Origin of the sequence: Pseudomonas sp. BBP2017 (assembly GCF_003024385.1) — a bacterium.
GTDB lineage: Bacteria > Pseudomonadota > Gammaproteobacteria > Pseudomonadales > Pseudomonadaceae > Aquipseudomonas.
Map to the genome: position 1 here is coordinate 1 of NZ_PVZN01000008.1, position 56,928 is coordinate 56,928.

The 56,928-nt window shown below is 61.8% G+C and carries 52 protein-coding genes; 21 read left to right on the top strand and 31 right to left on the bottom strand.

Going from position 1 to position 56,928, the window contains the following annotated elements; all coding sequences use genetic code 11:
* The coding region (locus tag C6382_RS11905) for an integrase core domain-containing protein (RefSeq protein ID WP_146146908.1) at positions 1-78 on the top strand (78 nt) is incomplete at its 5' end.
* A 66-nt stretch (positions 79-144) separates the two neighbouring features.
* Here C6382_RS11905 and C6382_RS11910 read toward each other — a convergent pair.
* Together C6382_RS11910 and C6382_RS11915 are read right to left on the bottom strand one after the other, a co-directional pair.
* Positions 145-1,398, bottom strand: coding sequence for an amino acid permease (locus C6382_RS11910; protein ID WP_107024680.1), 1,254 nt, complete (start codon positions 1,396-1,398; stop codon positions 145-147).
* Between the two features lie 272 nt (positions 1,399-1,670).
* Entirely contained in the window at positions 1,671-2,681 is a 1,011-nt protein-coding gene (locus tag C6382_RS11915; protein WP_107024681.1) for an NAD(P)-dependent alcohol dehydrogenase, read from the bottom strand.
* A 141-nt stretch (positions 2,682-2,822) separates the two neighbouring features.
* Here C6382_RS11915 and C6382_RS11920 point away from each other — a divergent pair, with 141 nt between their 5' ends.
* From C6382_RS11920 to C6382_RS11930, 3 genes are all read left to right on the top strand, one after another.
* The gene (locus tag C6382_RS11920) at positions 2,823-3,323 is read left to right on the top strand and encodes a sigma-70 family RNA polymerase sigma factor (RefSeq protein WP_107024682.1); all 501 of its coding nucleotides are present in this window, start codon (positions 2,823-2,825) and stop codon (positions 3,321-3,323) included.
* Positions 3,324-4,271 carry a FecR domain-containing protein gene (locus C6382_RS11925; RefSeq protein ID WP_107024683.1) on the top strand — a complete coding sequence of 316 codons (948 nt, stop codon included), beginning with the start codon at positions 3,324-3,326 and terminating at the stop codon, positions 4,269-4,271.
* 104 nt (positions 4,272-4,375) lie between these two features.
* Positions 4,376-6,859: a TonB-dependent receptor gene (locus C6382_RS11930; protein WP_107024684.1), complete on the top strand. Its 2,484-nt coding sequence runs from the start codon at positions 4,376-4,378 to the stop codon at positions 6,857-6,859.
* A 33-nt stretch (positions 6,860-6,892) separates the two neighbouring features.
* On the opposite strand, the gene C6382_RS11935 is transcribed toward C6382_RS11930, so the two are convergent.
* The 3 genes from C6382_RS11935 to C6382_RS11945 all read right to left on the bottom strand — a co-directional run bounded on the left by C6382_RS11935 (position 6,893) and on the right by C6382_RS11945 (position 8,999).
* Positions 6,893-7,486, bottom strand: coding sequence for an HAD family hydrolase (locus C6382_RS11935; protein ID WP_107024685.1), 594 nt, complete (start codon positions 7,484-7,486; stop codon positions 6,893-6,895).
* Entirely contained in the window at positions 7,483-8,352 is an 870-nt protein-coding gene (gene tesB, locus C6382_RS11940) for an acyl-CoA thioesterase II (RefSeq protein ID WP_107024686.1), read from the bottom strand. The genes C6382_RS11935 and tesB overlap by 4 nt, the downstream gene beginning before the upstream one ends.
* 77 nt (positions 8,353-8,429) lie before the next feature.
* Positions 8,430-8,999 (bottom strand): GNAT family N-acetyltransferase, encoded by a 570-nt coding sequence (locus tag C6382_RS11945; RefSeq protein ID WP_107024687.1) that lies wholly within the window; start codon positions 8,997-8,999, stop codon positions 8,430-8,432.
* Between the two features lie 178 nt (positions 9,000-9,177).
* Between C6382_RS11945 and C6382_RS11950 the strand changes: the two genes are divergently transcribed.
* Together C6382_RS11950 and C6382_RS11955 are read left to right on the top strand one after the other, a co-directional pair.
* Complete coding sequence (locus C6382_RS11950; RefSeq protein ID WP_107024688.1) at positions 9,178-10,092, top strand: histone deacetylase; 915 nt, start codon at positions 9,178-9,180, stop codon at positions 10,090-10,092.
* A 149-nt stretch (positions 10,093-10,241) separates the two neighbouring features.
* Positions 10,242-11,477, top strand: coding sequence for a TIGR03862 family flavoprotein (locus C6382_RS11955; RefSeq protein ID WP_178082769.1), 1,236 nt, complete (start codon positions 10,242-10,244; stop codon positions 11,475-11,477).
* 55 nt (positions 11,478-11,532) lie between these two features.
* On the opposite strand, the gene C6382_RS11960 is transcribed toward C6382_RS11955, so the two are convergent.
* Together C6382_RS11960 and yedA are read right to left on the bottom strand one after the other, a co-directional pair.
* Positions 11,533-12,864: a DEAD/DEAH box helicase gene (locus tag C6382_RS11960; RefSeq protein WP_107024818.1), complete on the bottom strand. Its 1,332-nt coding sequence runs from the start codon at positions 12,862-12,864 to the stop codon at positions 11,533-11,535.
* Between the two features lie 75 nt (positions 12,865-12,939).
* Entirely contained in the window at positions 12,940-13,872 is a 933-nt protein-coding gene (gene yedA / locus C6382_RS11965) for a drug/metabolite exporter YedA (RefSeq protein ID WP_107024690.1), read from the bottom strand.
* A gap of 152 nt (positions 13,873-14,024) precedes the next feature.
* Here yedA and C6382_RS11970 point away from each other — a divergent pair, with 152 nt between their 5' ends.
* Entirely contained in the window at positions 14,025-14,483 is a 459-nt protein-coding gene (locus tag C6382_RS11970; protein WP_107024691.1) for an Lrp/AsnC family transcriptional regulator, read from the top strand.
* Here C6382_RS11970 and C6382_RS11975 read toward each other — a convergent pair.
* From C6382_RS11975 to C6382_RS11985, 3 genes are all read right to left on the bottom strand, one after another.
* A complete protein-coding gene (locus tag C6382_RS11975; RefSeq protein ID WP_107024692.1) occupies positions 14,480-15,082 on the bottom strand; it encodes a PolC-type DNA polymerase III in 603 nt (200 codons plus the stop codon). The genes C6382_RS11970 and C6382_RS11975 overlap by 4 nt on opposite strands.
* A gap of 19 nt (positions 15,083-15,101) precedes the next feature.
* Complete coding sequence (locus tag C6382_RS11980) at positions 15,102-15,581, bottom strand: NYN domain-containing protein (RefSeq protein WP_045182683.1); 480 nt, start codon at positions 15,579-15,581, stop codon at positions 15,102-15,104.
* Between the two features lie 101 nt (positions 15,582-15,682).
* Positions 15,683-16,426, bottom strand: coding sequence for a DUF2076 domain-containing protein (locus tag C6382_RS11985; protein WP_107024693.1), 744 nt, complete (start codon positions 16,424-16,426; stop codon positions 15,683-15,685).
* A gap of 155 nt (positions 16,427-16,581) precedes the next feature.
* Here C6382_RS11985 and C6382_RS11990 point away from each other — a divergent pair, with 155 nt between their 5' ends.
* A complete protein-coding gene (locus C6382_RS11990) occupies positions 16,582-17,250 on the top strand; it encodes a YciC family protein (RefSeq protein WP_107024694.1) in 669 nt (222 codons plus the stop codon).
* 222 nt (positions 17,251-17,472) lie between these two features.
* Here the strand turns inward: C6382_RS11990 and C6382_RS11995 are convergent, their stop codons facing one another.
* From C6382_RS11995 to hrpB, 13 genes are all read right to left on the bottom strand, one after another.
* Positions 17,473-18,930, bottom strand: coding sequence for a mannose-1-phosphate guanylyltransferase/mannose-6-phosphate isomerase (locus C6382_RS11995; RefSeq protein ID WP_107024695.1), 1,458 nt, complete (start codon positions 18,928-18,930; stop codon positions 17,473-17,475).
* A 95-nt stretch (positions 18,931-19,025) separates the two neighbouring features.
* Positions 19,026-20,132: a mannuronate-specific alginate lyase gene (locus C6382_RS12000; RefSeq protein ID WP_107024696.1), complete on the bottom strand. Its 1,107-nt coding sequence runs from the start codon at positions 20,130-20,132 to the stop codon at positions 19,026-19,028.
* 9 nt (positions 20,133-20,141) lie between these two features.
* Positions 20,142-20,789, bottom strand: a complete 648-nt coding sequence (locus tag C6382_RS12005) for an alginate O-acetyltransferase AlgF (RefSeq protein WP_107024697.1) — start codon at positions 20,787-20,789, stop codon at positions 20,142-20,144.
* A gap of 10 nt (positions 20,790-20,799) precedes the next feature.
* On the bottom strand, positions 20,800-21,972 hold the full coding sequence (locus C6382_RS12010) for an alginate O-acetyltransferase (RefSeq protein ID WP_107024698.1): 1,173 nt from the start codon (positions 21,970-21,972) through the stop codon (positions 20,800-20,802).
* Positions 21,973-21,984: 12 nt separating this feature from the next.
* Positions 21,985-23,475, bottom strand: a complete 1,491-nt coding sequence (locus C6382_RS12015) for an MBOAT family protein (protein ID WP_107024819.1) — start codon at positions 23,473-23,475, stop codon at positions 21,985-21,987.
* Between the two features lie 82 nt (positions 23,476-23,557).
* Positions 23,558-24,985, bottom strand: a complete 1,428-nt coding sequence (locus C6382_RS12020; RefSeq protein ID WP_107024699.1) for an alginate O-acetyltransferase — start codon at positions 24,983-24,985, stop codon at positions 23,558-23,560.
* Entirely contained in the window at positions 24,982-26,541 is a 1,560-nt protein-coding gene (gene algG / locus C6382_RS12025; protein WP_256589078.1) for a mannuronan 5-epimerase AlgG, read from the bottom strand. Before algG ends, C6382_RS12020 begins: the two co-directional genes overlap by 4 nt.
* Positions 26,542-26,577: 36 nt before the next feature.
* Positions 26,578-28,011 carry an alginate export family protein gene (locus tag C6382_RS12030; protein WP_107024700.1) on the bottom strand — a complete coding sequence of 478 codons (1,434 nt, stop codon included), beginning with the start codon at positions 28,009-28,011 and terminating at the stop codon, positions 26,578-26,580.
* Positions 28,008-29,393, bottom strand: coding sequence for an SEL1-like repeat protein (locus C6382_RS12035; protein ID WP_107024701.1), 1,386 nt, complete (start codon positions 29,391-29,393; stop codon positions 28,008-28,010). Before C6382_RS12035 ends, C6382_RS12030 begins: the two co-directional genes overlap by 4 nt.
* Positions 29,390-30,556 carry an HlyD family efflux transporter periplasmic adaptor subunit gene (locus tag C6382_RS12040; RefSeq protein ID WP_305888086.1) on the bottom strand — a complete coding sequence of 389 codons (1,167 nt, stop codon included), beginning with the start codon at positions 30,554-30,556 and terminating at the stop codon, positions 29,390-29,392. The genes C6382_RS12035 and C6382_RS12040 overlap by 4 nt, the downstream gene beginning before the upstream one ends.
* Before the next feature lie 65 nt (positions 30,557-30,621).
* Entirely contained in the window at positions 30,622-32,103 is a 1,482-nt protein-coding gene (alg8, locus tag C6382_RS12045) for a mannuronan synthase (RefSeq protein WP_107024702.1), read from the bottom strand.
* An 89-nt stretch (positions 32,104-32,192) separates the two neighbouring features.
* Positions 32,193-33,503 carry a nucleotide sugar dehydrogenase gene (locus C6382_RS12050; protein ID WP_107024703.1) on the bottom strand — a complete coding sequence of 437 codons (1,311 nt, stop codon included), beginning with the start codon at positions 33,501-33,503 and terminating at the stop codon, positions 32,193-32,195.
* A gap of 752 nt (positions 33,504-34,255) precedes the next feature.
* Positions 34,256-36,778 carry an ATP-dependent helicase HrpB gene (gene hrpB, locus C6382_RS12055; RefSeq protein WP_107024704.1) on the bottom strand — a complete coding sequence of 841 codons (2,523 nt, stop codon included), beginning with the start codon at positions 36,776-36,778 and terminating at the stop codon, positions 34,256-34,258.
* Between the two features lie 118 nt (positions 36,779-36,896).
* Here hrpB and C6382_RS12060 point away from each other — a divergent pair, with 118 nt between their 5' ends.
* Complete coding sequence (locus C6382_RS12060; protein ID WP_107024705.1) at positions 36,897-37,316, top strand: polyribonucleotide nucleotidyltransferase; 420 nt, start codon at positions 36,897-36,899, stop codon at positions 37,314-37,316.
* A gap of 25 nt (positions 37,317-37,341) precedes the next feature.
* Positions 37,342-38,214, top strand: coding sequence for a cation diffusion facilitator family transporter (locus C6382_RS12065; protein WP_107024706.1), 873 nt, complete (start codon positions 37,342-37,344; stop codon positions 38,212-38,214).
* 9 nt (positions 38,215-38,223) lie between these two features.
* Here C6382_RS12065 and C6382_RS12070 read toward each other — a convergent pair whose 3' ends face one another.
* Positions 38,224-39,057: a DUF6515 family protein gene (locus tag C6382_RS12070; RefSeq protein ID WP_107024707.1), complete on the bottom strand. Its 834-nt coding sequence runs from the start codon at positions 39,055-39,057 to the stop codon at positions 38,224-38,226.
* Between the two features lie 442 nt (positions 39,058-39,499).
* Between C6382_RS12070 and C6382_RS12075 the strand changes: the two genes are divergently transcribed.
* Together C6382_RS12075 and C6382_RS12080 are read left to right on the top strand one after the other, a co-directional pair.
* Positions 39,500-39,976, top strand: a complete 477-nt coding sequence (locus tag C6382_RS12075; protein WP_038606626.1) for an Lrp/AsnC family transcriptional regulator — start codon at positions 39,500-39,502, stop codon at positions 39,974-39,976.
* 55 nt (positions 39,977-40,031) lie between these two features.
* Positions 40,032-40,235 (top strand): DUF2788 domain-containing protein, encoded by a 204-nt coding sequence (locus tag C6382_RS12080; protein ID WP_107024708.1) that lies wholly within the window; start codon positions 40,032-40,034, stop codon positions 40,233-40,235.
* Here the strand turns inward: C6382_RS12080 and C6382_RS12085 are convergent.
* The 4 genes from C6382_RS12085 to C6382_RS12100 all read right to left on the bottom strand — a co-directional run bounded on the left by C6382_RS12085 (position 40,232) and on the right by C6382_RS12100 (position 46,124).
* On the bottom strand, positions 40,232-40,861 hold the full coding sequence (locus C6382_RS12085; RefSeq protein ID WP_107024709.1) for an rRNA large subunit pseudouridine synthase E: 630 nt from the start codon (positions 40,859-40,861) through the stop codon (positions 40,232-40,234). The genes C6382_RS12080 and C6382_RS12085 overlap by 4 nt on opposite strands.
* Before the next feature lie 6 nt (positions 40,862-40,867).
* Entirely contained in the window at positions 40,868-42,373 is a 1,506-nt protein-coding gene (gene amn, locus C6382_RS12090) for an AMP nucleosidase (protein WP_371919616.1), read from the bottom strand.
* Between the two features lie 32 nt (positions 42,374-42,405).
* On the bottom strand, positions 42,406-44,058 hold the full coding sequence (locus C6382_RS12095) for an acyl-CoA dehydrogenase family protein (RefSeq protein ID WP_107024710.1): 1,653 nt from the start codon (positions 44,056-44,058) through the stop codon (positions 42,406-42,408).
* 83 nt (positions 44,059-44,141) lie between these two features.
* Complete coding sequence (locus C6382_RS12100; protein WP_107024711.1) at positions 44,142-46,124, bottom strand: hybrid sensor histidine kinase/response regulator; 1,983 nt, start codon at positions 46,122-46,124, stop codon at positions 44,142-44,144.
* 263 nt (positions 46,125-46,387) lie between these two features.
* On the opposite strand from C6382_RS12100, the gene C6382_RS12105 reads away from it, so the two are divergent.
* The 4 genes from C6382_RS12105 (at position 46,388) to C6382_RS12120 (ending at position 49,864) form a co-directional block, all read left to right on the top strand.
* Positions 46,388-47,185, top strand: a complete 798-nt coding sequence (locus C6382_RS12105; RefSeq protein ID WP_107024712.1) for a hydroxymethylpyrimidine/phosphomethylpyrimidine kinase — start codon at positions 46,388-46,390, stop codon at positions 47,183-47,185.
* 15 nt (positions 47,186-47,200) lie between these two features.
* The gene (thiE, locus tag C6382_RS12110) at positions 47,201-47,827 is read left to right on the top strand and encodes a thiamine phosphate synthase (RefSeq protein ID WP_107024713.1); all 627 of its coding nucleotides are present in this window, start codon (positions 47,201-47,203) and stop codon (positions 47,825-47,827) included.
* A 15-nt stretch (positions 47,828-47,842) separates the two neighbouring features.
* Positions 47,843-49,129 carry a glutamate-1-semialdehyde 2,1-aminomutase gene (gene hemL, locus C6382_RS12115; RefSeq protein WP_107024714.1) on the top strand — a complete coding sequence of 429 codons (1,287 nt, stop codon included), beginning with the start codon at positions 47,843-47,845 and terminating at the stop codon, positions 49,127-49,129.
* 186 nt (positions 49,130-49,315) lie between these two features.
* Entirely contained in the window at positions 49,316-49,864 is a 549-nt protein-coding gene (locus C6382_RS12120) for a tetratricopeptide repeat protein (protein ID WP_107024715.1), read from the top strand.
* 9 nt (positions 49,865-49,873) lie between these two features.
* Here the strand turns inward: C6382_RS12120 and C6382_RS12125 are convergent, their stop codons facing one another.
* The gene (locus tag C6382_RS12125) at positions 49,874-50,200 is read right to left on the bottom strand and encodes a DUF1820 family protein (protein WP_107024822.1); all 327 of its coding nucleotides are present in this window, start codon (positions 50,198-50,200) and stop codon (positions 49,874-49,876) included.
* 129 nt (positions 50,201-50,329) lie between these two features.
* Between C6382_RS12125 and miaB the strand changes: the two genes are divergently transcribed.
* The 5 genes from miaB to lnt all read left to right on the top strand — a co-directional run bounded on the left by miaB (position 50,330) and on the right by lnt (position 55,641).
* On the top strand, positions 50,330-51,658 hold the full coding sequence (gene miaB / locus C6382_RS12130; RefSeq protein ID WP_107024716.1) for a tRNA (N6-isopentenyl adenosine(37)-C2)-methylthiotransferase MiaB: 1,329 nt from the start codon (positions 50,330-50,332) through the stop codon (positions 51,656-51,658).
* Between the two features lie 123 nt (positions 51,659-51,781).
* Entirely contained in the window at positions 51,782-52,783 is a 1,002-nt protein-coding gene (locus C6382_RS12135; protein WP_107024717.1) for a PhoH family protein, read from the top strand.
* Entirely contained in the window at positions 52,776-53,270 is a 495-nt protein-coding gene (gene ybeY, locus C6382_RS12140; RefSeq protein WP_107024718.1) for an rRNA maturation RNase YbeY, read from the top strand. Before C6382_RS12135 ends, ybeY begins: the two co-directional genes overlap by 8 nt.
* A gap of 5 nt (positions 53,271-53,275) precedes the next feature.
* A complete protein-coding gene (locus C6382_RS12145; protein WP_107024719.1) occupies positions 53,276-54,115 on the top strand; it encodes an HlyC/CorC family transporter in 840 nt (279 codons plus the stop codon).
* Positions 54,116-54,123: 8 nt separating this feature from the next.
* Complete coding sequence (lnt, locus tag C6382_RS12150) at positions 54,124-55,641, top strand: apolipoprotein N-acyltransferase (RefSeq protein ID WP_107024720.1); 1,518 nt, start codon at positions 54,124-54,126, stop codon at positions 55,639-55,641.
* On the opposite strand, the gene C6382_RS12155 is transcribed toward lnt, so the two are convergent.
* Together C6382_RS12155 and C6382_RS12160 are read right to left on the bottom strand one after the other, a co-directional pair.
* Entirely contained in the window at positions 55,638-56,399 is a 762-nt protein-coding gene (locus C6382_RS12155; protein ID WP_107024721.1) for a YdcF family protein, read from the bottom strand. The genes lnt and C6382_RS12155 overlap by 4 nt on opposite strands.
* Before the next feature lie 130 nt (positions 56,400-56,529).
* Entirely contained in the window at positions 56,530-56,847 is a 318-nt protein-coding gene (locus tag C6382_RS12160; protein WP_107024722.1) for a hypothetical protein, read from the bottom strand.
* Between the last annotated feature and the right edge of the window lie 81 nt (positions 56,848-56,928).

Here is a 56,928-nt window from a genome sequence, read left to right on the forward strand (position 1 = left end):
GTGCAAATCTACAATACGGAGCGGCCACACATGGCCCTGAAAAACAAAACGCCCGATGCGGTGCATCGGGCGTTCTGAGGCCTAACGGCCTACCTGAAAAGGTGTAAACCTATTTCAGGACTAGACACCATGGGAAATGAAGCCTTACCAGCCGCCTGGCAACCAGCCCAGCGCACTGGCAATCGCATAGGCCATGCTGCACAGGTACAGGACTACTACCAGGATCTGGATCAGCGGATGGGCGATCCAGCCACATTGCCAGGCCGGAACAATATCACCGTTCTTGCGCGCCGAGCGCAGCATCAGGATCGGCATGATCGAGAGGATCACGCCGCTGAACACACCGGCAAAGTACAGCGCGTTGACGAAGCCGACCATGCCGCTGTAAGCGAGGATGAACGGAGGCACGCAGACGATGCCGAGGACCAGCAGGCGGTTCTTGGGGTTGCTTTCCGAGCCCAGACTTTTGAACTTGTCGAAGATGTTGGTCAGGAAGCTGCCGCCCAGGCCCCAGTACGAGGTCATCATGGCGCACAGGGCAAAGGTGTTGGCGGTGTAGAATGCCCACTGCCCCAGCGCCTGGCCCCAAGCCAGGGTTGCCACTTCGGTCTGGTTCTCGAGGCCGTTCAGGGCAATCACCGACATCGGCACGATGGCCAGGAGGATGAAGGTGATCACCATCCCGGTGATTACTGCCACCGGCAGACGCTTGGGTGCATGGCTGAAACCACGGGCCATTTCCGGCACCACGTACTGCGCCGAGAAGCAGAACACGGCGATGTTGAACACCGGGATCATGTAGATCCAGCTGCCATCGAACAGGTTACCGAAGTCGGTTTTTTCGTTGATCAGGGTCGCCGCAACCAGCACCAGGGTCATCGAGACCATGCCGATACTGATGAACTTCTCACCCTTGCCGATGGCCTTCAGGCCCAGGTACAGCACGAACGCGGCAGGCAGGAAAAACAGCAGGCTGCCCAGCGCCGGGCTGATACCGAAGAACTCGCTGAGGATCTTGCCGCTGCCGCTCATGTAGGCGGTCAGGGCACCGATACTGTTGACCGCCACCGAGAGAAAGATCGCCCAGGCACCGAAGGAGCCGACATAGCGCTGCGCCAGGCCGCTCAGCTGGTGATGGCTGCGAGTACGCAACGTGGTTTCCGAAACATAGAGCATGGAGATGGTGGTGAAGACACCGGCAACGGCCAGCCATAACAGCAAAGGCATGTAGCCGGCCAGGCGGCTGGCATAGGCCATCGACAACACACCGGCACCGATGTTGGTACCGACGATCATCGCCACGGCTTCAACGAAGGTCAGGCGTTTGACCTCCAGGCCCGATGATTCGGAAACGGACGCGTCAGCACCGCCCACGGCGATGTTGGGGTTTGCACTCATGATCACACTCACTGCGTATTTATATTTATTACCGGAAGCACCGAAGCGATGCGTCACAGGTCCATCGTCATGACGGTGGATCTGTGCCATGGATATTTCGAGCGGCGGGCAAAATATCACACATGGTGTTCGAAATAACATCCATACAGAACGTAAGAGTGTGAACCGTGATTTTGGAAAAATTATTTAAACGCAGGTAGTTAGCGAATTTCAGAGGCAACGCGTAGAGGTCAAGCCCGACCAAGGTCGGGCTGCCTCAGGGCCGAGTACGATCAGAATTCCAGGCAAATTTTGCCGAAATGCTGGTTGCTTTCCTGGTAGCGGAACGCGTCGACGATCTGTTCGAGGGCGAAGGTTTTGTCGATGACCGGACGCAAGCCATTGGCATCGATTGCCCGCACCATCGCCTGCTGCTGGGCCCGGCTGCCGACCAGTACGCCTTGCAAGCGGATCTGACGCACCAGCGCCTGCACCAGCGGTAGTTGGCCGGCGACGCCGGTGAGAATTCCGATCAGCGAGATGTGCCCACCAATACGCGCCGCAATCATCGATTGCTCCAACGTCGCCGGGCCGCCGACTTCGATGACGTGATCAACACCGCGATTGCCGGTGAGCTGGCGAACCGTCTCGCCCCAAGCCGGAGTCTTGCGATAGTTGATCAGGTGATCGGCACCCATGGCCTTGAGGCGTTCGAGTTTCTCGTCACTGGACGAGGTGGCAATCACCGTGGCGCCAGCCAGTTTGGCGAATTGCAGGGCGAAGATCGACACACCACCGGTGCCCTGCACCAGCACGCTATCGCCCGGCTTCAGCGAATCGTCGGCCATCAGCGCCCGCCAGGCGGTAAGCCCTGCGGTGGTCAGGGTCGCCGCCTCGGCATGGCTGTAGCCTTTGGGTGCATGGGTAAAGGAAGTGGCACGCGCGGTAACCTGCTCTCGGGCATAACCATCGATGCCGTCTCCCGGGACCGTGGCAAAGCCTTCCACCAGCGCCTGACCGTCGAGCCAGTCAGGAAAGAAGGTGCTGACCACGGCATCACCCACCGCGAACTCCGTCACGCCGCTACCAACAGCGGTTACCACGCCGGCCCCGTCAGCCATGGGGATACGCGACTCGCTTGGCCCCCACATGCCACTGACCACGGCAAAATCGTGATAGTTGAGCGAGTTGGCATGTAGCCGTACGGTGATCTCGCCAGACTTGGGTGCGGCTGCCTCGCAGGTGCCGACTTGAACCTTGTCGTAACCACCGCCCGCCTGGACATAAATAGCCTTGCTGGTCATGTGAACCTCCTGGTTGGATTGGGTAAATAGCTGATCAGTCTTTGCCTCGACTTGGCACCGGTCAAGCATCAACTCTTGCGAAATATCCAGACAAACAACAATAATGCGACTAATTATCAATTACTGCGCTGGTAGCCGTTCATGCCCGCTCCCGATCATGCTGCTTTGCATACGCTCTACAGCGAACACCACGGTTGGCTGAAAAGCTGGTTACGCGCCCGCCTGGGCAACGCCAGCGATGCCGCTGACCTGGCCCAGGACACCTTTATCCGGGTGCTGACCGCGCGCAATGCCCAGACCATTCGCGAGCCGCGCAGCTACCTGGGCGCCATCGCCAATGCACTGATGATCGACAAATTCCGGCGCAAGGCGCTGGAGCAGGCTTATCTTGCCGAACTGGCAAGCCGCCCGGAACGGATGGCCGATTCACCGGAAAAGCGCTTGCTGATCCTTGAGACCCTGGTGGCTGTCGACTCCCTGCTCGATGGCCTGGGCGAGCGCACTCGCCGCATCTTCCTGGCGGTGCAACTGGAAGGTCTGAGCTATGTCGCCACCGCTGAATGTCTGGGGGTTTCAGTCACCACGGTGAAGAAACACCTGATCCGCGCCATGACCCATTGCCTGCTGCTGACGGACGACTGAATGGCTCAAGCTCTGGATTACCGCACCCTGGAGGCCGCTGCGAGCTGGTATGTCCAGCTCAACGCGGCGCAGCCCAGTGACGCCCAGCTGCAGGCCTGGCAGGCCTGGCTGGGCAAAAGCCAGGCGCATGCCCAGGCCTGGGCCCGGGTCGAAAAGCTGCAACGCCAATTTGGCAGCCTGCCCGCCGATGTCGCCCTGCCGACACTGGCCGGCGTCCGCGCGCGTCGTCGTGCCGTGCTCAAGACCCTGGCCATGCTCCTGGTCGTCGGTGCCACCGGCTGGAGCGTGCACCAGAGCACCCCGGCCCAGGCACTGATGGCCGAATTGCGTACCGGCAAGGGGCAACGGCGCCAGGTCAGGCTTAGCGATGGCAGCCAGCTCGAACTCAATAGCGACAGCGCCGTGGACATCCGCTTTGACGGCCAGCAGCGCCTGTTGCGCCTGTACTGCGGCGAGATCATGGTGCAGACCGCCAGTGACCCCGCCGCCCGCCCCTTCGAGGTACAGACCGCCGAGGGCAGCGTATGCGCCTTGGGCACGCGCTTTAGCGTGCGCAGCGACGAGGGTCAGAGCCAGGTCAGTGTGCTGCAACACGCGGTGGAGATTCGCCCTGTGGATAACCCGCTGTTGATGCTGCGCCTGGACGCCGGGCAATCGGTCAGTTTCGACCAGCGGCAAATCGGCAGCGCCCATAGCGCAGCACCCGGCACCGGTGCCTGGACCCAAGGCATGTTGACGGTGATCGAGTGGCGGTTGGCCGAGTTTGTCAGCGAGCTGCGCCGCTATCGCCCAGGCATGCTGCGCTGTGCCGAGGGCATTGCCGATTTGCGCCTGTCCGGTGCCTTTCGCATCGACGATACCGACACCATTCTGGAAAACCTCAGTGCTTCATTGCCGGTCAAGGTGCGCTACCTGACCCGCTACTGGGTCAGCATCGAAGCGGCCTGAATAATTTCAACAAAAAGGGTTGCCGATTTTCATTCTCATTCGGCTAGCAGTTAAAGCAGCAAATTCAGCTACACCTCTGCCCAGCCAATCGAAGGAAAATCTGCATGTCCCGCACTTGCCCCCGGGCACCCCGCCCTCTGGTTCGCGCCGTTCACCTGGCGTTGTTTGGCCTGACCCTGGCACCACTGCCAATGTTGGCATTGTTGCCGACACAGGCCATGGCACAGAGCGCCAGCAAAAATTTCCAGATCGCTCCGGGGGCGTTGGGCACCAACCTCAGTCTGTTCGCCACACGCGCTAACATCACCCTGTCATTCGATGCCCACCAGACTCAAGGCCGACAATCGGCCGGGCTGCAGGGTGATTATTCAGTGGAAGAAGGCCTGGCGCGCCTGCTACAGGGCAGCGGCCTGCAGGCCCAGCGCCAGAGCAACGGCGGCTATGTGCTGGTGCCGGTCAACACCAGCGGCGCTCTGGAGCTGGGCGCGACCAGCATCAACGGCCAGTTCCTCGGCGAAACCACGGAAAACACCGGTTCCTACACCACCACCGCCTCTCGGACTGCGACCAAGCTGCCGTTGTCGATTCGCGAAACACCACAATCGATCACCGTAGTCACTCGCCAGTTAATGGACGACCAAGGCGCCCAGAGCATCTCCGATGTGTTGCGTAATACGCCTGGCGTATCGGCTCAGACCTACGACAGCGACCGCACCGAATTTTCCAGCCGCGGCCTGGTGATCACCAACTACCAATACGATGGCGTTAACACCATTTATGACGGGGTCTACGGCGAAGGCACCACCCATGTAGACATGGCCATCTATGACCGGGTTGAAGTGCTCAAGGGCGCAACCGGTCTGATGACCGGCTCTGGCGATCCTTCCGCGACGGTGAACCTGATCCGCAAGAAACCCACCGCACAGTTCCAGGCGTCGCTGACAGGCAGTGCTGGCAGCTGGGACAACTATCGCGGCGAAGGTGATGTTTCCGGGCCACTGAACAGCAGCGCTACCCTGCGCGGTCGCTTCGTCGGTGCGCAGCAGGACAAGAAGGGCTACCAGGATCACTACCAACAGAAAAAAGAGGTGTACTACGGCATTCTCGAAGCCGACATCACCCCTGACACCCTGCTGACCGTCGGCATCGACCAGCAGAACACCACCCCACGCGGCACCTCCTGGACCGGCAACCCGGTGTATTTTGCCGACGGCGGCCGTACAGATTTCTCCCGTTCATTCAACCCGGGTGCCGACTGGAGTCGACGCGACTTCCAGAACCGGACCTACTTCGCCTCTCTTGAACAGGCGCTGGCCAACGACTGGTCGCTCAAGCTCAGCGTCAACCAATTGCAGAGTGACCACGATACTCGTCTGGCATCGGCCAGCGGTGGCTCTCCAGACCGCGACGGCAATGGCATGTTTTTCTTCTGGGGGCGCTGGGAAGGCCATCGGGTGCAGAACAGTGCTGACCTGAACCTCTCCGGACCGTTCACCCTGTTCGGTCGCCAACATGATCTGGTTGTCGGCTACAACGCCTCATTCTCGCGTCAGACCGGCAGCACCTGGGACACCACCAAAAGCGGCGAAAGCGGTTTGGTGCCGGGAAGTATTTTCGACTGGGAAGGCCACATCGGCGTGCCGGAGTTCCCGAAAAACGGCAAGTACGAACAGAAGAAGAGCCAGAACGGCGCCTACATCGCTACCCGCCTGCGCCCCACCGACGAGCTGTCGGTGATCCTCGGTACCCGTGTCAGCACCTTCAAGTACCACGATAACTACGACTATGACGGTCTGAACCCGGAGGTTTTCGCCGACAACTCCGCCAGCTACAAACAACATGGCGTGGTCACGCCTTACGCTGGCGTCGTCTATGACCTCAACGACACCTATTCGGTCTACACCAGCTACACCTCTATCTATCAGCCACAGAGCAACAAAGACAACAACGGCTCGACCCTCGACCCGATCGAAGGTGACAGCTATGAAGCCGGTTTGAAAGCGGCCTACTTCGACGGCAGGCTCAATGCCAGCCTGGCAGTGTTCCGCATCGAACAGGATAATGTGGCCGAGTCGGTTGGCACCAACCCAGTGACCAACGAAGGCATCTTCAAAGCTACCAGCGGTGCGACCACCAAGGGTGTGGAGCTGGAAATCGCCGGTGAACTGCAGGAAGGCTGGAACCTCTCGGCTGGCTACACCTACGCCCGCAGCCGCGATGCCGACGAGCAGCACATGTATGGCTTCCCGATGAGCACCAGCAAGCCTGAACACCTGGTACGTGTATTCACGACGTATCGTCTGCCGGGCATGCTCGACAAGCTCACGGTCGGTGGCGGGGTGAACTGGCAGAGCGCGTTCTACGGCAAGATCTACAGTGCTGCGGCCCAGGACTATACCTTCATCAAACAAGGCGGCTACACCCTGGTCGACTTGATGAGCCGTTACCAGTATGACGAGCACCTGAGCTTCACGGTCAACGCCAACAACGTGTTCGACAAGCGCTACCTGAGCGGGCTGGGCAACTTCGACACCACGTACTATGGTGAGCCACGCAATGTGATGCTGACCACGCGTTGGGACTTTTGAGGCCGCATCGCGGGGCTTGCCCTCGCGACGCGTTCAGCCTTGAAGCAAAACCTGCAACGCCCGGCAATCCGCCGCATGCCAGTCGGTCAATTGCGGCCACGGGTTGTCCGGCAGGTTGACCAAGATGGTCCGGGCCCCCGCCGCACGACCGCAATCGAGATCAAAACGGTAATCACCGACCATGACCATCTCGGCCGGCGCCACAGCCCAGGCCTCGGCCAGCTTCAACAAACCACCGGGGTGCGGCTTGGGTGGGGCTTCATCACGTCCCAGCACGTACGGCTCGGCAAAGCAGTCAGCCAGGCCGATGGCTTGCAGTGTGACATGTGCCAGCTCACGCGCATTGCGGGTGAGGATGCCCAGCCGGCACCCACGCCCGGCCAGCTCACGCACCAGCTCCACGGCACCGACCGCAGCCTGCGAACCGATCGCCAGATCACGTTCATGCTCCAGCAACCAGGCATGCTTGGCCGCCGCTTCGGCAGCCGGCAATGCCGCCAGGTGGGTGAGGATGTCGTCAGCCGGCGGAATCTCCAGTGCTTCGCGAATGGCCGCAAAATCATGCACCGCGACGGTCAGGGTGCCATCCATGTCGAACACCCAATGACGGATATCCTGAAGGCTCATGTCCAATCCTTGCGATGACGAATCAAGCCTTCCTGGCAGGATGAAGCCACCAGTTGCCCTGCCTGGTTGAAGATGTTGCCCCGGGAAAATCCGCGGGCATTGCCGGCCCACGGACTGTCCATGGCATACAGCAGCCACTCGTCAGCCCTGAGGTTAGCGTGGAACCAAAGCGCATGGTCGAGACTGGCGATCTGCATGTCTTTCTGCCACACCGATTTGCCATGGGGCAGCAGCGACGTCGTCAACAGGCCGAAGTCCGAGGCATAGGCGAGCATGTATTTGTGCAACGCTGGCACATCCGGCAGGTTGCCATCGGCACGGAACCAGATGTATTTCACCGGATCGCCGGGTTTGGGATTGAACGGGTCTTCTTCGGTGACCGGGCGCATTTCGATCGGCTTGGCGCACAGCATCTTGTCGCGGATCGCTTCGGGCAGGCGGTCGGCCATGCGCTGAAACAACTCCACTTCCGAAGGCAGGTTTTCCGGGCCAACCACCGCGGGCATCTGGCTCTGGTGAACGAAACCCTCTTCGTCATACTGAAACGAAGCGCTGCAGGTAAAGATCGGCTGGCCCTTCTGGATCGCCGTCACCCGCCGGGTACTGAAACTGCCGCCATCGCGCACCCGGTCAACCGAGTAAACCACCGGCATCGATGCATCACCCGGGCGCAGGAAATAGCCATGCAGTGAATGCACATGACGCGCGTCTTCAACCGTCTGGCTGGCGGCCGACAACGACTGCCCCAGCACCTGGCCACCGTACAGCTGGCGAAAACCCAGGTCCTGACTGCGTCCGCGAAACAGGTTTTCCTCTATGGCTTCCAGACTCAGCAAGTCGACCAGATCGTCCAACACGTGGCTCATTCAAGATTCTCCAAAGCAATGCGCAACTGCGACAAATGATACAGGGTTTGTCATAGCTCACCTGTATGTTGTGCCATTCAGCCACGCAGGGTCTGTTGCCACTGGGCCCGGTTGATGCGGTACAGCACATGGGCACGCAAGGGGTGATCCTCGGGCAGTTTCGGGTGCAGGAAACTTCCGTTCAGGTCCTGCTGCATACCAATGGCCTGCATGACCTTCTGCGACGGTAAATTGCTTTGCGAAGTGAACGACACCACCTGCTCCAGGCCCAATTGGGAAAAGGCGCAGCGCAGGCTGGTCCAGGCCGCTTCGCTAGCGAAGCCCAGGCCCCAATGGCGACGAGCCAGACGCCAGCCGATCTCCACGGCTGGCGCGAAATCGGCATCGAAGGTGACGTTGAGCAGGCCGGTCATACCGATGAAAGCGCCAGAGTCCTTGCGTTCCAACGCCCACAAACCAAAACCGTACTCATTGAAATGGCCACGGATGCGGCCGATCAGTGCGGCACTTTCCAGGCGCGTCAGTGGGGCGGGAAAATAACGCATGACCTGGGGGTCGGCGCACAAGGCGGCGAACTCGTTGAGGTCGTCATCCTGCCATTGGCGCAGCACAAGTCGTGCGCTTTCCAACTCGAGTATGGGGGTCATTGCCTGCTCCTGATCACATCACCTGCAGTTTACAGCGTAGGCAGGCGCAGGAAAGCTGGCGAATCTCGGCCAGCAAGCCGGCAGGTAGGCGCCCTTTTGAGCGTCGTGCCTGCTACAAAGTAGCGCAACGGCAAGTGCAACTGGCAAGATCGAGTTCTGTCTTGCTCAAGAACCTGCCATGCCCCTGCCGCTGATCTACCACGACGACTACAGCCCGGCGTTTCCCGCCGAGCACCGCTTTCCGATGGACAAGTTCCGCCTGTTGCGCGATCACCTGATCGACACTGGGCTGACCACCGACCAGGCCTTGCTGCGCCCGCAGATCTGCCCCAACGATATCCTCGCCCTGGCCCATGACCGTGATTACATCGAGCGCTACATGAATGGCGAGTTGTCACGCGAGGACCAGCGCCGCCTCGGTCTGCCCTGGAGTGAGGCCCTGGCACGACGCACGGTCAGGGCGGTTGGCGGCTCGCTGCTGGCCGCCGAACAGGCGCTGGAGCATGGCATCGCCTGTCACCTGGCCGGCGGCACTCACCACGCCCACTACGACCATCCTGCCGGCTTTTGCATCTTCAACGACCTGGCGGTGATCAGCCACTACCTGCTGGAAGCCGGACAGGTGCACAAGGTGCTGATCTTCGACTGCGACGTGCACCAGGGCGATGGCACCGCGCGGATTCTCCACAACACCCCCGACGCGATCACCGTGTCCTTGCACTGCGAGCAGAACTTCCCCGCACGCAAGGCCCAGAGCGACTGGGATATCCCCTTGCCCCGCGGCATGGGCGATCAGGCCTATCTGAAAGTGGTAGAGGACGCCCTCAACTACCTGTTACCGATGTACCGTCCGGACCTGGTGCTGTATGACGCTGGCGTCGATGTGCACAAGGACGATGCCCTGGGGTATCTGCAGCTGACCGATGAAGGCGTCGCAGCCCGTGATGAGCATGTCCTGCGCCAGTGCCTGGGCCGCGATATCCCGGTGGTCGGGGTGATCGGTGGCGGCTACAGCAAGGACCGCCAGGCCCTGGCACGCCGCCATGGCATTCTTCATCACAGCGCCAAGCGGGTACTGGGTTACTCACAATGACTGTGGAACCGCCTGTGGATAACCTGCGTGAAAGCCACTGCAGCCCTTTGTCCGCCTGGGTTTGAAGCACCTGCTCATTTTTTGCTCAGTGTTTCCGCCTGCCGCGCTGAGGTAGAATGCCGGCTCTTTTTCCCAGCTTGCAGCCGACCATGACCGACACCCGCGCCACCCACCGCCCACACGTTGTCATTATCGGAGGCGGGCCGGCCGGGTTGATGGCCGCCGAAGTGCTCGGCCAGGCCGGGGTCGCGGTGGATCTGTACGACGCCATGCCTTCGGTAGGACGAAAATTCCTCCTGGCCGGGGTCGGTGGCATGAACATCACCCATTCCGAACCCTACCCGGCGTTCATTTCCCGTTATGCCGAGCGCAGCGCTGAAATCGCCGGATTGCTCGAAGGCTTCGACGCCGACGCCCTGCGCCAGTGGATTCACGATCTGGGCATCGAAACCTTTGTCGGCAGCTCTGGCCGGGTATTTCCCCGCGACATGAAAGCCGCCCCGCTGCTGCGTGCCTGGCTCAAACGCCTGCGCGACACCGGGGTAGTTATCCACACCCGCCACCGCTGGCTTGGCTGGAATGCCGATGGCAGCTTGCGGCTGGCTTATCCACAGGGCGAACTGGCGCTCAAGCCAGCTGCCACGGTGCTGGCCCTGGGTGGCGGCAGCTGGGCACGCCTGGGTTCCGATGCGGCCTGGCTGCCGTGGCTTGTGGATAAAGGCGTACAGGTCGCACCGTTGCAGGCCGCCAACAGCGGATTCGAGGTGCATGCCTGGAGCGACCTGCTCAAGGACAAGTTCGCTGGCGCGCCGCTGAAGAACATTGCCCTGAGCCTCGCGGGCCAAGTGCCGCGCCTGGGTGAGTGCATTGTCACCGCGCAAGGGCTGGAGGGCAGCCTGGTGTATGCCTGGTCGGCGCAGATCCGTGAAGCGATCAACCGTGCAGGCAGCACCACGGTGTTGCTCGACCTGTTGCCCAACCGTACTGTGGATAACATTCAGAAGGCTTTGGCCAAGCCACGCGGCTCACGTTCGATGGCCAAGCACCTGCACAGCCAGCTGGGCCTGGACGGAGTCAAGGCGGCGTTGCTGCGTGAGCTGAGCGATGCACAGACCTTTGCCGATCCGGTGCTGCTGGCCCAGGCAATCAAGGCCCTGCCGATTGTGCTGGTGCGCCCTCGCCCGCTGGATGAAGCGATCAGCAGCGCAGGTGGGGTTGTATTTGAGGCGATGGATCAGCGCTTGATGCTCAAGGCGCTGCCAGGAGTGTTTTGTGCCGGGGAGATGCTCGACTGGGAGGCGCCGACCGGGGGCTATCTGCTGACCGCGTGTTTTGCCAGTGGTCGTAAGGCAGGGCTTGGTGTCCTGGACTGGCTGAAAAACTGATCGCGGGGCAAGCCCGCTCACAGTGTAGGAGCGGGCTTGCCCCGCGATAGCTACCTCAAGGCTTGCGCTTGCGCGGCCCGGTATTGAACGTCGGTACCTTGCGCACCGGTTTGGCCGCAGGCGCTGCCGCTGGCGCCTCGCCACTGTCCATCCAGCGCCCCAGGCTACGCTTGCTGCTGTTTTCCTTGGGCTTCTTCGGTTTCTTCGGCTTCTTCAATACCTGTCCGTTGGCATCGGTCATCGGCACTTTGTGATCCGGGATGAAATCCGGCTCTTCGTGGCGTGGCAGCGTTTTGCGGGTCAGGGTCTCGATCGCCGATAGCAGTTGCACTTCATCCGCGCACACCAGCGAGATCGCCTCGCCGCTGTTGCCTTTACGGCCCGTGCGGCCAATGCGGTGGATATAGTCTTCAGCCACGATCGGCAGGTCGAAGTTGACCACCAGCGGCAGATCGTCAATGTCCAGGCCGCGCGCAGCCACATCAGTGGCTACAAGAATCTGGATCTCACGCGCCTTGAAACTGTCCAGGGCACGCTGGCGGGTCGCCTGGGGCTTGTCGCCATGGATGCCGTCGGCGTTCACGCCCTGACCGCACAGACGCTCGACCAGTTGATCAACACCATTGCGCGTCTTGGCGAACACCAGCACCTGCTTCCAGCGCTGTTTGCGCATCAGGTGGCTGAACAGCTCCGCCTTGCGCTTCTTGTCCACCGGGACGATCCACTGCTTGACCGTGCTGGCGGTGACGTTGCGCGGGCTGACTTCGATGCTCAACGGATCGTTGAGGGTCTGCCCGGCCAGTTGGCGGATCTCGTCAGAGAAGGTGGCCGAGAACAGCAAGGTCTGCCGCCGTACCGGCAAGGCGGCATAGACTGCGCGCAGCTCTTCGGCAAAGCCCAGGTCGAGCATGCGGTCAGCTTCGTCGAGCACCAGCGCCTGCAACTGATTGAACTTCACCGCGTTCTGACGGAACAGATCGAGCAAGCGTCCGGGTGTTGCCACCAGCAGGTCGATACCTTTGCGCAGTTTCATCATCTGCGGGTTGATGCTGACACCACCGTACACCGCGTAGGTGCTCAGCGGCAGGTGTTCGGCGTATTCGCGAATGTTGCTGTGCACCTGTTCGGCCAGTTCGCGGGTGGGGACCAGCACCAGGGCGCGCACCGAGTTGCTGGCAACCTTGGCGCCTTCCAGGGTCAGGCGCTGCAACAGCGGCAGGGCGAACCCTGCGGTCTTGCCAGTACCGGTCTGGGCCGCGGCCATCAGGTCACGCCCGGCCAGCACGGCAGGAATGGCCTGGGCCTGGACCGGCGTCGGGGTGTTGTAGTCCAGGCGCTCAAGCGCGCGCAGCAAGGGTTCAATCAGGCCGAGTTTGGCGAATGTCATGGCAGTACCGTCAGGGGAATTCAGCAATGGCGGCAGTTTACCTTGTTCCGCCAGCACCTTCCTGACAAACCGCTGCTACTTGCACAGCTCGCCGTCTACCGGCGCTACGGGCTTACTCACCTTGGCTGTCGGCATGCGCCACTGCGGCAGGCCGATCAACACCACCGCACCGATGATCACCGCCATGGCCACGCACTCCTCGAAACCAATCTGCTCGCCGGCAAACAGGATCCCGAGCAGCACCGCTACTGCCGGGTTGACGTAGGCGTAGCTGGTGGCTGCGGCCGGGCGCACATGCTTGAGCAGGTACATGTAGGCGCTGAAGGCCAGAATCGAGCCGAAGAACACCAGATAGGCCAATGCGCCCCAACCGGCAGCGGTGGGCATCTGGGTCATGCGCTCGCCACTCAGGGCGCTGCCCAGCAGCAAGGCAGCACCACCCACGAGCATCTCGGCGGCGCTGGCCATCGGCCCCTGGGGCAGTGGCAGGCTTTTACTCCAGACCGAGCCGAACGCCCACGATGCGGCGGCAAACACAATCAACGCGGCGCCCATAGGGCTGGCCTGCAGGTTGGAGCCCAGGTTAAGCATGGCAATACCAACCAGGCCGAGAACGATCCCGGCCCACTCCAGGCGGGTGTTGCGTTGGCCCCAGAACAGGCCGAACAACAGGGTAAACAGCGGCACTGTGGCCACCGCCAACGCGGCAACCCCGGAGGCCACGCCGGCATGTTCAGCCAGCGTCACGCCACCGTTGCCGCAGCTGAGCAACAGCACGCCAATTGCGCCTGCTGCGCGCCATTGCGGCCAGGTTGGCGCTGGCACGCCGCGCCAGCGCAGGAAGCCGTACAACAACGTACCGGCAATAACAAAGCGCACGCCCGCCATGAGCAGCGGTGGCCAGGACTCGACACCGATGCGGATAACCAGGTAAGTCGAGCCCCACACCAGGTACAAGGCGAGGAACGCGCCGATCAGGACCAATGGAAAGCGACGAGAGGCAGACATGGGGGACTCGAATTCTGATTGTCGGGGGATTAGTTTAGAAAGGCACGCGTGCAAACATAAGTTACAAAACCTGTTTAAATAAACCTTACACTTTTGAAAGCACGGTTCTTCAGGCCATCCACCTTTGATTCGAAAAACGCCCCGGGAAGCCCATGGACAAGTACGATCGAATACTCCTCAGCGCCTTGCTGGAAAACGGCCGCGCCTCTTTTGCAGAGCTCGCACGCAAGGTCAACCTGTCTGCTCCGGCGGTCGCAGAACGGGTCGCCAAGCTTGAAGCCAGCGGCGTGATCACCGGCTATCAGGCCAAGGTCGATCTGGAAAAGATCGGCTTGCCGATCCAGTGCGTGATTGAACTGCGCCTGGCCAGCCATGGTAATCAGCAGACCTATGAAGAACTCGCCCAGATCCCGCAATTGACCGAGTGCCACCGGGTCACCGGCGACCCTTGCGTGATCATGCACGCCGCCGTGGGCTCGATGCCGGAACTGGAAGCGTTGATCAACCGTATCGCCCAGTTCGGCTTCAGCAAGACCTCGATCATTCTCTCCAGCGCGGTGGAGCGACGTTTGCCGTTGGGCCACCTTGAGCACAACGGCAAGAAAACCTAGCGGTAGGTCTTCAGCGCCTCAGCGATCTTCGCCGCCGGGACTTTCTGCAAGCTACAGAACAGCTGGTGGGACACCGCACTGACGCCTTGCTCTCGCAACTGCCCGGCCAGGTGCTGGGCCAGGTTGGCGGCCATTTGCGCATCAGCCATGGCCCGGTGAGCGGTGCCGGTGTCGGGCAGGCCAGCCCAGCGGGTCAAGGTGCCGAGCTTGTGGTTCGGCGCCGTCGGCATCAAGCGCCGGGCCAACAGCATCGAACAGGCGAAACGCTGGCCACGGCTGCGTCCGATCTGCGCCAGTTCATAGTCCCAGAACTTCTGGTCGAACGAAGCGTTGTGCGCCAGCATCGGGGTATCGCCGACGAACTCGGCGACTTCGTTCATCACCTGTGCAATAGGCGGCGCACTGCGTAGCATGGCCGTGGTGATACCGGTCAGCCCGGCAACGAAAGCCGGCACTGGCAGGCCTGCGTTCATCAGGCTCTGGTAGCGTTCGACGATACGCCCCCGTTCGAGCATGACCACCGCCACTTCAGTGGCTCGGCAATTTGCACCGGGCGAAATGCCGGTGGTTTCGAAGTCGATGACAGCGATACGTTCCAAAACAAAACCTCAGTCAAACCTAGTGCCTGAGCAGCAGGCCGCCCTCAATGGGCACATAGCGGCTGGCCGCGCGAATCAGCGAGTTGGCGGTAAGCCCCGGAACACCATAAGCGACGGCTTCAATACCGTGACGGCTGATGACCCGCTCAAGCAGCAAATCGAAATCACCGTCGCCGGAAGCCAGCACCACTTCATCGACCCGCGCTGCGGCGTCGATCACGTCCAGGGTGATACCCACATCCCAATCGCCCTTGGCCGAGCCATCGCTGCGCTGAATGTAGGGTTTGAGTTTGACGGTGAAACCGAGGTTGCGCAGGATCTGCTGAAACTGCTGCTGTTTGCTGTCGCCGCGGTCGATGGCATAGGCAACCGCCTCGACGATCTGCCCATGCTGGCTGATATCGGCCCACAGCGCCGCGTAATTGAAATGACAGCCATAGGCCTGGCGCACGGTGTAGTAGAGGTTCTGCACATCGGCGAATACCGCGATCTTCTTCACCGTTCTTCCTCATGGCGCCGTGGCGCAGTTGCCGGCCGCCGCACACCGGGGCCGTTTTGGCGCCCAGTATGCCAGCCTGGAGGCGGTGCGGGTATGCGCGCTCAGACGAAGCTGTCGTCGCCGTCGAAGAATCCGCCGTCGTCGCTGCCGTAATCGCTGTCGATAAAACCGCCCTGGTCGTTGCCGTAAGCGCTGTTGTCGGCGGTCAGGCGCTGCTCGTCATTGCTTCCCCAGCCACCGCTGTCGCTGGCCGGTGCCGGTTCCTCCTTGATCACCTCGACCACTTCTTCGGGTTGTGAGTGTTGGTTGAACAGGCTGCTGATCCCCTGGGCCAGCATGACCCCACCCGCCACACCGGCAGCGGTCTGCAAGGCACCGCCAAGGAAACTGCTGGCACCGCTGCGAACGGGCGCCGGAGCGGGCGCTGCGTTAAAACCTTGCTGCACGCCAGCGCCGGACTGATTGAACGAGCGCGACGGCTCACGCCAGCCGCCACCGCCCGGTGCACTGGCCGGTGCTTGTGACTGCAACGGCTGAGGATCACGAGTACCACTGCCGAAAATACTCGAAAGAAAGCCCCCGCTGTTGCTCGGCGTGGTGGCTGCCACTTGTGCCTTGGCCTGTTTCAGTTCGGCCTGCAGTTGCTTGTTCTGCTCGTCCAGACGTTTGAGCGCAGCTTCCTGAACCAGGATTGCCTGTGCCATGTAGTAGGGTGCCGCCGGTTGCTGCTGCAGGTGCTCGGCAATGCGCGCCTGAGCCTGGGCATCACGGGGGACAGCCGCGTCCTCGGCTTGCCTGAGTCGGCCGAACAGGCCATCGATCAGAGTTTGTTCTTCACTGTTCATGGGCAACCTCACACAAGAGCCGGGGGAATTCAGGTTCACTGAAAATGGGGTGCCAAGGCCGTGGATTCAACACAAGGCGTGATGAAACTTTCTTCAGGTTGGGGGCCGGCTGGGCTAAAGTTACGCCCTGCTTTTTTCAACTACGATATCGACCGATGAATCCGCTCAGTGTTCTGCGTGACTCCCTGTATTTCTTCCGCCGCCACCTGCTGAGCATCGCCCAGCTCTGCCTGCCGCTGGTGGTGCTCGAAGCACTCTGCACCCACTTGCTCTACCAACAGCTGGGCAAGGACGCGTCACAGGCCTATGGCATGCTGGCCAGCCTGTTGTTCTATCCACTGTACAGTGCCGCGCTGATTCTCTACCTCGACACCCGCAGCAACGGCTACACCCCGCTCAAGCGTAACCTGCTGGCCATGGCCCTGCGCCTGTGGCCATCGTTCGCCCTGATGGTGATGCTCAGCTCGCTGCTGATCATGGCCGGCGCCGCACTGTTCATCATTCCGGGAATCTGGGTGATGATCAACCTGGCGTTTGCCGAGTACCTGCTGGTACTGCGCGGCCTGCCGCCGCTCGCCGCCATGCGCGAAAGCTTCCAGATGACCACCGGCAATTTCTGGCGAATCCTCACCTGCATCCTCAGTGTGCTCGCCCCTTTGTGGTTGATCGATGGCCTGAGCCAGATGCTGATCCCTGAGCCTTCGCCTTTGGCGCAACTGGCCATCGACAGCGCCAATGGCTTCTTGCAGCTGTTCAGCACAGTGGTGATGTTCCGTCTGTACATGCTGGTCAGCGAGCCGGCCGTGGAACCGCCAGCGCCCTGACCTGCTCCAGCTGGCCGATGCCGAAATCTTGCAAGGCTGGCTGCGAATGGCAACGCTACGACTTGGTGCGCGCCCAACTGCGCTGCCACAACTCGCCCAGCACCTGCGCCAAGGGCACTAAGCTACGTTCAAGCGCTGCATTGCGCAGCGCCTGACGCGCCAGCGGTACTCAGCCAAGAGGTCCGCGTGCATGGATCTGCTGGCTCGTTCTGGTGCTTTGGCTCAACCGCCAGCGACCTGTTTGGTTGCCTCCAGCGCCTCGCCGGTCCGCCCATAGACATCCTCCAGGCGCTCGATGTCGTCCTCGCCCAGGTAGCTACCGGACTGCACCTCGATGATCTCCAGCGGGATCTTGCCGGGGTTGGCCAAGCGGTGCACCGAGGCGATCGGGATGTAGGTGGACTGGTTCTCAGCAAGCAGGAACACCTTGTCGTCACACGTCACCTGGGCGGTGCCGGATACCACGACCCAGTGCTCGGCGCGGTGGTGGTGCATCTGCAGCGACAGCTGCGCGCCGGGCTTCACGGTGATGCGTTTGACCTGGTGGCGAATACCGTTGTCCACCGAGTCGTAGCAGCCCCAAGGACGATATACCGCACAATGGCTCTGGGTTTCCGAGCGTCCCTTCAGATCCAGGCTGTTGACCAGTGCTTTGACGTCCTGAACCGAATTCTTGTGGGCGATCATCACCGCATCCTTGGTTTCTACTACCACCAGATCGTCCACACCGACCAAGGCCACCAGCTTGCCGCTGCTGTGTACAAAGCTGTTGCGGCTGTCGTGGGTCATCACATCACCCTTGAGCACGTTGCCGGCCTGGTCCTTCTCATGCACGTCGCACAGGGAGGACCAGTTGCCCACGTCGTTCCAGCCGGCGGCGAGCGGCACCACGCAGGCGCGGGAGGTCTTCTCCATCACCGCGTAGTCGATGGAGTTGTCCGGGCAGCACTCGAAGGTCTCAGAATCGATGGTCATGACATTGCCGGAGCGGTGGCTGCGCTCCAGGGCCAGCGCACAGGCGTCGTAGATGCCCGGCTCATGCTTGAGCAGCTCGTCCAGATAACGGCTGGCACGGAACAGGAACATGCCGCTGTTCCAGTAATAGCCACCCGCACGGACAAGCTCGCGGGCCAGTTCTGCATTGGGCTTCTCGACGAAGTGGCTGACCCGGTAGGCACCGGGATGCATGGCGCCGGCGTCACCTGTGCGGCTCGCCTTGATGTAGCCGAAGCCGGTATCGGGCCGCTCGACCGGGATGCCGAACAACACCATCTCCCCTTCCTCGGCCGCCGCGCGCGCCACCTCCAGTGCCTGGTGCAGCGCCGGCCTGTCCTCGATCACATGATCGGCCGGCAGCACCAGCATCAATTCGTCGCGGCCTTCGGCCAGCAGTTGCAAGGCAGCCATAGCCACGGCCGGCGCGGTATTGCGGCCGAAGGGTTCGAGCAGTGTCGAGTGCCCCTGGACACCGATCCGCTCCAGTTGCTCGTTGACGATAAAGCGGTGCTCATGGTTGCACACGATCAGCGGGCTCTGCATACCTTCGAAGGCCAGGCGCTGCAGGGTCTGCTGGAACAGCGAGAACTCGCCAGTCAGGGCGAGGAACTGCTTGGGATACTGCTTGCGCGAAAGGGGCCACAAGCGGGAACCACTACCACCAGAAAGAATTACCGGAATCATGGGAGACGCCTCCATTAAAGTTCCATTTCAAATTATTACTTGTCCCCGCCGAGGCCCTGCCTCGGACTGCCGGGAGAGTGGATGCATCAATGCGATCAGGGGTTGAACAACTGGGTGACATCCCCTCCTAGCCGATAGGTCTCCAGGGGTTCCAGGGAGCGCCGCCAGGCGTCGGTCTCGGCCGAGCAGCGATAAAGTGCACAGTAGGGCTCCAGCCAGGCGAACTTGCCGTCCTCCTGCAAATCCTCCAGCTCCTGCGGATAGCCGGCCCGGGCCTCGAAAAGGTGCGGGTTGTGCACGCCCCTTTCGACCCGCTGGGCGAGCCGCTGCAAGGCACCGCCGTTGTCGCCACGCAGGTCCAGCCCGTTGGCCTGGGCGAATGCCGCGATCATCATCAGCGGCCCCAGGCTGTAGTTGTGGTAGGCCAGCGCCCGGGTGTGCCGGGACAGCTCCAGCGGCAAGTAGCCCTCGCCGTCGACCTGCTCCACGCCATGGCGGTACTGCGCGACCGCCCAGTCGAACAGGTCCTGGCGGTCGAGCACCACGGCACTTGCCATCACCGCCCAGGCGGCCCAGTACTGGTGGTTGTTGCGCCGCTCACGCGGTTGCTCGTTCCAGTCGTGCACCACCTGGTCGGCGAGCCGGGCGAACCACTGCTCGATGGCGCGAGTTTCGGCCTCATGCCCACGCAAGGGTTCAGAGTCGGCGAACTGCAGCCGCAGATAGGCGCCAGACAGGCTGCCCAGCGCCCATTTGCGCACCGACTTGCCGGTGTGGTTGTAATTTCGGCTGAGCAGCGCGTCAGCTTCGGCCCATGCGCTCAACCAGGTCAGGGCGCAGTCGGCGTATTCCTGACGACCATCCTCGAGATACTTGCCGACCAGTTTGCTTACGCCGCTTTCCAGCGTACGCACATCGCCGGTCAGCCGCTTGTAGCGCGCCGCGGCCTGCGGGTTGAGCTTGTCCCTGGCCGAGTCCGAGCCTTCGTACTTGCTCGGGAACAGCAAGTCGCCCGTGTAGGGGGCAGGTGCCCCGGGACAGGCCGGCACCTTGCCCTTGGGGGACGGCGCGGCCAGGTAGAAGCCGCTGGGCGGCACCAGGTTGGCGCTGGCGTTGCCTTCCAGGGGCTTGCTGCAGCCGGTGGCCAGCAACAGGGCCAGGCCGGTTAGCGCCATCCGCGAACAGATCAGCCAGGGTTTCATAGCCATTCCTCAGTTGGTCGCGACCGGACGCTTGACCCAGGCCGGTGACAGCTTGTCGGCGGAGCCGGTGACGAACAGGCTGACCACTTCACCGCGCTCCAGCACCAGCGGGTCGAGGTCACGAATCTTGCGGTCGCCAGCGAACAGCGTCAGGCGCACCTTGACCGGGTTGATCTCGCGCTCGCCACGGGCGTTGGCCGATACCGGGCGGATGACTTCGGTACGACCGTCGGCGGTTTTGATCGACAGGGCGGTGTCGGATAGATTCTGCAGGCGCAGCAGGGACTTCTGGCGATTCTTGAACGGCGGCTCGTCCACCAGCTTCAGCTCCCCACCCGGCATCTGCACCAGTGTGTAGTAGCGCTCGGCATCGAGCTTCACCGACTGACTCTTGCCGTCCGCGCTGACGGTGTAGCTGCCGGCCGGCAGGAAGGCGAAATCGCTGCTGCTCTTGGCGCCCAGGTCATTGATGCGGACAGGGCCGAGGTTGGCGTCGAAACTGCTGTTTGCGGCGTTGAAGCCGCGCACGAAGGCCGAGCCGTACGGTGCCGCCGGACCGTAGAGCGCCGCTTCGTCAGCCATCGCCCACGGGGCGGACAGGCCAAGCAGCAGGCTGCCCAGGCGCAGGGTGTAGGACATCGAGGAAAAAAGGGACATACAGGTGCTCCTAGAATTGCAGGATGGGCTCAGTGGCGGTGGCGGTTTGCAGCGCGTCGCGGCTGACCGGTTTCTCGCCGTTGTGCAGCCGGGCAAGCCAGGCCGCGTCGAATCCGGACAGGTCACTTGGTAGCATCAGATAACGCTCGGGGAACTCCCAGATCACCAGGCGCAGCCCGGCGAGCTCTTTATCCCCCTGCTGCAGCAGGTTCAGCATGGGCACCAGTGGGCCCTTGCCCTCCTCGGCGTAATTGAGCAGATCGCTGCCCAGGGCCTGTTTCAGGGCACCGGCGAAGTTCCAGTCCGCGTTGGCGCTGTAGCTGGTCCCGACCAGGGCGATCGACGGCAGGGCGTCGACGAACAGCGCATCCTCGGCGTTCGCCTCCTGCCCCTCGGCGGCCCGGGTCAGACGTGGGCGCAGGCGCTCGGCCGGTGGCTGCAGGTCGGCGAAGTACGGTTCCAGGGGCAGGAAGCTCAGCAGGTCACCTTTGTGCTCCCGGCTGGCGACAGCCTCGGTGACGAAGGTCTGGTCGCCATGCTGCCAGATATCCTGCCGCGCCAGATGCTCCGCCAGACTCCTGGCTGCGACCTCTGCGCCGAAGGGGGTCCAGTGGCTATCGGTACGCAGGAACACCGGCCCCTGCGCCTTCGCCTGCTGCAGGGCAGGCAACAGATCCGGCCCGTGCAACCCGGCTTCGCGCATCATGTCGTGGGCCTTTGGGTACAGGCTCTGCTGAGCCAGCGCGGGTCGCTCGTCATCCAGATGCTCAGGATAGAGCCGGGCCTTGGCTGGCAGGAGCGCCAGCACCAGCGTCACCCCACGACGCTCGAATTCCGCCCGTACCGCGTTCACCAACCGCCAGTTGTCCTGCAACTGATCGGGTTTGCTCGCAGGCTTGAACTCCTCGTCCGAGAAGAGCCAGCCGTCCTGGCCGATGACCACGCCCTGGCGACCTTCGCCAAAAAGCGTGTAGCCCGCCAGCGCCCAGAGGTTGGTGCCCAGTTGCTTGACCGGGAACTCGGCGTCGTAGTGTTTCTCGAAGGCCAGCGCCAGTTTGCCGTCCAGCACGCTGGTTTCACTGGCTGCGGAGAAGCCGAATACCGCGCGCAGGGACCACAGGCAGAGCGCCAGCAGCAGGCTGCAGAAGAGCAGGCTGTAGAGTAGGTTCAGGGTTCTGTTCATAGTCGGTTCCCCTCAGAACTGGAAGTACAGGAAGGGCGAGAAGCTTTGCGCCGAGAGCTTCAGCACCGAGACGGTGAACAGCAGGAGCACGGCAGCGTGGAAGGCCACGGCGCCGATCCGCAGGCGCGCCACGGCGGCGCTGCCGTTGGCGTTGGCGTTGATCACGATGCCGTCGTCTTCGCGGGCGCGGGCCTTGGGTGCGCCGGCCAGCGGCTGGGCGTAGAACTGGCGGATGCCGAAGATGGCCAGCACGACATAGGCCAGCACCAGGGTAGCGATCTGCAGGCCGGTGAGCTGGGCGCGGTAGAGCTCGGAGAGCTGCCAGTCGGCGAAGCTGAACATGGCAGCGTACATGCGCCAGGCCACATCGAGGTTCTCGGCGCGGAAGATCACCCAGCCGATCACCACCAGCAGGAAGGTGAAAGCCCACTTCAGCGGGCTGAGCACCCGTGGCGCGGCGTTCACGCCCAAGGCGCGCTCAATGGCCAACCAGGCGCCGTGCCAGGCGCCCCAGAGGATGTAGGTGAAGTTGGCGCCGTGCCACAGGCCGCCCAACAGCATGGTCAGGAACAGGTTGCGGTAGGTCTGGAAGGTGGTGCCGCGGTTGCCGCCCAGGCTGATGTACAGGTAGTCGCGCAGCCAGGTGGAGAGGCTGATGTGCCAGCGTCGCCAGAACTCGGTAATGGACTGGCTGATGTACGGCTGGTTGAAGTTTTCCATGAAGCGGAAGCCCATCATCAGGCCGAGGCCGATGGCCATGTCGCTGTAGCCGGAGAAGTCGAAGTACAGCTGCGCGGTATAGGCCAGCGCGCCAAGCCAGGCGTCGCCCGTGCTGGGGTCGGAAAGCGCGAAGCAATGGTCGACGATGGGCGCGATGCTGTCAGCGATAAAGACCTTCTTGATGAAGCCTTGCATGAAGCGCGTACAGCCCTCGGCGAACTTGTCCACAGTGTGGGTACGGTGGTTGAACTGGTCCACCAGGTCGCGAAAACGCAGTACCGGACCGGCAATCAGGTGCGGGAAAATCGCCACAAAGGCGGCGAAGTCCACCAGGTTACGGGTGGCTGGGGTGTCGCCGCGGTAGACGTCAATGATGTAGCTGATGGACTCGAAGATGTAGAACGAGATCCCGATCGGCAGCAGGATGTGCGTGAGCACGAAGGGCTCCATGCCGAACGAGGTAATGATGGCGTTGAGGCTGTCGACGCCGAAATTGGCATACTTGAAATAGCCGAGGACGCCGAGGTCCACCGCCACGCCGAGGAGCAGCCATTTCTGCGCAGTTTTCGTGCGCACTCCGGCCGCGCCGATGCGCAGGCCGATCCAGTAGTTGAACACTGTCACGACAGCGAACAACACCAGGAAGTCGATGCGCCACCAGGCATAGAAGATGTAGCTTGCGACCAGCAACAGCAGGTTGCGATAGCGCGTTCCGACCAGGTAGTACAAGCCGAGGAAAATCGGCAGGAACAGGAACAGGAACACGTTGGAAGAAAAAACCACGCCCTCAATCTCCTTTTGAATGATCATCGTTGCCCTAAGGAGCCCATGCGCCAGGCACAGCCCGGCGCAAGGCACCATCGGGTCAATCGGCCTTGGCTTGCATCACGCTTGCAGGTTTGTCCGCCCTGCGACAGATCTTCGCCTCGACCTGCAGCCCCTGGGGCATGTCTGCCGGCATGTCGATTTCAAGGGAGAGCAGCGTCTGCCCAGCCCACTCGGCGTCCTCACGCAAGCGGAAAACAAAGCGGCCGTTCGGCTCAACTTCCCGCGACCGGCTGATCAACAGGTTTTCCCTGGAGCCGCTCATGTACCAGACGGTACTGCGCAACTCGTTGATCTCGGGGTTGCTGAACTGGATTTCGACGACGGAGTCCTCACTGCGGATCGGCTTGACCCCACTGTTGACCAACACCTCGTTCTTGCCTGGCCGCAAGGTCAGCTTCTGGTCGATGGCCGTCGCTACGTTCCGGCAACCGTTATCCAGCAGGGGCATGGCCTGGCGATAGAAAGTCGCCATGGCCAGGTCGTAATAGCTGTTGACCTCCCAGATCAGCACCTTCGGCGGTTTGTCCTGGAAGTCCTGGCTGCCGAGGTACTGCAGCATGGCACTGTGGAAGCCACCGCCTGTCACCGAGCGGTTATCCACGTCGACGCGGGCGTACTGTTTGAGGAAGCCGTCGAAGTTGTACTGCGCGGAACTGAAACTGGTGCCGACCAGCACCACATCGGGCGCTTCGGTATCGCCAAACAGCTCATTGCTCTCTTCCTTAGGCTCGGTCACTGCGCGAGTGAAGTACTCATTGGCGTAACCATTGCCACAGATTTTGCCGAATGCCTGGTTGAGGGAGCCGACCTTGTACAGGTTACCTTCCATGCGCGTGGCAAATTCCTTGCGCGCAATCCCCTTGAAGACTTGCGACTTGCTCAACTCAGCGGCCAGCAATTGCGCGGTCAGTTCAGCACCTTGCGGCGTCCAGTGGTTATCGCGCTTGAAGAAGAATTTCCTGCGTACTTCGGCCGGCTGGTCCAGCAGTGCGGATAGGTCCGGCACGCGTATGCCCAGGCTGCGCAGGCGCTCGATGGTCGCCAGGTAATTCCTGCGCGACAGTTCGGCATTGAAGCTGCTGCGCTCCTGCGGGTTGAGCATTTCAGTGACGAGCAGGCCACGCGGTGGCAGGTAGACCATCACCAGTTCCACGCCCCTGGCTTTCAGCGCATCACGCAGATCCTGTAGCAGCTTGAAACCCTCGGGCGTGGTGCCGATGTTGGTCATGAAGTCGATTTTGCTGCGGAACAGCCAATCCTCGTGCCCCTGCACCAGTTGGCTGAAATCGCCCAGATCACCGGTGTAGCTGCTGTCCTGCAGCGCCTGCGGGCAGATCTGGCAGCAGCGCTCGATCTCGTATTCGGGCGCCTCGGCAGCCAGGCTCAGGGAACTGGTGAAAAGCGTCGCAATAGCTGCGCACGCCAGCCACCCTTGGGCAAAGCGGCCCATTGAACACCGTTTCATTGTTTGTCACTCACTTGAAGTTGCGCCAACTTGTCGAGCGGCAGGACCAGCACGGCCCGCTTCTGTCGCACCAGCAGGTCGATGATTCGGCTCTGCTCCTTGGCCAGCGCACCGAATATGCCGATGCCGCTGGGCTGGGTCGGCATCAGCATTTCCACACCGTAGAGCTTCACGCTTTGCGGCGACACTACGGAGATGGCGCCCGACTCGTTGCCGATCAGGCGACCGCCAACCACGGTCAGGGAGAGGTTCATGTCGAAGGGGTCGAGTATCAGGTCGCGGGGCGTGCCGTTGAGGTCCTTGACGTGCCCATAGATGCCGAGCAGGCCGTTGGCCACCGCGAGGTTTTCATAGAGCCCGACATTGGCGCTGTTGCGCACGCGAATGCCGTGCCGTGCGTTGTTGAACGCCCGGTTGCCCCACAGCAGGTTGTCGCCGCTCTCGTAGATGGTGATGCCATCGGAGCCGTTGCGATAAACCTCGTTATTGGCCACCACGTTGTTGACGCTGGAGCGGTCGACCACGATCCCGGAGAGGGTGTTCTCGTAGGAGCGGTTGTTGAAGATCCAGCTGTCGTTCACCTCGCGGGACACGATGATGCCGTGCTTCTCGCGGGTGCCATAGGCGGTGTTCTCGGCGATGATCAAGCGCCGCGAGCGGTCGTGCGGGTCGATACCGTAGACCAGGTTGTTGCGATAGGTATTGCCCTTGAGTACCACGTCATAGGCTTCATAGCAGTAGAAGCCGTACCACATGTCGTCGAACATCGAGTCAATCAGCCAGCCGGAGGGATGGTCGCGCTGCATGGTCGGATGCATCGCCGGGCTGTACTGGGAGATGGATACGCCATAGGACTTGCTCGCGGTGTAACCAAGACTCGATACCACCGAGTTGACGATGTAAGTCTCGGTACCGCCCCAGGCGTTGAGGAAGGGTCGGAACTTGCCCTTCTTCTTGAACCAGTCCTGCTGGTTTTCCTTCTCGCTCCAGGCGGTAAGGCGGGTGTCCATGATGAACAGCTTGCCGTCGTTGATCAGGAACGCACCACGCTCGCTGGACAGCCGCAAGTCACGGGTTTCCGCGCCGATGTGCAGGGTCGCGCCCTGGCTGACGACGATCGGCAGGCGAGCGATATAGATACCCGGCTCGGTCTCTTCGAAATACTTCTTCGGCAGGCTGCGGGCGAGATCCGTCAGCGTGACATAGCCACCCTCGATGAAAACCGCCTGGGGCATTTCACCCTGGCGTTTCACCCACTCACGCAGGCGCTCGTCGCCACCGGTGAACTCCACCAATTGGTTCTGGCCGATCATGCGTTTGAGCACCACGCTGCCGGTGGGCTTGCGCACGATCCGGGCATTGGCCGCCTCGGCGGTATAGGGCGACAGATCGGGCAGCTTCGGCGGCTCGATCAGCAGCGGCTCGGCGGGAATGCTCGACACCTGGTAAGCGGGTGCGGCGTCCTCCCCGGCCGCCGCCACGGCCGCCCACGCGAGGCTACCCGCGAGGAGCAGGCCGGCGGCCCAGCGCTGCCTGTTTCTTGTGTGTGAATACATAGCGTCCAACTCCATGGTCAGCTCGGCAGGCGGCATTCAGTAACGCCAGACAAAATCAACGACTGCGCGGTGCATGCTCGAATCCGTGCCTCTGCCGAAGGCATCGCCCGGAAAGAACAGCCCGCCGCGAAAGCGCACCAGCGCGGAGGATGCCTTCAGCCACTCCATCCCGGCCGGTATCTGCCCGCGGTTCAGGTAGCGCGTCACCACCAGGTCGACTTCCTGGCCGATATCCTTCTCGCCGGGCACCAACTGAGCCTTCAGGCCGCTGCTGCTGTCGGCCTGGTCATCCACCCGCCAGAAGCGGTGGTAGACCAGGCTGGCGTCGTAGTCCTCGCCCAACTGCCAGCCACTGAACACGCTGGCCGCCTGCAGGTTGTTCAGCTCGCCGCGATAGGCTTCGCCGAAGCGGTTGATGCCACTCCCGGTGCCGGTGAATTTGGAGCGGTTGCTCTCCAGCCCGGTCTGCCTGAACTGCTCGGAGTCGTCGCCGTCGGAGCCGCCGCTGGCACGCGCGTAGGTGGCGCCGACGCGCCAGTTTTGGTCGATGTTCCAGCGCAGGCCAAGGTCGACCGCCCAGGCATCGACGTCCTGGCTGAGCTGGCCGTCGGCCTGGCGCTGGCCGGCCACGGTGCTGGTGCGCAGGGTGTCGACATCGCCGGTCAGCCAAGTGGCGGCGACCCAGTAGCTGAGCGGCAGGTTGCTGCGCTCGTTGTAGAAGTCCCCATTGAGTTCGGCCCCTAGCCAGCTGAGTTCGCCGGTAGTGGTCTTGCTCAACTGATCCACTGCAGTACCCTTCCCGGGCAGGTCGCCGCGATCGTCGCTGTGATGGAACTTCAGCCCGGCCCAGTGACCCGGCTGCCACTGCCAGGACAGGTCGGCGAGCAGGTGCAGGCGATCCTCGTCCTCGGGCGCCAGATCATCCAGGTCAGTGCGATAGTCACTGAAGCGTTCGGCAATGCCGATGTGGCCATTGAGAAGGGTTGTCTCGAAGTTCCAGCGCAAGGCTTCGATATTGCTGTCCCACCACAGGCCGTCGGCACTGCGGATCTTCTGCCGACCGAGTCGCAGGGACTCTCCCGGATAAGAGGTCAGGCCGCCATAGTCGACCCAGAACTCGTGCATGGCGAGGAACTTGTCCTCTCGCTCGCGGGCGTCGTTGGGGTCGAAGGTGTCGGATTCGCTGGTATCCGACTCGATGGTGTCGCTGGCGAGGAACGCCTCGCCGAGCGCGAAGGCGCTCCAGTCACCCTGCCGCTTGAAGATCCAGGGCCGCACGCTGAGGCCGGCGCCATTGAAGTCACCACCGTCGCGGGTACCCAGATCGAGGTCATCGATCGACTGCGTGGTGAACTTGAGATTGGCGCCATAAGACAAGCCGGGTTGCGGCTGCGCCCCAAGGACGACGGAACTGGCCAGCAGTCCGGCCATGCAGACCAGTGTGGTGACTGGACGGTATTTCAAAGTCATAGCACTTCCTGCGCTTGATCAGCTTGATTCCTGACGGTGACCTGCTGGCCACCGCGAGCCTCGATTTCACGGGCTAGCAGGCTCTCCACCTGCTGGTAGTCCTGCGCCTGCAGCCTCGGCGCCAGGCGCTCCATCAGGACCTGCCCCTGGGCCATGCCCTGGCGCGAGGCGAGCTTGGCGAAGGTGTAGCTGTAGACGGGGTTGATCCGCACGCCCTTGCCCTCACCAAACAGCTGGGCCAGCGCGATGTTGGCGCTCGGGTCGCCCGCACGGGCGGCAATCAGCAGATGCTCCAGCGCCTTTTCCGGCTCGATGTCGCCCAGCGCGCCATCCCGGTACAACCGGCCCAGCAGCAGGTGCGCCTTGAGGTGGCTGGGCGCGGCCTGCAGCAGGTACTGCTCCGCCGCCCGCGGATCGGCCGATACGGCCTGGCCCTTGAGGTACAGCTGCCCGAGCATCAGCGCGGCGCGGCTGGAACCGGCCTCGATGCCCTTGTTCAGGTATCCGGTGAGCACGGCCGCATCCCCTAGGTCGGGGAAGCGCAGAACCAGCTCGGCCAAACCGCACCAGGCGTCCGGGTAGGCCGACGCAATACGCGTGTAGAGTACCTGGGCAGCCTGCGGGTCAGCTTCGCCAAGGCTGCTGTCGGCCAGTACCTTGGCAACGCCCATCACACGCTCAGGCGACACCAGGCCGGCCTTATAGGCGGAGCCCAGCCGCGCCAGCAACTGCTGTTGGCGTTCTTTGTCGCCACGCCGCTGGAAGACCTCGGCCAGTTCGACATAGCACTCACTGGCCTGGTCGAGCCAGCCCTCACAGATGGCTTCGATCTCGTCCAGCTTCTGTTCGTAATTGCCTCGCACACGGTACAGGAGCACCTTGCCGAGCCGGGCTTCGCCGATGCCTTGCGCCTGCCATTGCTCCAGCTCGCGTTCCAGCTCGCCGCCGGCAAGCTTTTGCGGGTCCTGCAGTTGCACCTGCACCAGCGGCAGCAGTGCGCTGTTGTCGCCGGCCGCCAGGCTCTGGCGCAGCAGCTGCTCGGCCTCCCGGCGCTCGGCAAGACTCGCCTGCGGCTTGCTCGCCAGCCATTTACCCAGCCGCGCCGGCGCCGCCACAGAGCGATCGAGGGCCTGGCGGTACAGCGTCTCGCCCTGCACCCGCTGCTCCATCGAAGCGCTGCGTACCAGCAGGTCGGCGAGGCCGATCTGGGCCTCGACGTAACCCTGGCTGGCGAGGACGCGGTAGTTCTGTTCCGCGGTCGCGAGGTCACCACTGCCCTTGGCCTCCTTGGCCAGTTGCAGATCGGGCAACGCCACGCAACCGGCCAGCAGACCGAGGCTGAGCGAGCTCAGCAGCCCGCATGCTAGTCCGGTGTTCTTCATTTTTCGGACGCCAGGCTGTTGTTGGCGAAGAAGCCGTTCAACGGGCGAATGCGCACTTCCACCGGGCGCTTGGCCAGATCGCTGGCAAGCGGCTCGTCCGGCTGGATCTGCACGCGGATGTCCGAAGCCAGGCCGCCGTCCTGCAGGGCCATGCTGGCGATCCGGCCGCTGCGCTCGGTGGTTTCGCCGCCCACCAGGAAGGTCAGCGCAGTGCCCGGTTGCAGCTTGTTGAAAGCGCGGTACGGGAAGCGGGCTTCGACGGTGGCGACGCTGTCTACCGGCGCCAGCAGGAACACCGGAGTGCCCTTGGGTACCACCTGACCGTCACCCACCAGTTGGCTGACTACTTTGCAGTCGCAGGGGCTGGTCAGGGTGCCCTGGAAGCTCTTGTTGAACAGGCGTTCCAGGTTGTCCGGGGTCATCTCCGATTCCGGCAGGGCGCCCTTCAGGGCATCGAGCATGTTCGCCGTGAAGGTGGCCACCGGCGCGCCCTTGCTGACGGTGCTGCCGACGGTGACCAGGCTTTGCACGGTGCCTTCGCGCGGCATCGAGACCTGCGCGCCGGGCACGCTGACCTGGGCCGAGTCAGCATGGGTGACGAAGTAGATGTCGTAGAACTGGTACAGCACATAGGCGAAGGCGCCCAGACCGGCAAGCAGGATCACCAGGGTTAAACCCATAGCGCGCAGGCGGCCGACCAGGCTGAGCTTTTCATTCCCCTTGCCGGCACGGGCCTTGGTGAAATTCTCGCGCTGGAGAATGCTGATCAGGCCACTGACGTTCACCAGCTCGCCGCTGATGAAGGAGCTGATCATGTAGCGCAGCGCCGACATCTCGCGCGGGCGCAGGTTGTGAAATTCACAACCGACGCGCTTGCCGCCGATGATCGAGCGCACCTGGAATTCGACATCCATGGCGAAGCCGATGCCCTCCACTTCGAACATCAGCTTACCGCGATAGAGCTTGCCCTCGATCACCGACTGGCTGCCCTGCTCGAAGCTGAAACCGCCAGCGGACAGGTCTATCAGCTGGACTTCCTGCACGCCCCCCTGCTGGCCCTGGAACCGGACCTTCGCCGGCAGCTTCAGGCGCGCATGCTGACGCTGCGCCTCGGACTCATGCACCACATTGGCGTTGCCCACCGGGCTGATCACTGCACTCATAATTTTTCCCTTTCAAATTAGTAAGTTGAACCTGGCTTCAAGGGTTCTTGGGTCCTTTTCGCCGATCACACCACGAACATCAGCAGGGCAAGAAAGACGCTGCCTGCGGAGAAGGTCATGGCGCGTGAAGACCAGGTGTTGAACCAGCGCGAGAAGCTCGCCAGGTCGCGATTAAGCTTGGTGTTCTGGCGGGTCCAGGACTGCCGGTCGAGGCGGAAGAAGACGTACACCTTCACTAGCGCGCCCATGATCTGGTTGTAATAGAGGATCAGCGGATAGGCCGGCCCCACCTCGTGCCCGGAGGCCAGCAGCAGCAGCGTCAGCGCCAGGCGGGTGAGGCCGATCCACAGCAGGTACACCATCAGGAAGGCGAAGCCGTACTTGAGGCTGGCGATGATCGCCACGGTGGGCCCCAGCAGGCTGGTCCACATTGATACGCGCTGGTCGCCCAGCACCAGGCAGGTGAACCAGCCCAGGCGATTCGGGCCAAGGCCCAGGGCGCGGGAGTTCTGCCGCAGGTTGTTGCCGTACCAGCGGAACATCAGCTTGCGGCTGGCCTTGATGAAGCTCTTTTCCGGCGGGTGCTCAACGGTGTTGATGGCCGCGTCCGGCACGTAGAACGTGTCGTAGCCCAGGCGCATCAGGCTGTACCAACTGGACTTGTCGTCGCCCGTGAGGAAGCGGAAGCGCCCGAGGCGCCAGTGTTCCAGATGGTCGCTCTCAACGTCGGCGATGAAGCCGGGGTTGGTCACCACGCTGGCGCGGAATACCGACATGCGCCCGGTCATGGTCAGCACACGCTTGGAGAGCGCCATAGAGCACATGTTGAGGTGGCGTTGGGCGAAGCGCAGCTTGTGCCACTCGCTCATGATGTAGCTGCCGCGCACCTCGCAGAACTCGTTGGTGGTCAGGCCACCGACATTGGGGAAAAGCTTGAACCAGGGCACGGTCTTCTTCACCACGCCCTGCTCCAGTACGGTATCGCCATCGATCACCGCCACCACCGCATCGTCGTCGGGCAGGTGCCGGGAAATGGCGCGGAAGCCATGGGCCAGGCCATCGCGTTTGCCGGTACCGGCGATGCGCACGAAGTCCAGCTTGACCCGCTGCGGTGGGTTCATCTGCCGCCACAGACTCTCGACCAGCAGCTCGTCCGAACGCTCGACGATGGAACACACCACGGTGGTCGGGTAGCCGCAGGCGATGGCCTCGCGGATCACCGACTGGTAGACCTGAGCGGTAGTCAGCGCCTCGATGCGGAAGCTGGTGACCAGCAGGAACACGTGGGATGGGGCCGCTGCCGCACCAAGCTGCCGCACTTTGCGCCGATACCAGGGGAACACCAGATAAAGGAAGATCATCCCCCTCACGAAATGCACGGCGCCCATGGAATAGCGCCAGATGCCAATGACACCCAGCAGAAGAATGAAATCGGCGGACTCCGGGTCGAATGTGCTGCGCGGCAGCAGCAATGCCATCCCCATGAGCGTGATTACCAGCAGTAACCACCCTGCGGCGGTGCGCAGGCGACTCTGAAAAACATCCATGTCTCGGACCTGTATGACTTATCAACAATACGGCAACAGGGGCGCCGCGCCTGTTGCCAGGGCGCCCCGCGAGCATCACTGCGCCGGTTCTACCAGCAGATGCCCTCTAGTCCGGCACCGCTGGACTGCCGCATGAATCCCACCAGGTCGAAGACCTGCTTGTCGGCGGGAGCCCGCTCTACCAGAGGCGCGAAGGCTTCATCGCCGTTGCCCAGGACGATCACGTCGGCATTGGCGACCACTTCGTCGAAATCGGACCGCAGCAACGACGAAACATGCGGAATCTTCGACTCGATGTAGTCGCGGTTGGCACCGTGGACACGGGCGTACTCGACGTTGGTGTCGTAGATGCTGAGGTCGAAACCCTTGCCGATGAGCATTTCGGCCAGCTCCACCAGCGGGCTTTCACGCAGGTCGTCGGTGCCGGCCTTGAAGGACAGCCCCATCAGCGCGACCTTGCGCTTGTCGTAACTGGCGATGATGTCGAAGGCCTTGCGCACCTGTGCGGCGTTGCTGCGCATCAGCGAATCGATCAGCGGCGACTCGACGTCCAGCTGGCCGGCGCGGTAGCTCAGCGCGCGCACATCCTTGGGCAGGCAGGAGCCGCCGAAGGCGAAGCCCGGGCGCATGTAGTACTTGGACAGGTTGAGTTTGTGATCCTGGCAGATCACCTCCATCACCTCGCGGCCGTCGACGCCGACCGCCTTGGCGATGTTGCCGATCTCGTTGGCGAAGGTAACCTTGGCCGCGTGCCAGACGTTGCAGGTGTACTTGATCATCTCCGCGACTTCGATGGTCTTGCGAATGATCGGCGCATCCAGCTCGCGGTAGATCTCTTCCAGCAGGTCGCCGGAGGTGCTGTCCAGCTCGCCGATCACCGTCATCGCCGGATAGTCGTAGTCCTTGATCGCGGTGCTCTCGCGGAGGAACTCGGGATTCACCGCCACGCCGAAGTCCACGCCGGCCTTGAGCCCGGAATACCGCTCCAGGGTCGGAATCACCACCTTGCGCAGGGTGCCCGGCAGCACCGTGCTGCGCACCACTACCGTGTGACGGGTGGTCTTCAGCGATAGAACCTGGCCGATCTGCCGGCACACCTCTTCGATGTAGGACACATCGAGGTCGCCGTTGCGCTTGCTCGGCGTCGGCGGTGCGAGGAAGGAAATATCGGTTTCGAGGACGGCCTCGCGGACATCCAGGGTGCCGCGCAGCTTGCCGCTGGCGACCCCTTGCTGCAGCAGCTCGCCCAGACCCGGCTCGACAATGGGCGACTTGCCACTGTTGATCAGATCGATCTTGAGAGCCTGCACATCGACCCCAATGATCTGATGCCCTCTTGCCGACAAACATCCGGCACATACCGCGCCGACGTAACCCAGACCAAATATGCTGATTCGCATGCTACGAACGCTCCTTGCAACTTAAGGCCATGGAATGTCCCTATAACATTCCCGTATCCATTTACAGGCAACTTGAATCCACGACCTGTAAAACAGCAGGACTGCGCCAATTACGCCGTCCGATATAAACAAACTTGAGTAACTTCAATAGTTCCTGTGAACACCCACGCAAGCGCCAATTACCGCTATAGCCAATAACGGTACTAGCAAGCGTAAGACGAACGATAGAAAGATTGGTGCAGGCAACACCCAAGCCACAACACCTTTCTTAAAGGCCTCTAGGCCGGGTCATATGGCGAATAATTAGACAGCAGCGATGCGCAGTAAGGCAATAGGCTAATTCAAAAAAAACAATAAATAAAAATTCCGGACTTATGGCGCCAAGATAACGACAGCAGAGGAATTTAATTTATGACAAATTCAATTGCCGGGTTTATGGCGACAATATATTTACGGCAGCCAATCTAAATTAGCGCGTCATTTTTTTCGTCACAATAATGGCGCTTAAAACATGACTGTGAATGCTGTTTTTATGGCGCCTGAAATATGACTTTCGATGCTGTTTTTATGGCGCCGTGCTTTCGTTAACGCTTTACTGCAAAGGATTTGAAACGTGCGACGAGCAGTTGCGCGGCTTCTTTGCAAAGGCGCTTTTTTTGGTGGGGAATGTATCGCCGAATGGCCATAGGCCACTCGACCTGCGACGGAAGGCGAAGAAACGAGTCGGATGGTTGCTTGAAACAACCAGCGAGTCAGGATTTTCTGGGCTTGGCTCTGGCCGTCGCCTCGGCCACTAATGGATCTTCGGGCCAATAATGTTTTGGGTATCTACCTTTAAGATCTTTTTTCACTTCCGAGTAGGTGCTGCGCCAAAAGTTGGCGAGATCCTGGGTGACCTGCACAGGCCTGCGGGCCGGGGACAAAAGATGCAGCGTCAGCGGCTGTTTGCCTTGGGCAATCCGAGGCGTTTCGGACAAGCCAAAAAGCTCCTGCAGCCGCACAGCAAGGATTGGAGGATGCTGCGAGTAGTCGATGCGGATACTCGAACCAGATGGCACCCGGATTACCTGCGGTGCCTGGGCCTCCAACTCCTGCGCAAGCGGCCACGGCAGCAGATTCCTGACTATCGAAGACAGCTCCAATTGGCTGAAGTGACTGAGCCTGGTGACCTTCCCCAGGTAGGGTGTGAGCCACTGCTCAAGCGTTTCGATAAGATGAGCATCGCTCAGATCAGGCCATTTGCTGTCGGCCTGGCCATTCTGAACATCCAGCTGACGCAGCAGCTCAACCCGCGCTTGCCACTGCCGCAACTCAGGGTTCCAGGGCAGTAGTTCGATCCCCTTGCGCCGCACGAGGTTGACCAGCGCAAGTGAACGGGCTTGCTCATCCAGATTCGGCAGAGGCTTTGTGGACAGTACCAGCTGCCCCACCTTCCGCTGCCGCTCAGCCTTGAGTACCCCTTCCCTTTCATCCCAATCGACCTCGTCGACTGACTTCACAAGGTCGGCCAGTTCGTCATCGAACAGGGCCGAATCAAGGTCACTCGCCAGGTAGATTCGCTCCTCACGCTGGCCTTGTCGACTTCCCAGGTCTGCCACAACCAGCCACTCATGCTTGGTGAGAGCATCTGGCTCTGGGAAGACTGCTGCGCGCCCATTGGAAAGACGGTACTCAGATGCGCTTGCACGCCTTTGCAGACCGACCCGATCAGGGTATGCGCACGCCAGAAGGCAACCTACCCAGCGTGGATGATCTGGCTCGCTGACGGGATAGGAGGCCTTCCCACGCAACAAGGATCGATACTGTCGAGCCGACTGCTTCACCCGCTGGAAGGAACCAACTCCACGACGTGAATGCTGCACGCCTGACAATGCACCCAACCGGGTGTGAAGATCGGCACCTGCTCCACGCAGAATGTCTTTCTCACCCAGTAGTGCTGCGATGTTGCAGGCCAGGTCATCAAGGCCCATGGAGCTGCCCTTGATGAGCAGGTGAGCGATGCGTGGATGCGCCGGGAGCTCGCTCATGGCCGATCCATGAGGTGTGAGCTGTCCCGCATCATCCAGTGCACCAAGGCGCTTGAGCAGGTCTCTGGCTTGACCAAAGGGTGCCAAAGGAGGCTGATCGAGCCAGGTCATCTCATCTGGCTTCATCCCCCACCGGGCCAACTGCAGCGCTAGAGCGGCTAGATCTGCCTGCAGGATTTCAGGGGTGCTGTAGCCAGCCATTTGCTCGTGTTGCGACTCCGACCATAGGCGATAGCAGACCCCCGGCTCCAAGCGCCCTGCTCGCCCCATACGCTGAGTCGCGCTGGCCTTCGAGATACGCTGAGTGTCGAGCCTGGTCATGCCACTGCGAGGATCAAACTTCGGCACTCGCTCAAGGCCACTGTCCACCACCACCCTGACGCCTTCAATGGTCAAGCTGGTCTCGGCGATGTTAGTGGCCAGTACAATCTTCCGGGAGCCTGGGGGAGCCGGGTCTATCGCAGCACGCTGTGCGTTGAGATCAAGGTCGCCGTAGAGCGGGCAGATGATCACATCCGGACGGCTGCTCAGTTGCTCTTTGAGGGCCTCGGCCACCCGCCGAATCTCTGCCTGCCCAGGAAGGAAAACCAGAATGCTTCCCGGCTGTTCGTTGACGGCGACCAAGCAGGTGTCAATGACTCGCGTATCGATTGACTGACCTGATTGGTAAGGACTGCCCCAAATCGTGGAAACAGGATGCATCCTTCCTTCACTGGTGACTACTGGAGCATCGTTCAGAACCTTCGAAAGCCGAGCGCCTTCAAGCGTTGCGGACATCAGCAGCAGCTTCAGTGGAGGCTCATCACGCAGGAGTTCACGGCCACTCAGACACAGCGCCAGTGCAAGGTCAGAGTCCAGGTTTCGCAGGTGGTACTCGTCGAAGATGACCACCCCCACACCCTCCAGTGCAGGGTCATCCTGGAGCCTGCGAGCCAGAATACCTTCGGTGACTACTTCGATCTTGGTGCGCGGACCTACCTTGCTTTCAAGGCGGATGCGGTAACCGACCGTCTGCCCGACCTGTTCGCCCAGCTCACTGGCCAGTCGCTCGGCGGCGGCACGCGCTGCCAACCGGCGTGGCTCAAGCATGACGATGGTCTGCCCCTCCAGCCACGGCTCATCGAGCAACGCCAATGGCACACGGGTAGTCTTGCCGGCGCCGGGCGGCGCCTCCAGCACGGCTTCATGGCGCAGGCTCAAAGCCTCGCGCAAGGCTGGCAGTACGGCATCGATCGGTAACGAAATCATGGTGGCCCTCAAACAATTCGCCCAGTATAACGGCGAACCGAGCCCGTTCTATCACGGTCTTAGCTGTAGATACCGGCTCTTTGCCTGTATCTTTGTCGCCCTCACTCCGGAGATTTCCATGCGTATTCCCTCCCGTGTCATCGGCGGCGTCCTGGTCGCCACCCTGCTGACCCAACTGACGGCCTGCGGCACCATTTTCTACCCAGACCGGCGCGGTCAGATCGAAGGAAAAATCGACCCTGTAGTGGCCGCAATGGATGCCATCGGCATCCTGTTCTACGTGATCCCCGGCCTGATCGCCTTCGGTGTCGACTTCGCCACTGGCGCCATCTACCTGCCAGGTGGTAGCACGGCTCAGGTCTCACCCGAAAAGCTCAACCAGGCCATCAGCGTTGAAGGCAAGGTCGACAACAGCAAGCTGCAGGCTATCCTCGAAAGCGAGTTGGGCCAGCGCCTGCCGCTGAACGACCCGCGCCTGATCCAGCACAAGGGCAGTGTCGAGCAACTGGCGATGTACGGCCTCAAGCCCGCCGCTTGAGCAACGGACAGGAAGCCCCGCCAGCATGATTCCTTCAGCTGAACATCAACGCCTGCTGCGCCTGGCCACCCGCGCGTCGCTGGCGGTGGCCAGCATCCTGATCGTAACCAAGGCGGTGGCCTGGTGGCTCAGCGGTTCGGTGAGCCTGCTGGCCGGCCTGACCGACTCGGCACTCGATGGCGTGGCCTCGCTCCTCAACCTGCTGGCGGTGCATTACGCCTTGCGCCCGGCCGACGACGATCACCGCTACGGTCACGGCAAGGCCGAGGCCATGGCCGGCATGGCCCAGGCACTGTTCATCGCAGTAAGTGCCGTGCTGATTGGCGTACAGGCCGTGGAACGCCTGCAAAATCCCCAAGCGCTGGGTGACACTGCCATCGGTATCGCGGTGATGCTGCTGTCGCTGGCACTGACAATGGCCTTGTTGATGCTGCAGGCCCGGGTGATACGCATCACCGGCTCCACCGCAGTGCGAGCCGACTCGCTGCATTACCGTTCCGACCTGTTGCTCAATGGCAGCATCCTGATTGCCCTGGTCCTGGCACGCCTGGGCTGGCCGCAGATGGACGCCTTCTTCGGCCTGGGCATTGCCCTGTACATACTCTGGAGCGCGCTGCAGATCGCCCGGGAAAGTACATCGATCCTGATGGATGAGGAACTGCCCGGCGATATCAGCGAACAGATGCTGACCCTGGCCTGCAGCGTGCCTGGCGTGCGTGGCGCCCATGACCTGCGCACACGGGTTTCCGGTAGTCACTGGTTCGTCCAGGTGCACCTGGAGTTACCGGGCAACATGCCGCTAACCGATGCGCATGTGCTGTGCGATCAAGCGGCAGCAGCCATTCACGGCAAATACCCAAAAGCGGAAGTATTGGTACATGCCGATCCAGTGGACTGAGCCGGCGTATCAGTTAACGCTGTAGCCCCGCCCGCTCAAACAAGCCCTCAGCGCTTGCCGGTAGCTGTCCGTCACTTGTAACGCCGGTGCATAAGTCGCTTTGGCCGGATCGAAGCCGCTTTGCTGCACCGCCCAACGGTGGCACTCGTAGCGATCCCGATCAGCCTGTTCCGGACTTTGCCCCGAAACCGGATTGGCAACGACGTCGTAGTCATTTTCCATTGGCTGAGGCTCTGCGCTGGCCACCGGCGGATTGACCACAACGTACTCGTTGCTGTCTTGCAGGTACTGGTAGTAGGTGCCTGCCACAAGGAAATACAGCGAATCGGCGACCCACACTTCGCGGGCGTAATCCGGCAAGTAGCCGACCCGCATACCGTAGTGAGGCGCTACCACCACATAGCGCGGCCCTTGCGGACGGTACCAGTACCCCCCGGAATAAAAATAATCACCACCACGGTAAGGCACACGCCAGTACTGGTCAGGAAACTGCTCAACCACCTGACCGGGTCGATAACGCGGTCCGCTGCCCCAGCCATTGCCATGACCATCAGGCCGTCCCGGCCAGTTATCCTCCTGCGGTCGCTGTTGCGGCCCACCCGCCTGGTAGTAGCGGTTGCCATTGTTGTGCCGAGGAATGTCCTGATAGTACCCGGTTCGCGGTGGCTGGGTCTGGCGCACCTCGTCCGGACGCGACTGCAGGGGCGACGTCCCTTGAGACTGCTCGGCTCCTTGTCCGCCATACCCGTCACCAGATCCACCCTGCCCCTCGGCCAATGCCTGCAGGTTGATAGTGATGCACAACAAACCTACACCGGCCAGACACCAGCTACGCGACTTCATGTTGTTCCTCTCGGACCGTTGAAATGGGCCTGTGGATAAGACTGAAAAAACCACGACGGGTTTTACCAACAATTTATCAGGCTGTCCGGAACGAGGTATCGGCGCCAAGATGAAAAATTACAGGCAATAAAAAAGGGAGACCTTGGGGTCTCCCTTTGAGAATTTTGTCCGTGCTCGACGCTTGTGACGCCGGCTCACCTCACGCTGTCTTGTGAACAGTGTGTAGCCCGGGGGCCGAGCACAACCCTGTTGGGTTGCTGGCCGCAACTGCCCTGATAAGGCCAGCCGCACTGGACTGATGTCCGGGCAGTGATTCTGGGTATAAGCATAGGGCTAGAGCGGCAGCAGAGGATTGCTAAGATTGCTCAATAAAATAGCACTTGCGCAATTTTTACCTACGGATTGATAATTCAACGCAATCAGAACAGAAAAGGCATGATCCATGAGCAAACTGGACCGCTACGACCTGAGCATTCTTGCCGAACTGCAGCGCGATGCGCGCATCTCCAACCAGGAACTGGCCGAGCGCATTGGCCTGTCGCCTTCGCCCTGCTCGCGTCGGGTCAAGCAACTGGAAGACGACGGCTACATCGCCCGCCAAGTGGCGCTGCTCGACCGCAAGAAGCTGGGCTTGAGCCTCACGGCCTACGTATTGATCGGCATGGATCGCCACACCCCGGAACGTTTCGAAGCATTCGAAACAGCCATCCGCAACCTGCCTCAAGTGCTTGAATGCAGCCTGGTTACCGGGATGGATGCCGACTATCAGCTCAAAGTGGTGGTCCCGGACATGGACCACTACCAACAACTGCTGCTCGGCCACCTGACCCGTATCGAAGGGGTGACCAGCGTGCGCTCAAGCTTCGTGCTCAACCAGGTGCTGGCCAGCACCGAACTACCGTTGACGCACCTGCGTTAGTCAGACCGGCAAGCGGGGCGTATAATCGCGCGCCTCAACTTGCCGGAGAATATCGATGGATCCTGCGTTGTTCGAAGAGTGGATGATGACTGTCCTGGTCACTATCCTGATTGGTTTCATGGGTTTTATCGTCTGGGACCTGGCGAAGAAGTCCAAAGCCGGCAAGTTCGGCACCTTCATTCTGTTTTTCGTGCTGGGCCTGGGGATCCTCGCCTTCGTCATCAAAAGCGTGGTGATCGGCTACATCGAAGGCGTCTAACGCCTGGCCGGAACTTCCCGCCACTGCCCCTGATCAAGGCCGTCCAAAGTCCAGTCGCCGATCCGCACCCGTACCAGGCGCAGGGTCGGCAGACCGACGGCGGCGGTCATGCGCCGCACCTGGCGGTTGCGCCCTTCCTTGATCACCAGTTCCAGCCAGCTGGTCGGCACGCTCTTGCGAAAGCGTACCGGTGGATTGCGCGGCCACAGCTGCGGCTCGTCAAGCTGCCGGGCCTGAGCAGGCAAGGTCGGGCCATCGTTGAGCTCGACGCCGTCACGCAAACGCTGCAGCTGCTCTTCTGTCGGCTCGCCCTCGACCTGCACCCAGTAGGTTTTCGCCAGCTTGTGCTTCGGATCGGCAATCCGTGCCTGCAACTGACCGTCATTGGTCAGCAACAGCAAGCCCTCACTGTCGCGGTCCAGACGCCCGGCCGGATAGACGCCGGGAATATCGATGAAATCCTTGAGCGTCGCGCGCCCTTCGTCGTCGCTGAACTGGGTCAGCACGTCAAAGGGCTTGTTGAACAGGATCAACCGCGGCTCGGCCGGCGGCGCCTTGGCCTGGCGACGCGGGCCTGCGGGTTTGGCCGCGCTATGGCGCGGCTTGGAGCGTGGGGGTAACGGCATGGGGCCTCAGCGGAACGGCGGCTCGTCGAAGCTGCGCAGTTTACGCGAGTGCAGCGAATGCAGCTCGGTGCGCAGCAGATCCAGTGCGGCGATACCGATTTTCAGGTGCTGACTGACTGCCCGATTGTAGAAGGCGTTGGCCGCGCCTGGCAGTTTGATCTCGCTGTGCAGCGGCTTGTCCGAAACACACAGCAAAGTGCCATAAGGCACGCGCAAGCGGTAACCCTGAGCAGCGATAGTGCCGCTTTCCATGTCGACCGCCACCGCCCGTGACAGGTTGATCAACGGACGCTCCTGGGCCCAGCGCAGCTCCCAGTTACGATCGTCGTAGGTCAATACGGTGCCGGTACGCAGACGCTTTTTCAGCTCGTCGCCACGCTCACCGGTCACTTGCGCCGCCGCCTCCTGCAACGCCATCTGCACCTCGGCCAGGGCCGGAATCGGAATATGCGGCGGCACCACCCGATCAAGAATGCCGTCACGACGCATATAAGCGTGGGCCAGCACGTAATCGCCGATGGTCTGCGACTGCCGCAAGCCACCGCAGTGACCGATCATCAGCCAGCAGTGCGGACGCAGCACCGCCAGGTGGTCGGTGATGTTCTTGGCGTTGGAGGGGCCGACACCGATGTTGACCAGGGTGATGCCATCGCCGTCGGCGGCGATCAGGTGATAAGCCGGCATCTGGTAACGGTGCCAGACCACACTTGCCACCAGCGACTGGGCCTCGCCGTTGTCCATGCTCTTTTCGATGATTACATTGCCCGGCAGGACCATGCGCACGAAACGCGGGTCATCGCGCAGTTGCTCCAGGCCATGACTGACGAACTGGTCGACATAGCGGTGGTAGTTGGTCAGCAGGATCCACGGCTGCACATGGCGCCAGTCACTGCCGGTGTAATGCACCAGACGGCGCAGAGAGAAGTCCACTCGTGCCGCATCGAACAGCGCCAGCGGCAAAGGATCGACGTTGGCCCAGTCGTACAGGCCATCGGCAATACCATCGGTGGCGGCCGACAGGTCGGTGCTGGGGAATACCCGCGCCAGCGCGGCGGCAGTGATACCGCTACCGGCCAGTTCGTCGCCCTGCTCGACCACGTAGGGGTAAGGAATATTCTGCTGGCTGACACCGACTTCGACAGTGACGGTGAAATCACGCATCAGTGGCTTCAACTGCTCAAGCAGGTAGCCTCGGAAGGCTGCAGGATGGGTCACGGTGACACTGTAAGTGCCCGGCAGCTGGACTTTGGCGTAGGCCCGGGTGGTGGCCGGCACCTCACCGTGGTACTCGTAGGTCAGGCGCAGTTCCGGGTAGCGGAACAGTGCGCGCTCTTCGGCATTCGGCTCGGTGCGGTCCTTGAGGTAGCGCTTGAGCGCCTGGCTCAGGGCCGCGGTGGATTTCTCGTGCAGGGCCGCCAAACGATCGACGGCCTGCTCGGCGGTTTCTACGACAACGAAGGCTTCATCAGTGCGGCTCACAATGTACTTCCTGTCTGACATGCATGTACCCATCTTGCCTACTTATTCAGGCAAAGGCACGCACGTTAGAGCGGCCAGTTCGGCGTCGACCGTGCCACCAGTTCGCCAACAGCGATGCCCCGTGGCAGCACACCGTAAACCCGGCCACTGCCGCCCAGGCGGCTGCCGATAAAAGCATCGCTGACCGTGGCATTGCCCGCCTCCAGCAACAGCTTGGCTTGCAGGCCCAGAGCGATGTCTTCGCTGAGTTGACGGGCGCGGTACTGAATATCGCCGGTGTCGGCAAAGGCCGCCTTGAGATTGCCGATATGCGCCGCCAGGCGCGGATCGCCGTGGCCGTCACCCAGCTCAGCGAACAGCACATCGAGCACACCCGGCTCTTTGGACAGGGCACGCAGCACATCCAGGCACTGGACATTGCCGGAACCTTCCCAGGTCGAATTGACCGGCGCTTCGCGGTACAGGCGCGGCAGGATGCTGTCTTCAACATACCCCGCGCCGCCCATGCACTCGGCCGCCTCGTTGATCATTGCCGGGGCACGCTTGCAGATCCAGTACTTGCCAACGGCGGTGATCAGCCGGGCAAAACGGGCCTGCTGCGGGTCATCCGGCTGGTCGAGGGCATGCCCCATGCGCAGGCTCAGGGCCAGCGCTGCTTCGCTTTCCAGGGCCAGGTCAGCGAGGACGTTCTGCATCAGCGGTTGCTCGGCCAGCAGCCGTCCGCCGACCTGGCGATGTGCACAATGATGAGCGGCCTGGGTCAGGGCCTGACGCATCAGGGCACTGGAGCCGACCATGCAGTCGAAACGGGTCATGGCGACCATTTCGATGATGGTCGGCACACCACGGCCTTCCTCGCCGATCATCCATGCCATGGCGCCACGGAACTCCACTTCACTGGAGGCGTTGGAGCAGTTGCCGAGCTTGTTCTTCAGGCGCTGGATATAGAACTGGTTGCGGCTGTCATCCGGGCGATGGCGCGGCAGCAGGAAACAACTCAAACCCTTGTCAGTCTGGGCCAGGGTCAGGAAGGCATCACACATCGGTGCCGAACAGAACCATTTGTGCCCGACCAGTTCGTAGGCCTGGCCCGGCCCTGGCGCGCCCACGGGGTAAGCACGGGTGGTATTGGCGCGAACATCGGTGCCACCCTGCTTTTCAGTCATGGCCATGCCCAGGGTTACTCCGGCCTTGTGCCGGTCACCGATGTTGCGCGGGTCATACTCGGTGGCCAGGACCTTGGGCAGCCAGTATTGCGCCAGTTCCGGCTGCAACTTGAGTGCAGGCACCGCGGCAAAGGTCATGGTCAGCGGGCATCCGCTGCCGGCTTCCGCTTGAGTGTGCAAATAGGTCATCGAGGCCCGGGCAACGTGGGCGCCCTCGCGCGGGTCGGTCCACGGCAGCGACGGCAAGCCGTGCTCGATGGCCGTGCGCATCAGCTCGTGGTAGGCCGGATGAAACTCCACCAGGTCGATACGATGGCCATAACGGTCATGGCTGCTGAATTGCGGCTTGTGCTGGTTGGCCAGAAACCCGGCGGCCATCAGCGGCCCGCCCGCCAACGCCCCGTACGCGTCGATCCGGGCCTCAGCCCAGCCTGCCCCATAATGCCGCGACCATTGCTGCAGCGGCAGGTCGATGCGATACAGATTGGCCCCGTCCAGCGAGGGTGGCTGGTTGGTGACTTCATGGGTTTCAGCGTACTGGTGCAGGTTCATCAGGGGGCCTCCTGGATCCGGACGTGACTGAAATTTCAGTGAATCACGCCGCGCCCCCCGGTCAAAGTGACAAAAACGCCTAACTAGCCGCGATTTGGCCCGGACTTGGCCAGCGTCTGCGGTTGGCTCAAGGCAAGGCTCAGCACCAGTTCGAAACGGCTGCCCAGCCCCGGACTGGACTCATGCTGCAAGCGCGCCCCGATCAACTCGGCCAGCTGCCGGCAGATCGCCAGACCGATGCCCAGGCCTCCGTACTGGCGACTCATCGAGCCATCGACCTGGAAGAAGCGCTGATACAGACCTGGCTCGGCGAGGCGATCAAAGCCGATGCCGCTGTCACTGACACTGATGGTCAGACCCAGCAGCCCCGGCCCTTGCAAGCGCCCGCGCACCTGCAGCATGACCCCACCCTCATGGGTGAACTTGATCCCGTTGTCGAGCAGGTAGCTGATGCACAGGGCCAGTTTATGCCGGTCGCCGACCAGCAACTCAGGCAAATCGGCCGGCGTGTCCAGATTCAGGTACAGCCCCTTGACCAGCGCCGCTGCCGCGTACTTGCTGCGCAGCTCCTGCAACAGGTTGCGCAAGCCGAACGGTGCGTTTTGCGCACTGAGGCGACCGGCCTGCAGTTCAGTGAGGATCAGGATATCGTCGACCATGCCCATCATCTCCTGGGCGGCGTAACTGGCCGTGCGCTGGTACTGAGCCAACTCGTGCGTCATGGGCACTGTCTGCATCAGCTCCAGCGAACCGATCACTCCGTTCATCGGCGTGCGCAGTTCATGGGTCACCGTGGCCAGGAACTCATCCTTCAAGCGGTTGCTGTTGGCCAGTTGCTGGTTAAGCACTTCCAGGGCCCGGCCTGTCTCGCGCAGGGCCTGGGCCTGCTGGTCACGCATGCTGTTGATACGGTCGGCCAGGGCCAGCGACAGCAGGCAAACCTCCAGGGCCGAACCGATCTGGCTGGCATACATGGTCAGGAACACATTGGGCAGGTAGCCCAGCACCATCAAGGTATTGACCAGGCCGCCAAGCAGGAATGCCGTCCAGGCGATGATGAAATAACGCGCCACCCGCAGACCGCGCCGCCAGGCATATACCCCGGCGGCGAAGATAGTCACGGTGAACAGCAACGCCAGGGCCGTAGCCAGACGCAGGGCGATGCCGTAGCTGCTGATCAGCGACAGCAGCATGACCACCCCGCCACAGGCCATCAGCACGCTGAGCAGGCCATCGAAGACGCGACTGTGCCGGGCCATCTGCAGGAAGCTACGGGCAAACTGACAACCGAACAATCCTGACGCACCGATGAACAGTGGCGTGGCGGCGTTCGCCCACCAGGGGCTGTCAGGCCAGAAGTAAGCCACCGCTGCGCCGTTGACCGATACCTGATAGAGGCCGAACGAGGCGATATAGAGGATGTAGTAGAGGTAACTGGTGTCGCGTACGCTGAGGTAGATAAACAGGTTGTAGACCAGCATCCCCAGCAGCACGCCATAAATCAGGCCGAGCACATAAAGGCGGGTCGGCTGTGCTTCCAGATAGGCCTCGGTGGACCATAAGGTCAACGGCGCCTGTATTGAACCCTGGCTGTGCAAGCGCAAGTAGGCGGTGGTGGTCTGTCCTGGGCTGAAAGGTAATTCGAACAGGTAGTTGTTCTGTTCGATCTGGCGACTGGCATACGGCAGTGCGTCACCGGTGCGCTGGACCAGGCGCAAGGTGCCGCTGCTGTCAGGCAGGTAAAGCTCCAGATGGTCCAGTGGCGGGTAGGCCAGCTCCAGCAGCCAGCTGCGCGGCGCGGCCGAAGGCAACGCTGTGTAGCGCAGATCGAGGCGGATCCAGAACACCGAGGTCGAGTAACCGGCATTCAACACATCGGCTTGATGCGTACGAAAATGCTCACTGAACGAAGGGGCACTGACCTGCGCGATGCTGGCATTGCCATCGCGGTCTTCGAATACCTGCATCACCCGCCCCAAGGGCAAGCTGCGCGTCGAGTCGTCGAAATCAACCGCCGTGGCCAGCAGTGGCAACCAGCCCAGCACAACAATCAGCAAATAGCGCATACAGCCCCAGCATGGTCTGTCCCGGTCGTGTCGCGGTAGCCTCCTGTCCGTTTGAGGCGACGCGATCCGGCAGTAACCGTTATCGGTTGTTTGAGCACTCTAGCATAGCTTTTCAGCACTACCATACGCCACATAAAAATCTGAACAGAAGGCTCTAGAACGGCACTTTTAGCGACATACAAATTAATTTACTGACCAAGTGACCAGAAAAGCCTGGCGGGGGGCAGACCCGACAAAAGCGTTTGGTGGTAAGCTCGCGCACCATGAATACCTACAGCTCCCGCCCCGTTGTCCTCTGTCTCTCCGGCCACGACCCCAGTGGCGGCGCCGGCTTGCAGGCAGATATCGAAGCCCTGATCGCTCAAGGTTGCCACGCCGCTCCCGCCGTGACCGCCCTGACCGTGCAGGATACCGTCAATGTCACTGACTTCCGTGTGCTCGACCGCGAGTGGGTGCTGGCCCAGGCCAACGCCGTACTGTCCGATTCCACGGTCGCAGCAGTCAAGCTGGGCATGCTCGGCTCGCTGGACATGGTCGACACCGTAGTCGAACTGCTCAGTGCCCATCCGCATCTACCGCTGGTCTGCGACCCGGTGCTGCGCGCTGGCGGCGGTGGCCGCCTGGGCAAGGACGAAGTCGGCTACGCCATGCGCGAACGCCTGTTGCCGCTGGCCACCATCGCTACCCCGAACCTGCCCGAAGCCCGCATCCTCGCCGAACTGCCTGATGGCAGCGCGGACGAATGCGCAGAAAAACTGCTGCCCTTCGTCAGACACCTGCTGATCACCGGCGGTCACGGTGACGAACACGAAATCCACAACCGCCTGTACAGCCGTGATGGACAGCGTCACACCTGGACCTGCCAACGCCTGCCTGGCAGCTACCACGGCTCGGGCTGCACCCTGGCCAGCGCCCTGGCCGGTCGCCTGGCCCTCGGCGAGCAACTGCATAGCGCCGTACGTTCGGCCCTGGACTACACCTGGCGAACCCTGCGCGATGCCGAACAACTGGGCAAAGGCCAATATGTGCCGCGTCGCCTACCCCTGGATTTCTGTTCCTGAGCCCGAGGTCCCTAGATGAAGCTACGTGGTCTGTATGCCATCACCGACAGTCAACTGCTGGCCGGCAAGTTTCTGCCCTATGTCGAAGCGGCCCTTGAGGGCGGCGTGACCCTGCTGCAATACCGCGACAAGAGCCAGGACCAATCCCGTCGCCTGCGCGAGGCCGAAGCCCTGGCCGAGCTTTGCGCACGCTACAAGACCCAACTGATCATCAACGACGATGCCGAGCTGGCCGCGCGCCTGGGTGTCGGTGTGCACCTGGGCCAGACCGATGGCCCGCTGACCCCGGCACGCACCCTGCTCGGCCGCGAGGCGATCATCGGCTCGACCTGCCACGCCCAGTTTGAGCTGGCCGAGCAAGCCGCGCGCGAAGGCGCCAGTTACGTCGCCTTTGGCCGCTTCTTCAATTCCGTGACCAAGCCGGGCGCGCCAGCCGCCGATACTGCCTTGCTGGATCAAGCCCGGGCCCGGCTTAAACTGCCGATCTGCGTAATCGGCGGCATTACCCTGGACAACGCCGCCCCGCTGGTCGCCCATGGCGCCGACCTGCTGGCGGTGATTCATGGCCTGTTCGGCGCCGACAGCACGCAAGAAGTTACTCGCCGTGCCCGCGCCTTCAACGCCCTGTTCGCATCTGCCTGATTGAGAGAGCCCATCATGTCTCGTTCCGAAACCCTGTTCGCCAACGCCCAGAAACATATCCCCGGAGGCGTCAACTCGCCGGTGCGGGCGTTCAAGAGTGTTGGCGGCACGCCGCTGTTCTTCAAGCATGCCGAAGGCGCCTACGTCACCGACGAAGATGACAAGCGCTACGTCGACTACGTCGGCTCCTGGGGCCCGATGATCCTTGGCCACAGCCACCCGGACGTGCTCGACTCGGTGCGCAAGCAGCTGGAACACGGCTTGTCTTACGGTGCCCCGACTGCCATGGAAACCGAGATGGCCGACCTGGTCTGCTCGATCGTGCCGTCGATGGAGATGGTGCGCATGGTCAGTTCCGGCACCGAAGCCACCATGAGCGCCATTCGTCTGGCCCGCGGCTACACCGGCCGTGACAGCATCATCAAGTTCGAAGGTTGCTACCACGGCCACTCCGACAGCCTGCTGGTAAAAGCCGGCTCCGGCCTGCTGACCCAGGGCGTGCCAAGCTCCGCGGGCGTGCCAGCAGCCTTTGCCAAACACACCCTGACCCTGCCGTTCAACGACATCGATGCGGTCGAGACCATGCTCGCTGAAGTCGGCCAGGAAGTGGCGTGCATCATCGTCGAGCCGGTGGCCGGCAACATGAACTGCGTGCCGCCGGCGCCAGGCTTCCTCGAAGGCCTGCGCTCGCTGTGCGACAAACACGGCGTGGTACTGATTTTCGACGAAGTGATGACCGGCTTCCGCGTGGCCCTGGGCGGCGCGCAGGCGCATTACGGCGTGACCCCGGACCTGTCGACCTTCGGCAAGATCGTGGGTGGCGGCATGCCTGTTGGCTGCTTCGGCGGCAAGCGCAAGATCATGGAGCGGATTGCACCGCTGGGCCCGGTCTACCAGGCCGGCACCCTGTCGGGCAACCCGCTGGCCATGGCCGCAGGCCTGACCACCTTGAAACTGATCAGCCGCCCGGGTTTCCACGCCGAGCTCAGCGACTACACCAGCCGTCTGCTCGACGGCCTGCAGCAGCGCGCCGATGCCGCTGGCATTCCGTTCGTCACCACGCAGGCCGGGGGCATGTTCGGCCTGTACTTCAGCGGTGCTGACGATATCGTCACCTTCGATGACGTGATGGCCAGCGATGCCGAACGCTTCAAGCGCTTCTTCCACCTGATGCTTGAAGGCGGTGTGTACCTGGCGCCAAGCGCCTTCGAGGCCGGTTTCACCTCAATTGCCCACGGCGAAACCGAGCTGAAGATCACCCTGGATGCCGCCGAGCGGGCGTTCGCCAAGCTCAAGAACTAAACGGTGGGAGCGGGCTTGCCCCGCGAGACGATGCGGCTGACACAGCGCAATCGCGGGGCAAGCCCGCTCCTACCGAGGGCTCCTCAGCAGAAAATCGAGTAAAGACTTTGTAAGGTAGGCGTTGCTTATCCCATAATGTGCCACCAGACACTTTGGCCGCAGCTTTGCAGAGGTAAGTCGATCCCCATGAACCGCACCGGCCGCGCCCTCGCCCTGGGCTGCCTGTTGCTTCTTCAGCCCCTGCTGGCCTCAGCAGGCGGTAACTCGTTGCTGATTCCGGCAACGGGCCGCTGCACCCTCAATTCCCAGCCCGAAGACCTGCCCCAAGCCTTGGCCGCCTGCCAGCAGGCCGCGCAGGAAGGTGATGCCCAGGCCCAATACGAGCTCGGTGAATTCTATTATGAAGGCACTAATACGCCACGCGACCTCAAACAAGCCCTGAACTACTTCGAGCAAGCCTCACTGCAAGGCCACGCTCAAGCTCAGTACCGTCTGGGCAGCATGTTTTTCAAAGGCGAAGGTGTCGCGGCCAACAATGTACAGGCGTACATCGTGCTGAAAATGGCGGCAGTCAATGGCGCCGAAGAGGCCCTGGACCTGGCCGATGAGGTCTCCGAGCAAATGCCCCGTGAAGATCTTGAAGTGGCGACCCAGGTATTGGGACAGATCTTTCGCAAGTACCTGCTGGAACTGCAGACCGCCGAAGGACGTACACCCTTCTCGCCACTGCCCTGAAGCCCGGGCTTATTTTTCCGGCATCGGCATCGGAAACGGCATCACATTACTGACACCACGTGCCTCACTGATTTTTGGCGTTCCCAAGCGCTCGACCTCATCGATACGCACGATCGAGTGCATCGGCACAAAGCTGCGCACCACGCCTTCGAATTGCGCCTTGAGCTTTTCTTCGCTCGGATCGACCACCACCTGGGTGCGTTCGCCGAAGACAAATTCCTCTATTTCAAGAAAGCCCCACAGATCGCTCTGGTAGATCTGCTTGGCATACATCTCGAATACCTGACCCTGGTTGAGAAAGATCACTTTGTAGATAGGCGCTTCACGTTTGCTCATTTCGGCGGGGACAGTCATAGGTTGTAAAGAAAGCGCAAACTATATCATAGCCCCCGGACCGACAACGCTAGGATCCACCGCCCCAGGCCCTTATAATGTGCGGTTCTTCGAATTACCTGATGATCTCCCATGGCCAAGAAGCTTTATATCGAAACCCACGGTTGCCAGATGAACGAGTACGACAGCTCGCGCATGGTCGACTTGCTGGGTGAACATCAAGCCCTGGAGGTCACTGCACGGGCCGAAGACGCCGACGTGATCCTGCTCAATACCTGCTCGATCCGCGAGCGCGCCCAGGACCGGGTCTACTCCCAGCTGGGCCGCTGGCGCGAACTGAAGGACCTGAAGCCGGACATGGTTATCGCCGTCGGCGGTTGCGTGGCCAGCCAGGAAGGCGAATCGATCCGCAAACGGGCGCCGTATGTCGACGTGGTATTCGGCCCGCAGACCTTGCACCGTTTGCCGGAAATGATCGATGCCGCCCGCACCACGCGCCTGCCGCAGGTCGACGTGTCGTTCCCGGAAATCGAAAAATTCGACCACCTGCCCGAGCCGCGCATCGACGGGCCGACCGCCTATGTCTCGGTCATGGAAGGTTGCAGCAAGTACTGCACCTTCTGCGTGGTGCCCTACACCCGCGGCGAAGAAGTCAGCCGACCGTTCGACGACGTGCTGTCCGAAGTCATCCACCTGGCCGAGAACGGTGTACGCGAGATCACCCTGCTGGGACAGAACGTCAACGGCTATCGCGGCCAGACCCACGATGGTCGCCTGGCCGACCTGGCGGAACTGATCAGGGTAGTGGCGGCAGTGGATGGCATCGACCGCATCCGCTACACCACCTCGCATCCGCTGGAGTTTTCCGACAGCCTGATCCAGGCCCACGCCGAGGTGCCCGAGCTGGTCAAACACCTGCACCTGCCGGTGCAATCGGGCTCTGACCGTGTGCTGGCAGCAATGAAGCGCAACCACACCATCCTCGAATACAAGTCCAAGCTGCGCAAACTCAAGGCTGCCGTACCCGGCATCTGCATCAGCTCGGACTTTATCGTCGGCTTCCCGGGTGAAACCGAGAAAGACTTCGAGCAGACCATGAAGCTGGTCGCCGAGGTCGGGTTCGACTTTTCCTACTCCTTCGTCTACAGCCAGCGCCCCGGCACCCCGGCCTCCGACCTGCCCGACGAGACCCCGGAAGAAGTGAAAAAGGAGCGCCTCAAAGCCCTGCAGCATCGCCTCGACACCCAAGGGTTCGAGATCAGCCGACAAATGGTCGGCACGGTGCAGCGCATCCTGGTCACCGACTACTCGCGTCGCGACCCGGGCCAATTGCAGGGGCGCACCGAGAATAACCGTATCGTCAACTTCCGCTGCGACAATGCGAAGCTGATCGGCCAGTTCGTCGACATCCATATCGACGACGCCCGCCCGCATTCGCTGTTCGGTTCGCTCGCGCACTGACCTGTCCAGCCGGGCCGCAACACTGGCCCGGCGACCCTTGATCGTTTCAGCGCTTTCGCCCTGCAGCGGCTAGGGTTATCCTTGAGTCCATCTCCATTGCCGTAGGGCGGCTGAAAAACGACCTTGAACGCACCCATAGAACCTCATCGTTTCATCCTCGAACCCTTCGAGGCCCATCGCTTCGCCAATCTGTGCGGGCAGTTCGACGAGCATTTGCGCCTGATTGAACAGCGCCTGGCTATCGAAATCCGCAACCGCGGCAATCAGTTCGAATTGATCGGCGAACCCAAACACACCTCCTCCGCCGAGCATCTGCTGCGCCGCCTCTATCGCGAGACCAAGGCCACCGAGCTGTCGCCGGAAATGGTGCACCTGTTCCTGCAGGAATCTGCGGTGCAGGAGCTGGAAAACCCGGCCGTCAACGAAGTCAGTGTTTCCCTGCGCACACGCAAGGGCATGATTCGTCCACGCGGGCTGAACCAGCAGCGCTATGTGAAAGAAATCCTCGGCAACGACATCAACTTCGGCGTCGGCCCGGCCGGTACCGGCAAGACCTACCTGGCCGTGGCCTGCGCCGTTGATGCGCTGGAACGCGAACAGGTACGTCGCATCCTGCTGGTGCGCCCGGCGGTTGAAGCGGGTGAAAAGCTCGGTTTCCTGCCCGGCGACCTGGCCCAGAAGATCGACCCGTACCTGCGCCCGCTGTACGACGCCCTGTATGAAATGCTCGGCTTCGAACATGTGGCCAAACTGATCGAGCGCCAGGTGATCGAGATCGCCCCGCTGGCCTACATGCGTGGCCGCACCCTGAACAACAGCTTCATCATCCTCGATGAGAGCCAGAACACCACGGTCGAGCAGATGAAGATGTTCCTCACCCGTATCGGTTTCGGTTCCACCGCAGTAATCACCGGCGACATTACCCAGGTCGACCTGCCGCGCGGCACCAAGTCGGGCCTGGCTCACGTCATCGAGGTGCTCAAGGGCGTGCCGGGCATCAGCTTCACGCACTTCCAGCCCAAGGACGTGGTCCGTCACCCGTTGGTACAACGCATTGTCGAGGCCTACGAGCGCTTTGACAGTCAGCAGCAGAATCCGACCGAAGGCAAACAACGCGATGCTTGAGCTCGATCTGCAGCTGGCAAGTGATGCACCGCACCCGACTGAAGAGCAGTTCCGCCAATGGTGTGAGCTGGCCCTGCGCCAGCGCACGGCTGACTCGGAGCTGACCATTCGCCTGGTCGACGAAGCCGAAGGCCGCGAACTGAATCACACCTGGCGCGGTAAAGACTACGCCACCAACGTCCTGTCGTTCCCGGCCGACGTACCCGATGAGCTGCTCGACATCCCGCTGCTCGGCGACCTGGTGATCTGCATCGCCGTGGTCGAGCGCGAAGCCGCCGAACAGGGCAAGGCGCTGCAAGCCCATTGGGCGCATCTGGTGATCCACGGCTGCCTGCACCTGCTGGGCTACGACCACATCGAAGACGATGAGGCCGAAGAAATGGAAACACTGGAACGAGAGTTGCTTGCGGAACTGGGTCATCCGGACCCTTACGCCGACGACGAACACGACGCACCTCACACTGATATCTGCAAGGATCACGAGTAACCGCCATGAGCGAAGATCGATCGAGCAACGGGCAAAAGTCCTGGCTGGGCAAACTGACCCAGGCTTTTGCCCATGAGCCGAAAAACCGCCAGGAGCTGCTTGAGCTACTGCGCGAAGCCCATCAGAACAAGCTGCTCGACAGCGAAGCGCTGACCATTGTCGAAGGCGCCATCCAGGTCGCCGACCTGCAAGTGCGCGACATCATGGTGCCGCGCTCGCAGATGATCAGCATCAAGGCTACACAGTCGCCACGCGAGTTCCTGCCAGCGGTGATCGACGCTGCGCACTCGCGCTACCCGGTGATCGGCGAAAGCCATGACGATGTCCTCGGCGTCTTGCTGGCCAAGGACCTGTTGCCGCTGATCCTCAAGGAGAACGGCGACAGCTTCAACATCAAGGACCTGCTGCGCCCGGCCACCTTCGTGCCCGAGTCCAAGCGCCTGAACGTGCTGTTGCGTGAGTTCCGCGCCAACCACAACCACATGGCCATCGTCATCGACGAATACGGCGGTGTGGCGGGCCTGGTTACCATCGAAGACGTACTTGAGCAGATCGTCGGCGACATCGAAGACGAGCACGACGTCGAGGAAGACAGCTACATCAAGCCGTTGCCCAGCGGCGACTTCCTGATCAAGGCGCTGACCCCGATCGAGAACTTCAACGAGTTCTTCGACAGCCAGTTTTCCGACGACGAGTTCGACACCGTTGGCGGTCTGGTCATGAGCGCCTTCGGCCACCTGCCCAAGCGTAACGAGACCACCGAAATCGGCCCGTACCGCTTCCGCATCCTCAATGCCGATAGCCGCCGGATACACTTGCTGCGACTGACCCCTATCACCCGTTAAGGACAACCATGCGCTGGATCACCCGCCCCGGCTGGCCCGGTAACCTGCTGGCCGTGGCGGCCGGTGCAATCACCACCCTGGCCCTGGCGCCGTTCGACATCTGGCCACTGGCGTTGCTGGCGGTCGGCCTGTTCTACCTCGGTCTGCGTGAGCTGAGCCCACGCCAGGCCCTGGGCCGTGGCTGGTGCTTCGGCTTCGGCTTGTACGCTGCCGGCACCAGCTGGATCTACGTCAGTATCAATACCTACGGCGGCGCCACGCCGCTACTGGCTACGGGCTTGCTGGTGGCATTCTTTGCCGCCATTGCCTGGTTCTTCGCCCTGCCCGCCTGGATCTGGGCGCGCTGGCTGCGCCGCAACGAGGCGCCATTGGCCGATGCCCTGTGCTTCGCTGCCTTGTGGGTCGGCCAGGAAGCCTTTCGCGGCTGGTTCCTCACCGGCTTCCCCTGGCTTTATTCCGGTTACAGTCAGCTCGATGGCCCGCTGTCCGGTCTGGCGCCGGTCGGGGGCATGTGGCTGATCTCCTTCTGCCTGGCCTTGTGTGCGGCCCTGCTGTGCAACCTGCCACATCTAGGTGAGCGCAAGTCGTTCCTGGCCGTAGCCATCGCCCTGTTGCTGGCGCCCTGGGCCGTGGGCCTGGCCCTGAAGAACCACGCCTGGACCGAACCTGCCGGCAAGCCGCTGACAGTGGCGGCCCTGCAAGGGAATATCGAGCAGGAGCTGAAGTGGAACCCGGAACACGTCAACGCCCAGCTGGCCCTGTACCGCGACATGAGCTTCAGCTCCAAACCGGTCGACCTGCTGGTCTGGCCGGAAACCGCCGTACCGGTCTTCAAGGAACAAGCTCAGGGCTACCTGGACATGATGGGCAGCTTTGCCGCCGACCGTCATTCGGCGCTGATCACCGGCGTACCGGTACGTGAAGTGGTGCACCAGCAACGTCGTTACTACAACGGCATCACCGTGACCGGTGAAGGCGACGGCACTTACCTCAAGCAGAAGCTGGTGCCATTTGGTGAGTACGTGCCGCTGCAGGACATGCTTCGCGGCCTGATTGCCTTCTTCGACCTGCCGATGTCGGACTTTGCCCGCGGCCCCGCCGACCAGCCTCTACTGCAGGCCAAAGGCTATCAGATTGCTCCGTACATCTGCTACGAAGTGGTCTACCCGGAGTTCGCCGCAAGCCTGGCAGCCCGCAGCGACATCCTTCTGACCATCAGCAACGACACCTGGTTCGGTACCTCGATCGGCCCTCTGCAGCATCTGCAGATGGCCCAGATGCGTGCGCTGGAAGCCGGTCGCTGGATGATTCGCGCCACCAACAATGGCGTCACTGGGCTGATTGATCCATTCGGACGCATCACCGCACAGATCCCGCAGTTCGAACGCGGCATCCTCTATGGTGAAGTGGTTCCAATGCAGCAGCTCACGCCGTACCTGCAGTGGCGTTCCTGGCCGCTGGTTATTCTTTGCACGTTGCTGCTGGGCTGGGCCCTGCTGGCCAGCCGGATCGCCAAGACCGTCTAGTAGAACAGGCGGTAACCGAGCAGGCCGACTGCCTCATTGAGCAGTTGGCCGCTCTGCCACATGGCCTTGTTTTCCGGCAGCCAGCCACCGAATGGCCGGGCATGATCACGACCGAGAAAACCGACTGGCGCCGGCACCACGACAAAACCCGCCCGCTCGAAACTCCAGCGCGAACGCTGCATATGCCAGGCCTGGGTCACCACAACCACGCGCTTGACGCCCTGAGGCAAGAGGATCTGGGCGCTCAGCTGGGCATTCTCCCAGGTCGTCCGGCTGCGCTCTTCCTTCCAGCGCACGCTCACGCCAAGATCACGCTGCAGCGCATCGGCCATCAACTGCGCCTCGCTAGGTGGGGTGCCATAGTGCAAGCCACCGGTAATCAACAGCGGCAGGCCCGATGCCTTGGCCAACTGCGCCGCATAACGCAGACGCTCCATGGCCACCCCCGTGGGTTGATCAACGTAGTCCCAGGCCGGATCACCGCGCTCACGCCCGGCTCCCAGCACCACGATGGCATCCGCCTGCCCGGCCAGATGCGCCCATTGCTCATGGCTCAAGGCCGGCTCGGTTTCCAGCATACGCGCCGAACGCTCAACCACAATCGGCAGGCTCATCACCCACAAACCACCCAAGCCCAGGACAAAACACAAGGCAGACAGACGCGGCCAGGAACGCCGTAGCCACCAGGCGGCGAGCAACAGCAGGAACAACACGCCGGGCGGCAGGATCATTTGCTTGATTAAATAACGAATAGGCACAAGTCACCTCCATGGAGGTGCGCAGCCTAAGAGGATCGGCACCTGGCAACAATAGTCAGGAGTCAGATGCCGATCTTCTTGTGTTTGCAAAGAGGGGCGCACTCCGCATTGCGCCAAGGAGTCCGGGTAGCTACCTGAATTGCAGCTTTCTGGATTTTGCCGTGGTGGTGGAGCGTGTCTTGTCCTTGAGCCAGACAACGCTGGCCGAAGGTGGCGGCTCCGTTGATAGCCGTGCGCCAGCGCATCCATGCCTGCCCTCTGGAAGGGAGTCCAGATAGGCCTTGATCACATCGAATTCAGCGCGGCTCAGACCACGCAACTCCAATTCAGCAGGCACTTCATCGCGTAACCGAACAGAGGTTCTGGCGACCTCCAGAGCAAGCCCCAGACGATCGATCAACCGTTCGTAAAGCTCCGGTTTTGTTGCTTGTAGCTGCGACTCTCCCATCCGTTCACCTCATTGAAGATAAAATATCTCCCCCCACAAGTGAGCTTAGCGCCACTCGAAAAAGCAGCCGGACGCTGCGAC

Excerpts from the sequence above, each read along its gene's own strand:
- C6382_RS11990 (WP_107024694.1), top strand. The coding sequence starts at position 16,582 with ATGAATCCGCTCAGTGTTCTGCGTGACTCCCTGTATTTCTTCCGCCGC.
- hemL (WP_107024714.1), top strand. The coding sequence starts at position 47,843 with ATGTCTCGTTCCGAAACCCTGTTCGCCAACGCCCAGAAACATATCCCC.
- C6382_RS11925 (WP_107024683.1), top strand. The coding sequence starts at position 3,324 with ATGGCTCAAGCTCTGGATTACCGCACCCTGGAGGCCGCTGCGAGCTGG.
- C6382_RS12035 (WP_107024701.1), bottom strand. The coding sequence starts at position 29,393 with ATGAAGAACACCGGACTAGCATGCGGGCTGCTGAGCTCGCTCAGCCTC.
- C6382_RS11935 (WP_107024685.1), bottom strand. The coding sequence starts at position 7,486 with ATGAGCCTTCAGGATATCCGTCATTGGGTGTTCGACATGGATGGCACC.
- C6382_RS12075 (WP_038606626.1), top strand. The coding sequence starts at position 39,500 with ATGAGCAAACTGGACCGCTACGACCTGAGCATTCTTGCCGAACTGCAG.
- C6382_RS12095 (WP_107024710.1), bottom strand. The coding sequence starts at position 44,058 with ATGAACCTGCACCAGTACGCTGAAACCCATGAAGTCACCAACCAGCCA.
- hrpB (WP_107024704.1), bottom strand. The coding sequence starts at position 36,778 with ATGATTTCGTTACCGATCGATGCCGTACTGCCAGCCTTGCGCGAGGCT.
- C6382_RS11920 (WP_107024682.1), top strand. The coding sequence starts at position 2,823 with ATGCCCGCTCCCGATCATGCTGCTTTGCATACGCTCTACAGCGAACAC.
- C6382_RS12065 (WP_107024706.1), top strand. The coding sequence starts at position 37,342 with ATGATTCCTTCAGCTGAACATCAACGCCTGCTGCGCCTGGCCACCCGC.
- C6382_RS11930 (WP_107024684.1), top strand. The coding sequence starts at position 4,376 with ATGTCCCGCACTTGCCCCCGGGCACCCCGCCCTCTGGTTCGCGCCGTT.
- C6382_RS11945 (WP_107024687.1), bottom strand. The coding sequence starts at position 8,999 with ATGACCCCCATACTCGAGTTGGAAAGCGCACGACTTGTGCTGCGCCAA.
- C6382_RS11915 (WP_107024681.1), bottom strand. The coding sequence starts at position 2,681 with ATGACCAGCAAGGCTATTTATGTCCAGGCGGGCGGTGGTTACGACAAG.
- C6382_RS12125 (WP_107024822.1), bottom strand. The coding sequence starts at position 50,200 with ATGAGCAAACGTGAAGCGCCTATCTACAAAGTGATCTTTCTCAACCAG.
- C6382_RS12085 (WP_107024709.1), bottom strand. The coding sequence starts at position 40,861 with ATGCCGTTACCCCCACGCTCCAAGCCGCGCCATAGCGCGGCCAAACCC.
- C6382_RS11950 (WP_107024688.1), top strand. The coding sequence starts at position 9,178 with ATGCCCCTGCCGCTGATCTACCACGACGACTACAGCCCGGCGTTTCCC.
- C6382_RS11970 (WP_107024691.1), top strand. The coding sequence starts at position 14,025 with ATGGACAAGTACGATCGAATACTCCTCAGCGCCTTGCTGGAAAACGGC.
- algG (WP_256589078.1), bottom strand. The coding sequence starts at position 26,541 with ATGTATTCACACACAAGAAACAGGCAGCGCTGGGCCGCCGGCCTGCTC.
- yedA (WP_107024690.1), bottom strand. The coding sequence starts at position 13,872 with ATGTCTGCCTCTCGTCGCTTTCCATTGGTCCTGATCGGCGCGTTCCTC.
- C6382_RS12040 (WP_305888086.1), bottom strand. The coding sequence starts at position 30,556 with ATGAGTGCAGTGATCAGCCCGGTGGGCAACGCCAATGTGGTGCATGAG.
- miaB (WP_107024716.1), top strand. The coding sequence starts at position 50,330 with ATGGCCAAGAAGCTTTATATCGAAACCCACGGTTGCCAGATGAACGAG.
- C6382_RS11960 (WP_107024818.1), bottom strand. The coding sequence starts at position 12,864 with ATGACATTCGCCAAACTCGGCCTGATTGAACCCTTGCTGCGCGCGCTT.
- C6382_RS12100 (WP_107024711.1), bottom strand. The coding sequence starts at position 46,124 with ATGCGCTATTTGCTGATTGTTGTGCTGGGCTGGTTGCCACTGCTGGCC.
- C6382_RS11910 (WP_107024680.1), bottom strand. The coding sequence starts at position 1,398 with ATGAGTGCAAACCCCAACATCGCCGTGGGCGGTGCTGACGCGTCCGTT.
- ybeY (WP_107024718.1), top strand. The coding sequence starts at position 52,776 with ATGCTTGAGCTCGATCTGCAGCTGGCAAGTGATGCACCGCACCCGACT.
- C6382_RS12120 (WP_107024715.1), top strand. The coding sequence starts at position 49,316 with ATGAACCGCACCGGCCGCGCCCTCGCCCTGGGCTGCCTGTTGCTTCTT.
- C6382_RS12080 (WP_107024708.1), top strand. The coding sequence starts at position 40,032 with ATGGATCCTGCGTTGTTCGAAGAGTGGATGATGACTGTCCTGGTCACT.
- alg8 (WP_107024702.1), bottom strand. The coding sequence starts at position 32,103 with ATGGATGTTTTTCAGAGTCGCCTGCGCACCGCCGCAGGGTGGTTACTG.
- C6382_RS11995 (WP_107024695.1), bottom strand. The coding sequence starts at position 18,930 with ATGATTCCGGTAATTCTTTCTGGTGGTAGTGGTTCCCGCTTGTGGCCC.
- C6382_RS12020 (WP_107024699.1), bottom strand. The coding sequence starts at position 24,985 with ATGAAACGGTGTTCAATGGGCCGCTTTGCCCAAGGGTGGCTGGCGTGC.
- C6382_RS11985 (WP_107024693.1), bottom strand. The coding sequence starts at position 16,426 with ATGAACAGTGAAGAACAAACTCTGATCGATGGCCTGTTCGGCCGACTC.
- amn (WP_371919616.1), bottom strand. The coding sequence starts at position 42,373 with ATGGGTACATGCATGTCAGACAGGAAGTACATTGTGAGCCGCACTGAT.
- C6382_RS12105 (WP_107024712.1), top strand. The coding sequence starts at position 46,388 with ATGAATACCTACAGCTCCCGCCCCGTTGTCCTCTGTCTCTCCGGCCAC.
- C6382_RS12030 (WP_107024700.1), bottom strand. The coding sequence starts at position 28,011 with ATGACTTTGAAATACCGTCCAGTCACCACACTGGTCTGCATGGCCGGA.
- tesB (WP_107024686.1), bottom strand. The coding sequence starts at position 8,352 with ATGAGCCACGTGTTGGACGATCTGGTCGACTTGCTGAGTCTGGAAGCC.
- C6382_RS12050 (WP_107024703.1), bottom strand. The coding sequence starts at position 33,503 with ATGCGAATCAGCATATTTGGTCTGGGTTACGTCGGCGCGGTATGTGCC.
- C6382_RS12070 (WP_107024707.1), bottom strand. The coding sequence starts at position 39,057 with ATGAAGTCGCGTAGCTGGTGTCTGGCCGGTGTAGGTTTGTTGTGCATC.
- C6382_RS12160 (WP_107024722.1), bottom strand. The coding sequence starts at position 56,847 with ATGGGAGAGTCGCAGCTACAAGCAACAAAACCGGAGCTTTACGAACGG.
- thiE (WP_107024713.1), top strand. The coding sequence starts at position 47,201 with ATGAAGCTACGTGGTCTGTATGCCATCACCGACAGTCAACTGCTGGCC.
- lnt (WP_107024720.1), top strand. The coding sequence starts at position 54,124 with ATGCGCTGGATCACCCGCCCCGGCTGGCCCGGTAACCTGCTGGCCGTG.
- C6382_RS12145 (WP_107024719.1), top strand. The coding sequence starts at position 53,276 with ATGAGCGAAGATCGATCGAGCAACGGGCAAAAGTCCTGGCTGGGCAAA.
- C6382_RS12000 (WP_107024696.1), bottom strand. The coding sequence starts at position 20,132 with ATGAAACCCTGGCTGATCTGTTCGCGGATGGCGCTAACCGGCCTGGCC.
- C6382_RS12060 (WP_107024705.1), top strand. The coding sequence starts at position 36,897 with ATGCGTATTCCCTCCCGTGTCATCGGCGGCGTCCTGGTCGCCACCCTG.
- C6382_RS11955 (WP_178082769.1), top strand. The coding sequence starts at position 10,242 with ATGACCGACACCCGCGCCACCCACCGCCCACACGTTGTCATTATCGGA.
- C6382_RS12005 (WP_107024697.1), bottom strand. The coding sequence starts at position 20,789 with ATGTCCCTTTTTTCCTCGATGTCCTACACCCTGCGCCTGGGCAGCCTG.
- C6382_RS12010 (WP_107024698.1), bottom strand. The coding sequence starts at position 21,972 with ATGAACAGAACCCTGAACCTACTCTACAGCCTGCTCTTCTGCAGCCTG.